Annotated in this window: 45 protein-coding genes and 7 pseudogenes (1 of these 52 running past the window's edge); 25 read left to right on the top strand and 27 right to left on the bottom strand. The window is 50.3% G+C overall.

Annotation, left to right across the window (positions count from 1 at the left end):
- The 3 genes from BLS62_RS26955 to BLS62_RS26945 all read left to right on the top strand — a co-directional run.
- Positions 1-6681, top strand: partial view of a two-partner secretion domain-containing protein gene (locus BLS62_RS26955; protein ID WP_093189815.1) — the 3' portion only. It extends 3366 nt beyond the left edge of the window; only the last 6681 of its 10047 coding nucleotides appear in the window; its start codon lies off the left edge, out of view; its stop codon occupies positions 6679-6681.
- 1 nt (position 6682) lies between these two features.
- Positions 6683-6907: a hypothetical protein gene (locus tag BLS62_RS26950; RefSeq protein ID WP_093189813.1), complete on the top strand. Its 225-nt coding sequence runs from the start codon at positions 6683-6685 to the stop codon at positions 6905-6907.
- A gap of 188 nt (positions 6908-7095) precedes the next feature.
- Positions 7096-8076 (top strand): IS5 family transposase, encoded by a 981-nt coding sequence (locus BLS62_RS26945; protein ID WP_093189810.1) that lies wholly within the window; start codon positions 7096-7098, stop codon positions 8074-8076.
- Here the strand turns inward: BLS62_RS26945 and BLS62_RS26940 are convergent.
- Both BLS62_RS26940 and BLS62_RS26935 read right to left on the bottom strand, forming a co-directional pair.
- A complete protein-coding gene (locus BLS62_RS26940) occupies positions 8063-8719 on the bottom strand; it encodes a nucleotidyl transferase AbiEii/AbiGii toxin family protein (protein WP_093189807.1) in 657 nt (218 codons plus the stop codon). The two genes, BLS62_RS26945 and BLS62_RS26940, sit on opposite strands and share 14 nt — an antisense overlap.
- Positions 8709-9305, bottom strand: a complete 597-nt coding sequence (locus BLS62_RS26935; protein WP_093189804.1) for a hypothetical protein — start codon at positions 9303-9305, stop codon at positions 8709-8711. Before BLS62_RS26935 ends, BLS62_RS26940 begins: the two co-directional genes overlap by 11 nt.
- Positions 9306-9523: 218 nt before the next feature.
- Between BLS62_RS26935 and BLS62_RS32330 the strand changes: the two genes are divergently transcribed.
- Positions 9524-9916, top strand: coding sequence for a transposase (locus tag BLS62_RS32330; RefSeq protein WP_200798627.1), 393 nt, complete (start codon positions 9524-9526; stop codon positions 9914-9916).
- Here the strand turns inward: BLS62_RS32330 and BLS62_RS26925 are convergent.
- The gene (locus tag BLS62_RS26925) at positions 9829-10821 is read right to left on the bottom strand and encodes an IS5 family transposase (RefSeq protein WP_244283668.1); all 993 of its coding nucleotides are present in this window, start codon (positions 10819-10821) and stop codon (positions 9829-9831) included. The genes BLS62_RS32330 and BLS62_RS26925 overlap by 88 nt on opposite strands.
- A gap of 63 nt (positions 10822-10884) precedes the next feature.
- On the opposite strand from BLS62_RS26925, the gene BLS62_RS26920 reads away from it, so the two are divergent.
- Positions 10885-11481: an IS5 family transposase gene (locus tag BLS62_RS26920; RefSeq protein ID WP_280141889.1), complete on the top strand. Its 597-nt coding sequence runs from the start codon at positions 10885-10887 to the stop codon at positions 11479-11481.
- 80 nt (positions 11482-11561) lie between these two features.
- Here the strand turns inward: BLS62_RS26920 and BLS62_RS32325 are convergent.
- The 3 genes and pseudogenes from BLS62_RS32325 to istA all read right to left on the bottom strand — a co-directional run.
- Positions 11562-11903 (bottom strand): annotated as a pseudogene (locus tag BLS62_RS32325) (IS3 family transposase); the annotation flags it as partial.
- Positions 11904-11988: 85 nt separating this feature from the next.
- Entirely contained in the window at positions 11989-12816 is an 828-nt protein-coding gene (istB, locus tag BLS62_RS26915) for an IS21-like element helper ATPase IstB (RefSeq protein ID WP_093177827.1), read from the bottom strand.
- A gap of 146 nt (positions 12817-12962) precedes the next feature.
- A pseudogene (istA, locus tag BLS62_RS26910) lies at positions 12963-13697 on the bottom strand (IS21 family transposase); the annotation flags it as partial.
- 91 nt (positions 13698-13788) lie between these two features.
- Here istA and BLS62_RS26905 point away from each other — a divergent pair.
- Positions 13789-15048, top strand: a complete 1260-nt coding sequence (locus tag BLS62_RS26905; protein WP_093189794.1) for an IS256 family transposase — start codon at positions 13789-13791, stop codon at positions 15046-15048.
- Here the strand turns inward: BLS62_RS26905 and BLS62_RS26900 are convergent.
- From BLS62_RS26900 to BLS62_RS26895, 3 genes are read right to left on the bottom strand one after another with little or no spacing between them, the layout of a single operon-like run.
- On the bottom strand, positions 15036-15527 hold the full coding sequence (locus BLS62_RS26900; RefSeq protein ID WP_093189791.1) for a hypothetical protein: 492 nt from the start codon (positions 15525-15527) through the stop codon (positions 15036-15038). The two genes, BLS62_RS26905 and BLS62_RS26900, sit on opposite strands and share 13 nt — an antisense overlap.
- 42 nt (positions 15528-15569) lie before the next feature.
- Positions 15570-15722: a hypothetical protein gene (locus BLS62_RS31125; RefSeq protein WP_159436584.1), complete on the bottom strand. Its 153-nt coding sequence runs from the start codon at positions 15720-15722 to the stop codon at positions 15570-15572.
- Positions 15719-16213 carry a transposase gene (locus BLS62_RS26895; protein ID WP_093189789.1) on the bottom strand — a complete coding sequence of 165 codons (495 nt, stop codon included), beginning with the start codon at positions 16211-16213 and terminating at the stop codon, positions 15719-15721. The genes BLS62_RS31125 and BLS62_RS26895 overlap by 4 nt, the downstream gene beginning before the upstream one ends.
- A gap of 77 nt (positions 16214-16290) precedes the next feature.
- Here BLS62_RS26895 and BLS62_RS26890 point away from each other — a divergent pair, with 77 nt between their 5' ends.
- Both BLS62_RS26890 and BLS62_RS26885 read left to right on the top strand, forming a co-directional pair.
- Positions 16291-16503: a hypothetical protein gene (locus BLS62_RS26890; protein ID WP_093189787.1), complete on the top strand. Its 213-nt coding sequence runs from the start codon at positions 16291-16293 to the stop codon at positions 16501-16503.
- Between the two features lie 92 nt (positions 16504-16595).
- Complete coding sequence (locus BLS62_RS26885; RefSeq protein WP_093189785.1) at positions 16596-16760, top strand: AAA family ATPase; 165 nt, start codon at positions 16596-16598, stop codon at positions 16758-16760.
- Between the two features lie 35 nt (positions 16761-16795).
- Here BLS62_RS26885 and BLS62_RS26880 read toward each other — a convergent pair whose 3' ends face one another.
- Together BLS62_RS26880 and BLS62_RS26870 are read right to left on the bottom strand one after the other, a co-directional pair.
- Entirely contained in the window at positions 16796-17488 is a 693-nt protein-coding gene (locus tag BLS62_RS26880; protein ID WP_159436583.1) for an IS5 family transposase, read from the bottom strand.
- Positions 17489-17834: 346 nt separating this feature from the next.
- A pseudogene (locus tag BLS62_RS26870) lies at positions 17835-18083 on the bottom strand (transposase); the annotation flags it as partial.
- 55 nt (positions 18084-18138) lie between these two features.
- Here BLS62_RS26870 and BLS62_RS26865 point away from each other — a divergent pair.
- The 3 genes from BLS62_RS26865 (at position 18139) to BLS62_RS26855 (ending at position 23160) form a co-directional block, all read left to right on the top strand.
- A complete protein-coding gene (locus tag BLS62_RS26865; RefSeq protein ID WP_093189777.1) occupies positions 18139-18843 on the top strand; it encodes an IS6 family transposase in 705 nt (234 codons plus the stop codon).
- Positions 18844-18922: 79 nt separating this feature from the next.
- Positions 18923-22420 (top strand): HAD-IA family hydrolase, encoded by a 3498-nt coding sequence (locus tag BLS62_RS26860; RefSeq protein ID WP_093189775.1) that lies wholly within the window; start codon positions 18923-18925, stop codon positions 22418-22420.
- Positions 22421-22464: 44 nt separating this feature from the next.
- Complete coding sequence (locus BLS62_RS26855) at positions 22465-23160, top strand: FkbM family methyltransferase (RefSeq protein ID WP_159436582.1); 696 nt, start codon at positions 22465-22467, stop codon at positions 23158-23160.
- Between the two features lie 181 nt (positions 23161-23341).
- On the opposite strand, the pseudogene BLS62_RS26850 reads toward BLS62_RS26855, so the two are convergent.
- Positions 23342-23551, bottom strand: a pseudogene (locus BLS62_RS26850) (IS3 family transposase); the annotation flags it as partial.
- Positions 23552-23774: 223 nt separating this feature from the next.
- Entirely contained in the window at positions 23775-24749 is a 975-nt protein-coding gene (locus BLS62_RS26845; RefSeq protein WP_093189769.1) for an IS5 family transposase, read from the bottom strand.
- 331 nt (positions 24750-25080) lie between these two features.
- On the opposite strand from BLS62_RS26845, the gene BLS62_RS26840 reads away from it, so the two are divergent.
- Both BLS62_RS26840 and BLS62_RS26835 read left to right on the top strand, forming a co-directional pair.
- The gene (locus BLS62_RS26840) at positions 25081-32646 is read left to right on the top strand and encodes a type I polyketide synthase (protein ID WP_093189767.1); all 7566 of its coding nucleotides are present in this window, start codon (positions 25081-25083) and stop codon (positions 32644-32646) included.
- On the top strand, positions 32646-34007 hold the full coding sequence (locus BLS62_RS26835; RefSeq protein WP_093189765.1) for an aminotransferase class I/II-fold pyridoxal phosphate-dependent enzyme: 1362 nt from the start codon (positions 32646-32648) through the stop codon (positions 34005-34007). Before BLS62_RS26840 ends, BLS62_RS26835 begins: the two co-directional genes overlap by 1 nt.
- A 21-nt stretch (positions 34008-34028) precedes the next feature.
- Here BLS62_RS26835 and BLS62_RS26830 read toward each other — a convergent pair whose 3' ends face one another.
- On the bottom strand, positions 34029-34802 hold the full coding sequence (locus BLS62_RS26830; RefSeq protein WP_093189762.1) for an SDR family NAD(P)-dependent oxidoreductase: 774 nt from the start codon (positions 34800-34802) through the stop codon (positions 34029-34031).
- Between the two features lie 241 nt (positions 34803-35043).
- Here BLS62_RS26830 and BLS62_RS26825 point away from each other — a divergent pair, with 241 nt between their 5' ends.
- The 9 genes from BLS62_RS26825 to BLS62_RS26790 all read left to right on the top strand — a co-directional run bounded on the left by BLS62_RS26825 (position 35044) and on the right by BLS62_RS26790 (position 43256).
- Complete coding sequence (locus BLS62_RS26825) at positions 35044-36225, top strand: polysaccharide biosynthesis/export family protein (protein ID WP_093189760.1); 1182 nt, start codon at positions 35044-35046, stop codon at positions 36223-36225.
- A gap of 140 nt (positions 36226-36365) precedes the next feature.
- The gene (locus BLS62_RS26820; RefSeq protein WP_208991265.1) at positions 36366-37754 is read left to right on the top strand and encodes a KpsE/RkpR family capsule polysaccharide export protein; all 1389 of its coding nucleotides are present in this window, start codon (positions 36366-36368) and stop codon (positions 37752-37754) included.
- Between the two features lie 10 nt (positions 37755-37764).
- Positions 37765-38532 (top strand): ABC transporter permease, encoded by a 768-nt coding sequence (locus BLS62_RS26815; RefSeq protein WP_093189758.1) that lies wholly within the window; start codon positions 37765-37767, stop codon positions 38530-38532.
- Entirely contained in the window at positions 38532-39188 is a 657-nt protein-coding gene (locus BLS62_RS26810) for an ABC transporter ATP-binding protein (RefSeq protein WP_093189755.1), read from the top strand. The genes BLS62_RS26815 and BLS62_RS26810 overlap by 1 nt, the downstream gene beginning before the upstream one ends.
- Positions 39189-39206: 18 nt before the next feature.
- Positions 39207-40511 carry a capsule biosynthesis protein gene (locus BLS62_RS26805; RefSeq protein WP_093189752.1) on the top strand — a complete coding sequence of 435 codons (1305 nt, stop codon included), beginning with the start codon at positions 39207-39209 and terminating at the stop codon, positions 40509-40511.
- The gene (locus BLS62_RS26800; protein WP_093189749.1) at positions 40508-41806 is read left to right on the top strand and encodes a capsular biosynthesis protein; all 1299 of its coding nucleotides are present in this window, start codon (positions 40508-40510) and stop codon (positions 41804-41806) included. Before BLS62_RS26805 ends, BLS62_RS26800 begins: the two co-directional genes overlap by 4 nt.
- A 14-nt stretch (positions 41807-41820) precedes the next feature.
- A complete protein-coding gene (locus BLS62_RS26795) occupies positions 41821-42567 on the top strand; it encodes a formyltransferase family protein (RefSeq protein WP_093189746.1) in 747 nt (248 codons plus the stop codon).
- Positions 42568-42743: 176 nt separating this feature from the next.
- Positions 42744-42950 (top strand): transposase, encoded by a 207-nt coding sequence (locus BLS62_RS30850; RefSeq protein ID WP_143521612.1) that lies wholly within the window; start codon positions 42744-42746, stop codon positions 42948-42950.
- 9 nt (positions 42951-42959) lie between these two features.
- Complete coding sequence (locus BLS62_RS26790; RefSeq protein ID WP_093189743.1) at positions 42960-43256, top strand: transposase; 297 nt, start codon at positions 42960-42962, stop codon at positions 43254-43256.
- A gap of 186 nt (positions 43257-43442) precedes the next feature.
- Here BLS62_RS26790 and BLS62_RS26785 read toward each other — a convergent pair whose 3' ends face one another.
- From BLS62_RS26785 to BLS62_RS26740, 10 genes and pseudogenes are all read right to left on the bottom strand, one after another.
- Positions 43443-45083: an IS66 family transposase gene (locus BLS62_RS26785; RefSeq protein ID WP_093189740.1), complete on the bottom strand. Its 1641-nt coding sequence runs from the start codon at positions 45081-45083 to the stop codon at positions 43443-43445.
- 63 nt (positions 45084-45146) lie between these two features.
- The gene (tnpB, locus tag BLS62_RS26780) at positions 45147-45494 is read right to left on the bottom strand and encodes an IS66 family insertion sequence element accessory protein TnpB (protein ID WP_093189737.1); all 348 of its coding nucleotides are present in this window, start codon (positions 45492-45494) and stop codon (positions 45147-45149) included.
- On the bottom strand, positions 45491-45829 hold the full coding sequence (locus BLS62_RS26775; RefSeq protein ID WP_093176425.1) for a transposase: 339 nt from the start codon (positions 45827-45829) through the stop codon (positions 45491-45493). The genes tnpB (BLS62_RS26780) and BLS62_RS26775 overlap by 4 nt, the downstream gene beginning before the upstream one ends.
- Positions 45830-45871: 42 nt before the next feature.
- The gene (locus tag BLS62_RS26770; RefSeq protein ID WP_093189733.1) at positions 45872-47095 is read right to left on the bottom strand and encodes an IS66 family transposase; all 1224 of its coding nucleotides are present in this window, start codon (positions 47093-47095) and stop codon (positions 45872-45874) included.
- 63 nt (positions 47096-47158) lie between these two features.
- Entirely contained in the window at positions 47159-47506 is a 348-nt protein-coding gene (gene tnpB / locus BLS62_RS26765; protein ID WP_093189727.1) for an IS66 family insertion sequence element accessory protein TnpB, read from the bottom strand.
- On the bottom strand, positions 47503-47841 hold the full coding sequence (locus BLS62_RS26760; protein WP_093189725.1) for a transposase: 339 nt from the start codon (positions 47839-47841) through the stop codon (positions 47503-47505). The genes tnpB (BLS62_RS26765) and BLS62_RS26760 overlap by 4 nt, the downstream gene beginning before the upstream one ends.
- Before the next feature lie 38 nt (positions 47842-47879).
- A complete protein-coding gene (locus BLS62_RS26755; RefSeq protein WP_093189730.1) occupies positions 47880-49448 on the bottom strand; it encodes an IS66 family transposase in 1569 nt (522 codons plus the stop codon).
- 63 nt (positions 49449-49511) lie between these two features.
- Positions 49512-49859, bottom strand: coding sequence for an IS66 family insertion sequence element accessory protein TnpB (gene tnpB, locus BLS62_RS26750; protein ID WP_093189727.1), 348 nt, complete (start codon positions 49857-49859; stop codon positions 49512-49514).
- Positions 49856-50194: a transposase gene (locus BLS62_RS26745; protein ID WP_093189725.1), complete on the bottom strand. Its 339-nt coding sequence runs from the start codon at positions 50192-50194 to the stop codon at positions 49856-49858. The genes tnpB (BLS62_RS26750) and BLS62_RS26745 overlap by 4 nt, the downstream gene beginning before the upstream one ends.
- Before the next feature lie 83 nt (positions 50195-50277).
- Positions 50278-51507: pseudogene (locus tag BLS62_RS26740) on the bottom strand (IS66 family transposase); the annotation flags it as partial.
- Positions 51508-52519: 1012 nt separating this feature from the next.
- Between BLS62_RS26740 and BLS62_RS26730 the strand changes: the two are divergent.
- From BLS62_RS26730 to BLS62_RS26720, 3 genes and pseudogenes are all read left to right on the top strand, one after another.
- Complete coding sequence (locus tag BLS62_RS26730; protein WP_093189717.1) at positions 52520-55414, top strand: Tn3 family transposase; 2895 nt, start codon at positions 52520-52522, stop codon at positions 55412-55414.
- 136 nt (positions 55415-55550) lie between these two features.
- Positions 55551-56092, top strand: a pseudogene (locus BLS62_RS26725) (recombinase family protein).
- The gene (locus BLS62_RS26720) at positions 56089-56520 is read left to right on the top strand and encodes a hypothetical protein (protein WP_093177126.1); all 432 of its coding nucleotides are present in this window, start codon (positions 56089-56091) and stop codon (positions 56518-56520) included. Before BLS62_RS26725 ends, BLS62_RS26720 begins: the two are co-directional and overlap by 4 nt.
- A gap of 45 nt (positions 56521-56565) precedes the next feature.
- Here BLS62_RS26720 and tnpB (BLS62_RS26715) read toward each other — a convergent pair whose 3' ends face one another.
- The 3 genes and pseudogenes from tnpB (BLS62_RS26715) to BLS62_RS32320 all read right to left on the bottom strand — a co-directional run.
- Positions 56566-56769: an IS66 family insertion sequence element accessory protein TnpB gene (tnpB, locus tag BLS62_RS26715; protein WP_093189716.1), complete on the bottom strand. Its 204-nt coding sequence runs from the start codon at positions 56767-56769 to the stop codon at positions 56566-56568.
- Positions 56766-57074 carry a hypothetical protein gene (locus tag BLS62_RS26710; protein ID WP_093189713.1) on the bottom strand — a complete coding sequence of 103 codons (309 nt, stop codon included), beginning with the start codon at positions 57072-57074 and terminating at the stop codon, positions 56766-56768. The genes tnpB (BLS62_RS26715) and BLS62_RS26710 overlap by 4 nt, the downstream gene beginning before the upstream one ends.
- A 486-nt stretch (positions 57075-57560) precedes the next feature.
- Positions 57561-57671: pseudogene (locus BLS62_RS32320) on the bottom strand (IS5/IS1182 family transposase); the annotation flags it as partial.

Here is a 57671-nt window from a genome sequence, read left to right as displayed (position 1 = left end):
ACTGAGGCCACTCTTGAGCTGGTCACGCACTCTGGTGATCTGATCACACGCAGTGCAGTTACCGCAGACAAAACAACACTGACTTCAGCAGCTGATCTGATCACAGATGGCACGGTGACGGGATATAGCACTGCGACCTTGAACGCAGGGGCCAGCCTCGTCATGAATACAGGCTCTGAACTTCATGGCGATGATCTGACCCTAAGCGGCCAGAGCGTAACACTTAACGGTATTGCGACAGCCGGTACCCTCTTAAAGGCAGACACCACAGCAGGCGATCTCCTCATTGGCGGTCATCTGTCCGGTAAGGACATAGAACTCACATCTGTGGCAGATATTGTTCACTCAGGTGTGGTTGATGCGGATGGATCAGCAATCCTGACCGCTTCTGCTCTTTTGCAGACCACAGCAGGCTCAGCGCTTTACGGCAATATCATCACCGCTAAAGCTGCGTCCCTTGAGACCGGCGGAGATATTCGCGGCGATGAGACCGCAACCCTCACCGCAACCGCAGGTGCCTTTACCAATAGCGGGCTTATCGGCGGGATGGATACAGCGCTTGAAGCTGCGACGAGTTTTACAAACTCAGGAACCCTGGCCGGGACGGCAACACTTTCAGTAACCGCTCAACAAGCTTTAACCACGACAGCACCGTCGAAGGTTTTTGGCGCAGATGTATCTGTCAAAGCGGCGTCCATCTCCATCGATGGTCTAATGATTGCCGAAGATTTTCTGACAGTTGAAGCCATCAGCGCAGGTATTGTTAATCAGGGCGTATTGATCGGGGAAACAACCAGCCTCGTTTCAGCGGCTGGCTTGGAAAGTACCGGCAGTATCACTGGGCGGTCACGTGCCAGTCTGTTCATGGCTGATACCTTTATCATGGGAACCGACTTTGCTGTTTACGGCAATGCAATTGATGTGACTGCCAGTGCGATTGCCGCCAATGGTGTTATCGCGGCAAATCAGGACTTAACGCTGAATGCAGGCCTTGGTGGGATAAGTAATACTGGGACTCTAAGCGCTCAAAATATCTTTTTGAATTCGCAATCCTTCATCACCAACAGCGGAACCATATCAGCTGGAGATCAGCTTACTCTCGAAGCATTGGGAACGGTGACCAACGCGGCTGCGATGATCTCTGGCAATGATCTGACAGTTTATGCTCAAAGCATCATCAACAATGGCGGCGTCATCTGGGCCAATGACAGTGTTACACTGGCTGGCGATGCTGCTCTCAATCGTGCCGCACTGGTTCAAAATACCAATGGTCGCATTGAAGCGTTTCAGGGTGATTTGACCATCCGCGCTGATGAAGTCCATAACATAGGCACCGCTCCAACCCTTAATACCAGCCAAATCATCAGATGGTTGGAGAAAGGTAAGAGTGGCCCGGTCAACTCAGCAGATGAATTCTTAAAGTTGATCGATCCAGCTTATTTGGACAGCGCAGGCAATATTCTGCCTGCTTATTCCCAAAACTATCTGGCACTTTGGAGCGATTTGCTGAGTGGCTCGCCGTTCCTGTCGGATGCGGCAAAGGTTATCTTAAAATCCTCTGTCGTTAAGCCGAGCGGAACACAACTCTCTGATGGTCTGCAGCGGCTCTGGTCAAATATGTACTCCAAAGCCAATGCGGCAGGCACTCCAGATCCAGTTCTGGCCATGCGTGAGCTGTTGGATCCTGCTGTCCTGGGTCCGGATGGCAGCCTGCTTCCTGAGTTTGAAGAGGCCTATCTGGACCTTTGGGAAACGCTGGCCTCAGGGCGCGCAATTGTTTCCAATCAAGTGCGTGCGATCCTTGGACCTGAGGCGCTTGTCTATGTCGAGAGCACAGATCCGGTTACCGGCGTCATTATCCGCACCTATACCAACGAACTTGCCCCAGACATCAGCACCTTATGGACTGCAATGTCAGCGGGGGCCGCAGAAAGCTACGATATCGTCAAAATCCTTTATCAGGATCGGTTTAATGATGACGGGCAATTAGCGGAACTGGTTGCAGGCAGTAATGTTGATATTGAAGCTGATGTCATAAAGAACATTTTTGGCAATATTTCTGCGGGCGGGGATCTGGTTCTCACAGTCAATCAAGTGGAAAACAAGGCTGTCGGGGCCACGCAGGTTCTGCTTGAAGTTCACAAGAAGCCAGACTGCTTCACCTGTCATGAGGGAGACGTTGATTATTACGACACTTTTGGAGGGCGCATTGAGGCCGTTGGAAATGTCTCCATCTCCGGATCTGTTGTAAATCTGACCGTAAACACCTCCGAAATGTCCATGCAGGACATGATCGACACCATGAATGCCTTCATCGCGCAGCGTAAAGCAGAAGGTGATCCGGAAATGCGCGGTGTTCCGGAAGTGCGGACAAAAACGTTGAAATTTGGGGATTCACGCACTCCAGATTACATAGCACCTGTAGAAGGTGGTGGCACAGATATTCGAAAAGTCAGTGCGGTTGATACTGGGTCGGACACTGAAGTGGAGACAGGACCGGGCACACCGGACGTAGACGTTCCTGATGTTGAAACCGTAGAAAAGACAACTGCTGAAACTGGTGAGGGTACACCTGATGTGACGACCACTGATGTGGCGACCTTCACCAGAACCGAAGTTGAAACCGGAACCGGAACGCCTCCTGTCACAGTAACAGATGTAACCAGCGTTCCAACGCAGACAGTAAAGACTGGAACCGGAACCCCGATTATTATTCCGGTTGAGACGGATGAGTTCCATACCACCATTGAAACATCGGTACCGGTCGCACCGGTCATCACACCAACAGCTTCAGTTGACGAGCTGCTTGCTGAGGGCCTGACAACTCTTGCCGAAACCAATCCTGATTTCACTGACTATGCGAACTTCATCACCTCCAATTACATGATGGATGTGGGGCGTCTTCAGTACCGCGATGATCTCATCAACAATACGGATGAACCAAGCGCAAACAACTTTGGATCTTCTGACTACATTGCTGATGCAGGTCCGCTCGATTACCTCAACAAACCAGTATCAGTTCCAAATCCTGACGGCTCAGGAATGCACACAGTGTATCCATCCGTGGCATCGTTTGAGCTGGATGGTCGAGGGGCACTGATTGTTGGTGAAGATGTAGCGGTCTCTGGTACGTCAATCGGCAACAACGGCACCATCTCCGCCAGGAACGATCTGTCTCTTATTGGGGGTCTGATTACAGGGTCTGACGGCGCAATAATTGCTGAGGGCGATGTTTCTATCAGTTCTTTGACAAGTGTCTTGCTCGAAGACACAAAAATCGCAGGGAACGAGGTCAAGATTTTCGCTGGTCAGCAAGTTGTGGGGAGCGGAATTACCCTTTCTGCAGACTCTGATGTCTCCATCTCAGGCAACAGCGGCGTGACCATCACAGGTCTGGAAAAGAACTTCACAATTGAGCGAAAGCGCCCGGTTTTATCTGGGCTTACGGGGGAAGGCGAGCAACCGACAATGGTTGTCACCTCAACCCGAGACGTCAAAGATCAGCAGACCTCCTCGCTTAATGTCGGCGGAACCCTCTCGATCATCACCAATGGCGATCTGGTTGTTGCCGGCGCTGATGTGGATGTTGCGGGCGATGTGAAGCTCACAGCAGGTAAAGACCTCGTCCTTACCTCTGTCGAGGTGGGCAGCAAAACCAAATCCAGGAATTCCAAGGTTGAAGTAAGCACGAGCATCGTCACTGATATCAATGCTGGTGGCAACCTCACGGCTACAGCGGGCGGCGACGCAGTTCTTATGGGAACGCAGATTGATGTGGGCGGTGATGCAGATATTTCCGCAGCAGACAATCTGGTTCTGGCTGCTGTTCAGGACCTTTACTCCTCTTATTCCAAAAAGAAAAAGAGCGGCTTCCTTAGCTCAAAGACCTCGATTAAGAGCGAGACCAAAGTCACCAACAAAGGCGTCTCAATCGCGTCGGGTGGTGATCTGGACCTGCTTGCAGAAACTGGCGACCTGACCACCGCTGGCACCTCACTAGCTTCTGGTGAAGGGGATGTGAACCTCACAGCCGCAGAAGGCAATATATATGCCGGTGCTTACACCGATGTTCATAGCCAATACAGCAAGACCTCAAAGAGCATTTTGGGCGGCCTGTTTGGCTCCACCAAAATTATCAATAGCGTAGATAAGATCAGCCGCGGCACTGAAGCGCTTGCAGCACTCGATCTTTCCCTGCTCTCAGGAGAAGACACCACACTGGTTGGGGCTTTCCTTTCTGCGGGCAACAATGTGAACATCAACACCGGCGGCGACTTTGACGTCAAAGCCGCCATCAACAGCCACCGGAAAGAGTTCTTTGAGCACGAGATGGGTCTGGTCCTGATGACCACCATCACAGAGAACAGTTATGTCGAAACCGCCGTTCTCACTCAGTTCCTGGCAGGTCAGGCCCTCAACTTCAATGTGGGCGGCGATGCAAGCCTTGCGCTCTATGAAACTGCAGGTGTTGACGCCAAAACAGCTGAAGAGCTGTACCCTGAAGAACTTCTGGCAATTGCCGGCCTGCAAATCCTGCAAGAACAGCTGGCAAACGAATATTTCTACGACAAACAAGTTGCCCTCTCACCGGCCTTCAAAGTGCTGGTGTCCATTGCAGTGGGTGCGTTCGTTGCCCCCGCAATTGTCGGAGCAGTCTTCCCAGGTATTGCATCAGCCGCCTCTGGAACCTTCCTGAGCGCTGTCAGCACGGGTCTGGAAGCCTTCACCACCTCCGTCATAGTGGAAAGCCTCGATGGGGCGGTATCAGGTGACTTCGACATTGGCGACATTCTGGCAGATGCAGCCTTCTCTGGTGCAACTGCTGGTCTGACTTCTGGCATCAATATCGACATATTGGGAATTACGTCGGAGACTAATCCTGAGCTGTTTAACAGCCTGCTTGGTGATCTTGGTAACGGCAATCTCAGCATAGCGAACATTCTCGATGGAGCATTGGACAGCCTCATCTCCAACGGTTTGTCTTCTGCTGTTTACGGGACAGATTTCACCTCACAATTCGGCGCGTCCATGCTGCGCACCGTCGTCAACCTTGCCATGGCAGACGTTCAGTTTGAAATTGGAGAGCTTGGTCTTGAGGAAGGGTCCCTTCCCCATATGTTGCTGCATGGCATGACAGGCTGTGCCGCTGCTGAAGCTACAGGAGCAAGCTGTGCTGCAGGAGCAGCAGCAGCAGTCGCACAAAGCATATATGCTGGGGGGCAAGATGATACCCTGACGCAGGAAGAGCAGAAGAGAGCACTTGCTCGTGCGAAGTTTATCGGAGCTCTGGCAGGTTATGCGTTCTCGGGTGGGGACCCAGTAAATGTTTCCATCGGGGCAGTCATAGCTCAAAGCGGATTTAAAAATAACTATCTCAGTCATAATAATCTCGATGAAATGAGTGCAGCACTTGCAGCGTTAAAAGAAGAGTGCGGTGAAGACGGGAATACCTGCTCCGATTATGAGGCACGCCTTGATACAATCCTGACATCTTACATGGTGATTTCGGACGGCAACAATAAGCGGCTTGCCAGTTGCACTACTCGTGAATGTATCAATGAGCATCTTGCAAATGCGGCCAGTCTTGTTGAAATCGAAGATAAGTTGCGCGGTGTTTCATCAAGCTTCGTCAGACATGCCCTGGACTTTCACAGGCTCTCACTTGCGGAGGTCCGCTATGAAGATGTCGCTCAAGCAAGTGCGCGTGTACGTCTCTTTGAGGAAGCCGAGTTCTTCAAAGACGAGCATTGTGGTGGCGCGTGGGATAGTGCCTGCCAGAGCCAGTTCCAGCAAGTTGTGGAGGATTTCAATAACGGAGTTGAGATTGGCGGGAAGGCCCAGCTTGTTATCGCAGGACTTCTTGCTGGCGGGTTTGTTGCACGCAGTGCCGTTGTTGGGGCTCTGGAAGCGTGTGCTGGATCCTGGCTCTGTGCAACTGGCGTGCTGGGAACAGAGGTAAGTGCCCAAGCACTCGCAGAATTTGCAACGGGCGGCGCAGCTGCCAGCATAGGCTTCACCATTGCGGTAAAAGGCGGCAGCCGTGTGATGCAAGTCGGTGATGATGTCGTTGCCATTATTGACGACTTTGATCGAGTATTTTACCGTGCTGCAGACGATCTGGCAGATGGTACGCCTGTCTTCCGCAATTCAGACGGAAATTTGCTGCGGCTGAGCAATACCGGTGATCTGGTTGCTGTAAATAGACTACAAGATTTTTCCCCAAGCGAACTGACTAACCAGAGATTGCTTGATGGGGTTGGCGATCTTGATGTTTTTACTGGTAGAAACCAATCGGTGTTTTATTCAGGCCGCGGTGCAAGGGAAGCGGCAGAAGCCCACGCTACAGAAAATGGTCTGAGCACACTGGAGCAAACTACAGGTGGCCGTTATCTGGACGATTTGAGATTGTTTGATGGAACCGTCGCCGACGTCGGCGGCGACCAAGCTGCGGCTATTTGGGGACGGATTTCTTCCAATTATGCGTCTCATGCCTCTGGCAATGTAACAGCTATCGTTAACAATCCGCGCTCTAGTAGCATTTTCTTAACGCAGGAGCTTCCAACACTACTGCAGAACCCCAACGTTATACAGGTAACTGTTCGGTCCGTTTCTGGTTCACAAGTTACGATACCAAGAGGAACCTCCATAAATGACGCGCTTAGCATGATTGAAGGCATCTGACATGAAAACGGCAAGAATAACGATGCCACATCGCCATACGGTTCGATTTGAAAACGATGACGTGACATTAGATTTTGAAGTCGAGCTTCTAAACGATGGCATTGTCCTATACGAAGTTTCGCCTAAAATAATCAAGGGAGCTCTTGCAGGCTCAAATGAGGAAGCCCAAAAAGTGGCCGATTGGTTGAGGTCGAAATTCCGAAACGTTGAAGTCGAAACAAATTGACGACCTTGATCGGTAATTTACCGTACTGCGGAGAGTGCCAAAAAGTGTGGGGCAATTCAGCTAAAACTGGCTGTTTGGTCCTGTCACGGTTTGATGCCGCTCCTTTGATAGCATTTACTGGGCGTTGTTGCGTAATTCCACATTGAGGTTTATCTTCGCTGAAATTTCCTTCCGTGAAGATCCAGTTTATGCCGTTTAAACACAACGCTAATCGCCAACACAAATTTAACAAAACCAAATACAAGGTGACCAACTGGTCGGCATATAATGAGAGTTTGCGCCGCCGTGGTGACATTACCATCTGGGTTGCCGCCAGCGTTGCAACGGCCTGGTTTGCTCCTGCGGGCAAGCGACGCGGTCGACCCTGCATATTTTCAGAACTCGCCATTGAAACCTGTTTGATCGCTCGTTCTGTTTTCGGCCTTGCTCTGCGCCAGACGCAAGGATTTATGCGCTCTATATTCGGTTTAATGAAGCTGGCCTTGCCGGTTCCTGATTGTTCCACTCTGTCACGCAGAGCTGGAGGATTAAAGCTTTCACCTCCTAAATCAAAAGGAGCGCGTGCTCCTGCAACCCTCGTGATCGATAGCACCGGCCTGAAGGTCTTTGGCGCTGGCGAATGGCAGAAAACCAAACACGGAACAAAGCAAAAGCGCCGAAAATGGCGTAAACTTCACCTTGGGATCGACCTTGAGAGCGGTAAAATTCTGTGCAGTGAACTGACCGAAGACAATGTTGGTGATCCAACCGTTGTATCGGATATGCTGGACCAAGTTGGGGGTCCGGTTGCCACGTTCCTTGGTGATGGTGCTTATGATGGCTTCCCAACACGACAGGAAATAGCGGACCGTTATGAAGGCGTTGAAATCATCATACCACCGCCCAAAACTGCAGTCCCCAGCCTTGAGGCTGCGACAGCTCCCACTGCACGTGGCCGGGATATTCTTGCCATCCATGTGCATGGAAGAATGGCCTGGCAGAAGCAAAAAGGATACGGGCGACGCTCACGAGGGGAGACACTCATGGGGCGCTACAAACAAGTCATCGGGACCACACTCAAGTCTCGTAGCTTAGAAAATCAGAAGACGGAAGCAAAAATTAATGTTGCCGTCCTCAACACAATGACCGCACTCAGACGACCCACGTTCGAGCGTATCAGTGCGACCTAAGTTCAACGGGTAAGGGCCTACTGTAGGCTGATTTGCATTTACGCAACACGGCCGGGTGATAGCAGGCGACATCAACAGCGCGATTGTCGATTACCTCCGCTTTGCTGGCTGCGAAGTCATAGGCCCAAGATGAGATTGTTTTAGGCGCGTTAGGTGAGACAACATCAAAGCCAACTTCGAGCAATATCCCATCCTTCAGTCCGGCAAGACTGCCCATGCGGGTTTCATATACCAAACGGATACCGCCACTTCGATAGTAGCGCAGATCGTCGAACTCAGTGTCGCGCTCCGCCCTAACTATCCCGTCTATCGCAATAGTCTTGGCCAACCAATCATAGAATACCTTGCGGCTTTTCACATGCGCTGGTTTTTGTTGGTTTGGATTCGTGGCAACGTCTTGTTCGGCAGGCGGCTCAATGCGGATATCGATATCCTCGGAGAACCGATCGATAATACCTAGCCCCTTGGAAAGGGATGTCCCGCCCTTGAGCTCGAAAGACCAGCCCATCTCCTTCAAACCATAGAGGCAATGCATAATCCAATAGTCCTTTTCGACAAGGACAGGATCAATCGAGTGCTTCTCACCAACGATACGGATCAGGTTGGCAAAATCTTTGTGCTGGTGAAGGAACTCATGAAGCATAAGTCTGTGTACCTTCGGCCAATAGTGGCACAAAGAACTTCCGCGCCTTTGATCCACCGAATTCCTTCACGGCGCGTTTCAGAGCCTTTGGATTCATTCGCAGTGCCCTCTTGCGCGCACCTTCCAACATGGTTGGATTGTGTTCGGCCAAGCGCTCAAGATTGTCCACCAGATCAACAAGCAGAAACTCTTCGGATAGCTTAGACGGGAAGTGAGGTTTTACTAGAAAATCGAACTCACGCCTACCTAGTTTGAAACGCCCATGGCGCTTGTGATTGTAGACAATCGTCTTGTTGTAGAGTTGTGTCGAACCGACCCCAAGCGCGTTGTAGGCGTTGGGTGTAGTCAACAAGAAACGATGGTCTTTCAAAAACGCTTTGACCAGTTTTGCTTCATCAGCTGGTGCATCACCAAAGCTTGTGCGCTTGGGGTAGTGATACAGGCCACCCGCCAGCTTGGTTAAAGTACCCTCTTCTACAAGCTGTTTCAGGTGGCGATCCACTGCATTCGACCACACGCGAAGATGGGCACGGCGATAGACCTGCCCTGGGCGGAGATGCTTTTTGAGTTCGTTCAGTGCGCTCATGTTTCTATCATACAAGAAATTCGCCCGTATACAAGTTCCTTCATTGAAATTTCATGCACCCCTTCACTTAGTGTTGGATGTACTTTGCTCTGCTGAACGCATGAAGAACCACTTGATCAGCGGTGATTTGCGCATAAGGTAGCGCTACAGGGGCCCTGTTGCAGGGGTCGCTCAGTGTCTGTAATTAGAAGGCTTGTTCGTCTTCATAAAGCTATCCGATGCCCCACAAGTTCCACGCCAGCCGTCGTCACAAATTTGACAAGAAGAAATATCGTGTCACGAACTGGCGTGACTATAACGAAAGTCTTCGTAATCGTGGTGATTTGACGATCTGGGTCAGCCGTGAGATCGGGAAGGAGTGGTCAGCGCAGCGCCGGACCACTCGCGGAGGGCAACGCAAGTATTCTGATTTAGCCATTGAGGTATGCCTAACACTGCGTAGCGTATACGCTTTGGCGTTACGACAGGGCCTTGTTGCACAATTCGAAATTAGCTTGCAGCTTGCCCAATCCCATGCATCTGATCATGCAGAAACCTTCTCGAACGTGGCGCGTCCGAGGGCCGTCATTGTGTTGAGAACGGCGACGCCAAGTTTTGCCTCTGTCCTCTGATTGTTCAACTTTCGTGACCTGAGCGTGGTCCCGATCACCTGCTTAAAGCGGCCCATCAAGGTTTCGCCTCGAGACCTTCGGCCATATCCGGTTTGCTTTTGCCAAGACATCCTGCCGTTCTTTTGAATGGCAAGAATATCCCGGTCGCAAGCAGTGGGAGCGGTCGCAGCCTGTGGGCCGGGGATAGCTGTTTTGGGAGGTGGAATGATGACCTCGATACCTTCAAAACGGTCTGCTAATTCTTGTCTCACAGGCGTCCCATCATAAGCGCCATCACCGAGAAATGTAGCAACTGTATCTTCGATCTGATCCAACAGATCCGACACAGCGGTTGGATCGGCAACCGTATCCTCAGTCAGTTCAGAACATACGATTTGGCCGGCATTCAGATCAAGGCCAAGGTGAAGTTTGCGCCAAGTTCTGCGCTTTATCCTGGTTCCATGCTTGGTTTCCTGCCATTCTCCGGCACCAAAGATCTTAACGCCTGTACTATCGATTACCAGCTCTACTGGCTCTGAGTTCGTTCGCGGTTTGGGATTTGAAAGTTTCAAGCCATCTGCGCGGCGCGACAGGGTTGAAAAGTCAGGAACCGGTAAAACCAACTCCATCAAATGGAACACAGACCTCACAAACCCTTGAGTCTGCCTCAAAGCAAGACCGAATACGACCCGGATCTGCAAACAGGTTTCAATGGCAAACTCTGAAAACTTGGCGGGCCGTCCACGTCGTTGGTTCTCGGGTGCAAACCAAGCCTTGGCAACGCTCTCTTCAATCCAAACCGTGACATCGCCGCGACGACGCAAGCTTTCATTATACTTCGACCAGTTCGTCACTTTGTATTTGGCTTTGGCAAACTTATGTTGGCGATCAACATTGGCTTTAAACGGCATAAAGTGAATCTTCATTGAAGGAAATATCAGCCGGAATATACGCCTGAAGAGTATTTATGCAACAGCGCCGGCCCGGCTATCCTTGTAATAGTTAGCACGGGCGTGAAGATGTTCGGGGCTGGTGAATGGCAGGAAACCAAGCATGGAACCAAGAAAAAGCGCAGGAAATGGCGAAAACTTCACCTTGGCCTGGATTTGGAAAGCGGGATCATCGTCTGCTGTGATCTAACGGAAGATACGGTTGGCGATCCAACTGTTGTGCCGGATCTGCTGGACCAGATCGAGGGTTCTGTTGCCACGTTTCTTGGCGATGGAGCCTATGACGGAGCTGCCACAAGACAGGAAATTGCAGTTCGCTATGACTGTGTCGAGGTCATCGTACCGCCGCCCAAAACAGCCGTCCCCAGCCCTGAGGCTGAGACCGCTCCCACTGCTCGTGATAGAGATATATTGGCCATTGAGAAACATGGCAGAATGGGGTGGCAGAAGCAAACCGGCTACGGACGGCGCTCAAGAGGCGAGACCTTGATGGGGCGATATAAACAGATCTTCGGGACTGCGTTGAAGTCCCGTGAGTTTGAAAACCAGAAGACGGAAGCCAGGATCAATGTCTCCGTCCTCAACACAATGGCCGCCCTCGGACGTGCGACGTTTGAGCGGATCATCGCGACCTGAGTTAAGCGGGTAAGGGCGAGCTGTAAGCAAAAGTTGAGTTCTGCAACAACGCCGAAGAACATGCCCGCAATCGGTCCGGGCATCCAGGTTATGTCCCATGTCCACACTTGGCAGGGCCCTCTGGCCTGATAACTGGTGGGTGGTTTGCGCCGTACAGGAGGCTTGGCACGGCCACGGTGATGCTGCTGACCATCTGTGCGCAGGATGCGGTAAAAGCTGGATTCAGACGCCAGATATCGGCCTTGATCGGCCAGTTTTGGTACAATCTGGCTGGGTGGTAAGCTGGCGAATTCCTCTGAATTACAGACCTCCAGCACTGCGGCACGCTCATACTCGCTGAGCTTATTAGCTGGCTCCAGGCGCGGCACAATAGGCCGCTGATCGGGCTGAATTTGGCCGTCTTTCGTCCATCTCCTGAATGTTGTCAATGCTGAGTCAAATTTCCCCACATGTGCTGGACGGAAAGTCCTCAGTTTGAGTATTTGGTGACCAGCCTTGTCTGTGGGTCTAACTCTCCTTTTTGGGTGGCCTGCCGCGTCGTTTTGGTGGTGGAGGTGGAGCTATTGAAGCGTTAGCCCGTACGTGCTCTGGCATGAGGTCCGCATGGCTGCGCAACCGATAACTAGCACCTTCGATCTGGATGACGACGGCATGATGCAAAAGCCGATCGAGAAGGGCTGTGGCAATAACGCGATCACCAAAGATCTCACCCCATTCCGCAAAGCCACGGTTTGAGGTGAGGATCATGGATCCCTTTTCATATTTGGCATTGACGAGCTGGAAGAACAAGTTTGCTCCCCCATTGGTAATTGGCAGATAACCGATTTCATCGACGATTAGCAGTGAAGTTCGTGCAAAGAAGCGTAGTTTCTCAGTCAACCGCCCTTCTTTTTCAGCTTTTGCCAAGGCTTCGATGAGGTCAGCTAAAGCAATGCGATACACCCGTTTACCCGCTTTAACGGCTGCAACCCCAAGAGCAGTTGCCAGATGGCTCTTTCCTGTACCAGGTGGACCGAGAAAGTGTACCACTTCATTGCGAGTGATGAACTCCAGTTCGGCTAGAGCCATGATGCGATCCCTGTCCAGCGAGGGCTGGAAGGTAAAGTCGAAGCTTTCCAGTGTTTTTATCGGAGTAAGCCGCGCTGTCGTCAGGGCGACGCCGATACGGCGGCCCTCGCGTGTTGAATATTCTTCATTGAGCAGAGAATCCAGGGCCTCCAGTGCCGTGAGTTCCCCTTGTTCCAATTGGCTCAGCGTGTGGTCGAGCACCTCTAAAGCCCGCGGCATTTTTAAGCCTACCAGTGAAGACTGAATGCGTTTACTGAGCGAACTCATGGCTTACCTCCAGTACTGGCAAGTCGTTGGCCTACCGCTTCATAGAACTCCAGTGGGCGTTGGTTTACACCGCTGTGTTTGGTTGGCTCCGCAGCCAGACGACGGCGCTGTGTTGCCCGTGGAGGAGCCTTGCGATGGCATGGATCAACCCGGCGCTGGTTCTTTCCCTCCATGACCGGATGGGTGGCGATGAGCTGACCGTTTTCATAGATGCGCACCTCTTGCGGGTGATGCTGGACTTCGACCATCCGTTTCTTAACGGTGTCCGGCACTGAATAAAGATTACCTCCAACGGAGACCATGCCATCACGCGTGACCCGCCGCTCCACCAGTAAAACAGCATCATAAGGGTGCGCTGGCAAAGGGATCAGAGCGGGCTGTTCCTCTCCAAAGACCTCGCCCACCACACGGTTGGTGGTGGCATGAACACGGGCATTGGCAATTTCCTTGCACCAGCGTGTGAACTGGGCATTAAGATCGTCCAGATCGCGGAACGTACGACCAAGGAAGAAATCCTGCCGGATGTAACGAAATGGCCGCTCCACCTTGCCCTTGGTTTTGGCCCGGTAGGGCTGGCAGGCATCCGGCTGAGCGCCATAATGGTCCAGAAGAGCGACAAGAGCAGGATTAAAAAGAACAGTGCCATCTGGCTCCTCTCCCAGAACGGCTGTCTTCATGCGATCATACAGGACTTCCAGTGTCGCTCCGCCGAAGACCTCAAAGGCCGCGATATGACAACGCAGGACTGTCTCTAGTTTTTGATTGGCACAATAGCGCCCCCACAAAAACCGTGAATTACCCAGCACCATTGAAAACAAAAAGACTTTTCGCACCACATCTGGTTCACTGGTGAACTCCACCTGAAACTCAGCAAAATCGAGCTAACGGTGAATCTTGGTGACGGAGTGAATTGCGGCGTATCATAGCAAGTGTTCGAAGCTTGCTTTTGACTCCAGAGGAGCTGATACGCCTATGACAGATGATAGTGTTATCCCGCTTGTGCAGCCAGGGGAATTTCAAGATGCACTTACGGAAGTTTTGCGTTCGGGTGCACAACAACTTTTGCGAGCGGCCATTGAGAGTGAAGTAGTGAGCGTGCTTTCGCTTTACTCGGACTTAAAATTACCAGATGGCCGTCAGCGGGTGGTCCGGCATGGGCATTTGCCAGAGCGACAGGTCCAAACTGGGGTTGGGCCTGTCACGGTCAGCAAACCTCGGATCCGGGATCGAGATGAGAATGCAGAAGAGAAAATTCATTACCATTCCAATCTGTTACCTAATTATTTGCGCCGTTCAACCAGTCTTGATGAATTGATCCCAGCGCTCTATTTGCGTGGGGTTTCCACCAATGATGTTCAGCAAGCTTTAAGTGCTTTGTTGGGTGTTGATGCTCCCAACCTTTCGCCGGATGTCATCCGCGGCCTTGTCAAAAGCTGGCGATCTTTATGGGAAGAGTGGAAAACTCGAGACCTGTCAGCGCGCAACTACGTTTATATGTGGGCAGACGGCATCTATCTGAAAGCTCGGGGAGAGCGGGAAAGTCGCTGTATTCTGGTGTTGATCGGGGCAACACCGGAAGGCAAGAAAGAGCTGATTGGCTTTGATGATGGCTACCGGGAAGATACTCAGAGCTGGCGGGAACTATTGCTTGCTCTCAAAGCTCGTGGCCTGCAGATCGAACCGAAATTAGCAGTGGGAGATGGTGCTCTGGGGTTCTGGGCGGCATTGCGGGAAGTCTTTGGCACAACAAAAGCTCAGCGCTGCTGGGTCCACAAGACAATGAATGTCTTAAGCAAAATGCCTAAATCCTTGCAGGCCAAAGCGAAAAAAGATCTACAGGATATCTGGATGGCAGAAAACCGCGTAGATGCAGAGGCGGCTTTTGATCTTTTCATAGAGAAATTTGAGGCCAAATACCCCAAAGCCACGCAATGCCTTGCCAAGGATAGGATTGAGCTGTTGGCTTTTTATGACTTTCCTGCTGAGCATTGGGGGCATATCAGAACCACCAATCCAATTGAATCAACCTTTGCAACTGTGCGCCATAGAACAAGGCAAACCAAGAATTGCCTCTCCCGGGATACTGCAATGCCAATGGTCTTCATGCTGATCAAGGCAGCGGAGAAGCGCTGGCAGAAATTGAGAGGCAAAAATCAATTGCCTAAGATAATACAGGGTGTCATCTTCACGAATGGCATCGAGAGTGATGCAAACCAAAATCACGCCGCGTGAAACCCATCACCAACTTTTGCGGTTAGCTCAGCAAAATCTACCTGTGCCTGCTGGCCTGGTGCTGTCTCAAAGCGCCGTTCAAATGCATGCGGAGGAGCTGGACGGATCAGGCGAAGATATTCCGTTACAGTGGAGTAACCGCCCTTAAACCCCAGTGTCTTCAGCTCACGAAGCAAGCGCCGGGCAGATAGACCGGGAAACCGCTCCAGTCGCTCAAGTAAATAGCCTTTGTATTCCTCCAGTACACGCCCGTCACGCTGGCGGGGGCCGTAGACAGGAGCTTCAAGGCCTTGGTGTAAGTATTTGCTGACCGTCTTTCTATCCAGCCCGGCTTTGCGCGCTATGGCACTTACAGACAGTCCCTGCTGCTTCAAATTATGGATCATTACGATCTTCCCTAGATTGACCACTCCTCCACACCCCTTCTTTCCAACAGGAACGTAGAGGAGAGTTTGGCCAACTTTTGTTTGAAGGGGCATGCCCCTTCAAACAAAAGTCAAAGCTGAAAAAGTGGGGAATTTTCAACCAGCGCTTTTGGGGAGAATACATCCAGCACTGACAAATGTCCGCTCACTGATCTCCAGCTCTCCGCAGGCCATGAGGCGTCGTGCGCCAGCGGTGACAGCCTCGTTGATCAGAGCGACTGCGGTTGTGCGATCTGGGGTGCTGATCATGCGTCCTCTGCGCCCCCCCAGATCGCTGAGACCTTTTTTCTGAGAATAAGCAACGCAGCAGCCTCAGCCAGAGCTTTCTCCTTTCGGGCCAGTTCCCGTTCCAGATCCTTAACCTTCTTTTTCTCTTCTTTCGTCGCTTGACCAAGACGCGCAGTGCTGGCGCGGTCCCAGTCATTTGCCTGCTCACAAGCGACCCGCCATGCAGCGATCTGCGCCGGATAGAGCCCGCGCTTGCGGCAGTATTCGCCCAAATCAGCCTCATTCAACGCCGCCGTTTCCAACACAGCGGCAAACTTATCACGCGAGGACCATCCCTCAGGGCTCGTGTCAGCGCAGGGCAAAAGCTGGCCTTTGCCGCGCGCCTCAGCCCGCCATTTATGGAGCGTCGCCTCGCAAATCCCTTCCTCGCGCGACAACTGCCGAATGGCTATGTTGCCCGGTGGCAGCATCCGCTTAAGCACTGCCGCTTTTCGTTCCGGTGAATATCCCACGTCATCTTCCTATCCCGCCCACCTTAAAATAGAGAAAAATAGAACAGCGGACAACATCCCTGACACAGGGGGCAACGATGCATTCGCTATTTACAATTTATGAACTGGAACGCTTTAGCACAGAGCAACTATATAAGCTTCACTCGATCTTACTGCGATTTTTACCGCTTACTGAACTTGGCTCAGATGAACGCCGCGATATACTGGCTACGCTGGAGAATGTTGAGCGCCTAATCAACATGCGCCTGAAAAAACGAAATGATCTATCGCGCGCAGGAAAACATCCCTAGGGATCAAATCCACATGATCACTTTAAAACTAGCACAAATTACCCTACAATTTTTGATTGATAGCCCATTATGGATAAAATTTAAAATATACTATGACCCAAATTATTTCGCTAAAAATCAGAAACTTTCGAGGTATTAAAAATCTCGATATTACAGATCTCTATCAAAAAAAAATTGTTTGCTTCATAGGTCGGGGCGACAGTGGGAAGACGACCATTTTAGATGCAATAGCATCGGCCTTGTTGCAGGGGTCGTGAATAGCTTAAAGCACGCCCAAACCCGTAAATTCAGGTCATGGGGTTGCTTCGAACGCGGGCCTGCCGAGTTTGGTTATTGTGTTGAGAATGCTAACGCCAATCTTTGTTTCGGTCCTCTGATTGTTAAAGGTGCGTGCCTTCAGTTTGTTGCCGATGACTTGCTTCCAGCGTCCCATCTGCGTTTCAATTCGCGAGCGCTGATTGTAGCCTGTTTGTTTTTGCCAACCGAGGCGCCCTTTGTCTTTGATCGCAAGAATATGTTTATCTCGCGATGACGGATTCCGGTCAGCCTCAGGACTTAAAACAGCTGTTTTGGGTGGGGGAATGATAATCTCAACGTCATCTCCATACCGTGTCTCAAGGACCCTTCGTGTTGGCTCACCGTCATAGGCTCCATCGCCTAAAAACTTATTTACAGGACCGTCAACCTGATCCAGAAGGTCAGGCAGGACGGTCGGGTCACCTACATTTTCATAGGTGAGATCGGAGCATACAATCTCGCCAGTGTTCAAGTCCATACCAAGATGGAGCTTGCGCCAGGATCGCCGCATTGCCTTGGTTTTGTGTTTGTTTTGAAGCCATTCGCCTTCGCCATAGATCTTGACACCAGTACTGTCGACCACAAGATGCACCGGCTCTGTTCTGGCCTTTGCTGGCTTGGTAATCTGCAAGCCACCGGCTCGCCGGGACAACGTTGAAAAATCTGGAACTGACAAATCAACTTGCATCAATCGAACCAGTGATAGCGGAGCGCAGGGCATCGCCCTTCAGCCCGCTTCCCTCAAGATGAGATATCATCTTTGCTGATCTTTGGGTCAGAACCATTCCTTCAACATTCGAAAACTTCGTTGCTTTCCCCTTGCCAAGAGGTTTCGTGACAAAGCGACTGGTCGAGGCTGAACGTTTGATAGCTTCACTTTATCGTAAGGACATCAACAAGTGTATAAACTACTTTGCAATGTTTATGTCCGCAACAGCTGTGGATGAGTAACGCTTTCAACTGGTCGGGCTTTGACTTTTAATCAGTCGAAACGAAGGGTAATCCCCCATTAATGGAGGCGTTTTGGCGTAGAGTTATGCTGCCAGTTTTAGTTTGGTAGCGGGTGTAATGCCGCCGATGGCCATGTTGGGTCGCTCATTGTTGTAAGTCCAGAGCCAATTGGTTGCTTCAGCTTGGACTTGATTGATCGTTTCAAAACAATTCTGATCCAGCCATTCCTGCCGTACTGTCCGATTGTAGCGCTCAATATATGCATTCTGCGCTGGTTTGCCCGGCTGAATATGCAAAATCCTGATGCCCTGATTTTTTGCCCAGGACAGCAAGGAGAGGCGCTATCAACTTAAGGCTGGCACCAGTTCTGATGGTTAAGTAAGGAACATGAATTCAGCGCCAATCAGTTACAAACGCCACCGTTTTCCGCCACAGATTATCGCCCATGTGGTTTGGCTCTACCACCGCTTTTCCCTCAGCCTGCGCGAGGTCGAAGAGATGCTGCTGGAGCGCGGCATAATTCTATCATATGAAACCATCCGCAAGTGGGGGATCAAATTTGGCCCGGCTTACGTTCGTCAGCTACGCCGCAAAAGAGCCGAAAGCTCAGATATCTGGTACCTTGATGAGGTTGTCGTCAGCATCCAGGGCCAGCGATACTATCTGTGGCGGGCCGTGGATCAGGATGGCTATATTCTCGATGAAATCCTTCAGAAACGGCGCAATACCAAGGCTGCCAAACGTTTACTGACCCGTCTTTTGAAGAAACAGGGAGTTATTCCTAAGCGGATCATCACCGACAAGCTAGGCTCTTATGGATCCGCAAAACGTGAGGTGATGCCAGCTGTTGAGCACCGCAGCCACAAGGGCTTGAATAATCGAGCTGAAAATTCGCATTTGCCTTTGCGAAAACGCGAGCGCGCCATGCCAAAATTCAAGTCGCCGGGCCAGCTTCAAAGATTTCTGGCAGCCTTCTCCGGCCTGCGCAATCTCTTCGTTCCTCCTCACTTCCAACGCTCCGCAATCGACATTCACCTTCATCGCATCAACGCTTTTGCTCAATGGAAACAAGCCGCAATGCTTGACGCCTAAAATACGCCTAGAGAAAAAGATTGTGGCAAACTTCAGGTTAAGTTGATAGCACCCGCAGGTCGCTTATTTGAGAACGAATATGAAAAATAGCAAACTTTCCCGCATATTACTCCTTTCCAACCTTGGTACAGACCTTAGCGATCCAGATTTCCGAGTTGGCAGCTATGTCAATTATCTGATTCCGATTGCAAAAAACCTTCTGGAAGCCAAACAGATCAGTGTCAAGCTCCTTGTTAATGAGCGGGTTGGTAGTCGAGTTGTAAATGAGGTTGTATCTTCTGGGATTTCCCCAGACATCATGGCTGAAATTGACTGCAAGCGCCTGACCGCAGAGCGTCTCGACAATTTCATGATTAAGTCCTACCGGGAAAGTTTCAGTCTCGAACAGGAAAGCCTTCTGTCTGAAGTCATTCAAGACGCACTGGGTGACTGGCAACCGGACATCATAATTTGTTGGGAAGCCCCCACTTATTATTTCCGTTCAATGTATCCCGACGCTCTGGTGCTTGACCTAATGCCCGGTATGTTTATGCGGCCTCCATACCCAAAAATGATTTCGATTGACCCTGTTGGCCTCTATAAAGATTGTTGGTATGCAGATCAGAATATAGATGAGTTTACCGCGCCCGACGAGGTCCTCCTAGAACTCAATAGGTTGCGCCAATATTATGTCGATCACTTTGATAAGATCGGAACTTATGAGGCCTTCTCCTTTATGACGAAGGACAAGCATATAGAACGGGCAGCATTGGTTCCATTGCAGATCTCAAGCTATTTTGGCTGGAGAGACAATTGCGACTTTAAAGATCAGTTCGAATATCTCAAAACCGTTCTTTCAAATGTTGATCAAGATATAAGTTGCTACGTCACACAGTACATAAGTAAACTTACTGCAGAAACTGTCATTACGGAGAGTAATGAAAAATACCTCAGGGATAAGTATAAAAATTTCATCCATGATAAAAAATTCAATCATATTGATAGTATTTCTCAGTACATCATCCCAAACGTAGATTCAGTATATGCCGTTTCGAGTAATTTGGGCATTCAGGCTAAGTTCTTTGGCAAGAAACTCTACTCTATGTCCAACTCACATTTGGCCTACCTGTCAGATAAAGAACCGAAAGTAGGTGAAGACGCTGAGAATAGAAACATCAATCCGTTCATTGCCAACTATCTGTATAGAACCAACTTCCTCTGGGATAAAATTAAGAATGATTCCGGATACGTTCTGGATATATTAAATGATTTCTACCTAAGGCGTAAACGGAATGGAATCGAAAAATTCCCTGAATTTGAAGCTGTTAACAATGATTTTGCAAGTATCATCAAAAGCGGGAATACCTCTGCGAGCGAAAGAAACTTTAAAAAACTTCATACTGCGGAAATCAGCCCTGCGCACAAACGAATTAAAGGCCACAAGAGTGTAATTGCCTCTGGTAAATATGATACTATTTCATTTGATGTGTTTGATACACTAGTTTGCCGCACCGTACTTCGGCCAGCGGAAATTTTTGACCTTATTGAAAAGCAATTGGAAGAGAAGTTTGACGAAAAGCTTAGCAAGGACTTTATTACCTCTTTTGCTCGTAATCGCGCGGGGCAAGAAAGAAAATTACGATTCCAGCTTGATAATGAAGACAATGCTGAAACGGATGAACTTCAGGTTCAAGATGTATATCAAGAAATACTCAGTCTCTATGGGCTTCCGGTTGGGCTGGCTCCCGATCTAGTCGCGTTAGAGCAAGAGGTCGAGATTTCCTGCTTGCGTCCACGTCCAATTGGGGTGGAGTTGTATAATCAGGCCATAGAATCTGGAAAAAAAGTCCTGATTATTTCCGATTTCATTCACCCAACCCGCTTTGTTGAAAAAGTCTTATTGCATAGCGGTATTTCGAGTTGGGATCATATTTATGTTTCTAGTGACGTTGGAAAAAAGAAACATTCCGGCGAGCTGTTTGATCATGTTTGCAGCAAGTTGAGCTTGGACCGATCAAAGATTCTTCATTTTGGTGACAATGCCCACGGCGATATCAAGATGGCGAACTCGAAGGGGATCGATGCGCGTCATCTGAAATCAGGACCTGCTTTACTCAATGAAGTTCTCATGGAGCGGCGTTTCAATCTTGCTGCAATAAGAGAGTCTGTTGTCACAAGCGCGATCCTTTGTGGTCATGCCAATCAGTATTTTGCAGCGGGTGAAAGGCGGAATGCGGCAAGCAAGTCAATGGAGCTGATTGCGAACGAAGAAGAGTTCGGTTTTCTGCTCATTGGTCCGATCATGCATTTCTTTGCTAAATGGATTCTTGAACAAGCCGAAGACATGAATGTTGACCAGGTACTGTTCTTTGCTCGGGACACCAAATTGCCCTTTGAAATGCTCCAAAATTTAGTCGATCGCCGGGATGCGTACAGACCGAAAGCGTTCTATTTGCCAGTATCTAGGGCCGCGCTCAGTGGTGTGGATATTTTCCAGCCAGAAGATCTCCGCAAGATTAGAATTGATGATTTTCCAAAAGACAAGACCTTGAGAGATCTACTTGAACAGCGTTTTATGCTGTTGACGAGGGAAATTTCACAATCCGAAATGACAAAATGGTCAGAAAGTGGTCCTGCCAATATAAAGGTCAAGAGCGTGCCTGAAATGGCAATCTATGAGATCGCTGTACAATCTGCACTGGAAAACTGGGGGGATATACAAGAAAGGTTTAATCAGAAACGCGAGCGCTTTATAAAGTTGCTCGACCAACATGGTGTTGATACCACATTGACCACCATCGCGGTAGATTTTGGCTATAAGGGAACTATACACAGGAAGATCAACCCCTTGTTTAGTAAAGAGCTGATTCCGCGGTTCTTCATGAGCTACTCAAACAATTGGGGCGAAGATCCGATCGAAAATCTTGAGGTTTTCTATAAACGAAACTTAGTTCCACAAGATAGGGAAGCTGATCCGTTCCTGAAGTTTAATCTAATCCTTGAAACATTGCTCAACGAAGGCAAGGGTAGTGCTCTAGACTATCAATTTGATAAAAATGGCAGGGTTGGCGTCATTCGTGATCAGTCAGTTGATGAGAGGCACGAGCTAATAATTCAAAAGATTCATGTAGGGGCCCTCGAATTCTCACAATACTGGATCACCAACTGTAACTTGATTGAAGATAACGCAAGCTGGTGTACTCAGCTGCAAAGCTATCTCTATTCCAAGATCATGCACTCTCCAAGCATTCTTGAGGCGTCAATGCTCGCTGATTTGAAATTTGATAATAATTACTCAGGGCATCAGGCAAGATCAATCATCGAGCGGAACGCCAAGGGCGTTTCGACCGGAGTTGCCATTTGGAAAGAGGGAATGCGCGTCCTCAAACCGAAGGCCTCAGTTGCAGCCAGAAAGAAGCAGCCAGAGGAGGGAGCCTACAAGTCCTGGCGTTTGGTTTATGCACCGATTGTCCGATATTTTGTCGGCAAACTTGGGAACAAGAAGGATCTTGTAGACTTTGATCGAAATCCTCAATACTTCTTCGAGCAGTTGCGAGAACCGAAATATAATCGAATAGGGAAACTTCTATTCCCATGAATTGGCGAAATCCGAATGAGAAGCACGAGCTAGTACGGCTCGAAATGGGAGACATCGAAAATCCAATCAATGTCCCCCACTTCTATGGACAACATGCCGAAGATCTTGTTGTCTTCGGCTTGCTCAAAGCTAGGTTTCAGCAACAGCGATTTCGCGACTGGTCATACTTAGATATTGGAGCAAATCACCCAGTCCACTGCAGTAATACATACCTATTTTATAGATGTGGTGCCTCAGGCGTGGCAGTTGAGCCCAATCGGGAGATGGCTCAACTATTCAAAAAGCATCGCCCTAGAGATCGGGTTATCATTGCTGGCGCCAAGTTTGATGAACGCGATACCGCGAAATTTAGAATTACCGAGAATAATCTCCTATCGACCTTTTCCTTAGAATTCATTGACTCTTGGAAACGCGTGAATGGAAGCGGTGCTAAGATAATTTCTTCTGAAGACATTGCCCTAGTAGACATTAACGATTTAGTTCAGGAGAACTTTCTGGAAAAGAACAGGAAGCTTCATCTACTAAATATCGATGTAGAGGGTTACGATCTGCAAGTCCTTAAACGGATAGATTTCAGAATTGCTCAACCTGAAGTAATAGTAGTCGAATATATCGTTCCCGGACAACCAGAATTGTCAAAGGAATTTTGTGAGATTCTTGAAAGTAATAATTACATCTTGATCTATAGAGGACGTCTAAATCTTATATTTCTTCGTAATAGGGGCGAGGACAAGATCTGACAAAAACCGTACGCTTAGAGCGAACAAAATAGGAACCACGGAGAAATACCCCCGAAGCTCCTATTAATCAATCACCGTTATCAGACGACGCTATCAACTTAACCTGAATTTGGCAGCAATAGTTTTCTCCGGACACATTTTTGAACTTCGTCCCTGAAACCGGACAGTTTCATTATTGACCCTATGCGGCCATTTTCCAAGTCATATTATTGAAGGCCTGTTGCGGCGTCTGATATCCGACGCCGGAATGGCGGCGCTGGCGGTTATAGAAGACCTCGATGTATTCAAAGATTGCAGCCTTGGCTTGAACTCGCGTTTTAAACCGCTGACGGTGCACCAGTTCCTTTTTCAGTGAGGCAAAGAAACTCTCCATAGGCGCATTGTCATGGCACTCCTTGTTGCAGGGGTCGCTCAGTGTCTGTAATTAGAAGGCTTGTTCGTCTTCATAAAGCTATCCGATGCCCCACAAGTTCCACGCCAGCCGTCGTCACAAATTTGACAAGAAGAAATATCGTGTCACGAACTGGCGTGACTATAACGAAAGTCTTCGTAATCGTGGCCTTGTTGCAGGGGTCGTGAATAGCTTAAAGCACGCCCAAACCCGTAAATTCAGGTCATGGGATTGCTTCGAACGCGGGCCTGCCGAGTTTGGTTATTGTGTTGAGAATGCTAACGCCAATCTTTGTTTCGGTCCTCTGATTGTTAAAGGTGCGTGCCTTCAGTTTGTTGCCGATGACTTGCTTCCAGCGTCCCATCTGCGTTTCAATTCGCGAGCGCTGATTGTAGCCTGTTTGTTTTTGCCAACCGAGGCGCCCTTTGTCTTTGATCGCAAGAATATGTTTATCTCGCGATGACGGATTCCGGTCAGCCTCAGGACTTAAAACAGCTGTTTTGGGTGGGGGAATGATAATCTCAACGTCATCTCCATACCGTGTCTCAAGGACCCTTCGTGTTGGCTCACCGTCATAGGCTCCATCGCCTAAAAACTTATTTACAGGACCGTCAACCTGATCCAGAAGGTCAGGCAGGACGGTCGGGTCACCTACATTTTCATAGGTGAGATCGGAGCATACAATCTCGCCAGTGTTCAAGTCCATACCAAGATGGAGCTTGCGCCAGGATCGCCGCATTGCCTTGGTTTTGTGTTTGTTTTGAAGCCATTCGCCTTCGCCATAGATCTTGACACCAGTACTGTCGACCACAAGATGCACCGGCTCTGTTCTGGCCTTTGCTGGCTTGGTAATCTGCAAGCCACCGGCTCGCCGGGACAACGTTGAAAAATCTGGAACTGACAAATCAACTTGCATCAATCGAACCACAGAGCGCATAAATCCTTGCGACTGTCGTAACGCCAAAGCGTATACGCTACGCAGTGTTAGGCATACCTCAATGGCTAAATCAGAATACTTGCGTTGCCCTCCGCGAGTGGTCCGGCGCTGCGCTGACCACTCCTTCCCAATCTCACGGCTGACCCAGATCGTCAAATCACCACGATTACGAAGACTTTCGTTATAGTCACGCCAGTTCGTGACACGATATTTCTTCTTGTCAAATTTGTGACGACGGCTAGCGTTGAACTTGTGGGGCATCGGATAGCTTTATGAAGACGAACAAGCCTTCTAATTACAAACACTGAGCGACCCCTGCAACAAGGCCGCTTGACGTTGTGATTTTGCGTACGGCTTCCAATTCCAGGGGGATTACCAGATCAGTTCACGACGATAGTAATTAAATTTAAATAAAATTAGCTTCTAAGTAAGTAATTATTAAATACAGTAAAGCTGTACGCATACGAAATATCTGTTGATGTGCCTTTTTTTTAAAACGTTATTTGGATCCTAAGCTATATATGAACATAAAGGATTTAGTTGTAGCCATTTAATACAATGCCGTTTTGCTGCAGTGGGTGAGTAATTTTACGTGTTCGAAATTGTAGGTCTATCTGTCCGTGTACCAGGGGCTTCAAACAAGGATGCGTTGTGGAGCCTATTAAGGTCCGAGCGCAACAGTATTACTGAAATTCCTAAGGATCGCTGGTCTCATTTCAGATATGAACATCCCAGAGTTTCAGAGCAGGGCAAGGCCTACACCTTCAAAGCAGGTGTGCTTGACGACCTATGGGATTTTGACCCATCTGTCTTCGGCATTTCTCCGCGTGAAGCAGAGCAAATGGATCCTCAACAGCGCATATTGCTGCAACTTACATGGGAAGCCATTGAGGATGCAGGGATCTCTCCTGATGAAATTGTTGGTGAGAACGTGGGTGTTTACGTAGGCACTTCGGCGCTCGACTATGCCAGCGAAAGCCTGTTTGATCCTAATGTGGCGAACGGCCACTTTATGACCGGTAATACGCTCTCAATTGTTTCTAACCGGCTCTCTTATATTTATGATTTAAAAGGGCCCAGCCTCACTGTAGATACCGCTTGTTCATCATCGCTGGTGGCATTACACGAGGCCTATCTCGCCTTAAGTTCCGGCCTAATTGATACTGCGATTGTTGCTGGCGTAAATGTTCTGGCTAGCCCGTTCCCGTTTATTGGGTTTGCACAGGCCACTATGCTCTCACCGGACGGGCAGTGTAAGGCCTTTGATGCGAACGGAAACGGCTATGTTCGGTCCGAAGGCGGTGCAGTGCTCGTCATTCGCAGAAAAGATGCTCCACGTTGGAAGGGGCAGCGCTCACATGCCGACATTGTGGCGGTTGATGTAAATTCCGATGGGCGGACAATAGGTATGTCTCTACCCTCTGATGTTGAGCAAGCCAAGCTGCTTGAGCGCATCTATCAAAAACATGATATTGACCCCAACCAGCTCGCCTTTATTGAAGCGCATGGCACCGGAACACGGGTCGGAGATCCTGCGGAGGCAGGCTCTATCGGGCGAACACTCGCGCAAAAACGCAGTGCCCCATTGCCGATTGGATCTATTAAAACCAATGTGGGTCATCTGGAACCCGCCTCTGGTCTTGTGGGTTTGATCAAATCTGTTCTGGCGCTTCAAAACGATTATTTTCCGGCCAGTTTGCATTTCAAGGACCCTAATCCGGATATAGACTTTGAAACGCTGAATATTCAAGTTGCAGCCGAAGGTGTTTCACTAACACGGGAAGAAACACCTCGGTATGCAGGCATCAACTCCTTTGGCTTTGGCGGCACCAACGCACATGTTATACTTACCGACCCTGTTCAATCTGCATACGAGCAAGAAGAACAGGTCGAAGACGGAGCTGCTACCCATAGTCTACTGCTTTCCGCACCGAGCAAGGAAGCGCTGGTCGAGCTTGCAAAAGCCTACTCTAATAGTGCTTTACTGGATGATCTCAGCATCCGTGATGTGTGCGCGACGAGCTATCATCGCAAACGCTTGTTTCTGGAAAAAGCTATTTTCCAGGCGCAGGATGCTACATCTATGCAAGCAGCTCTTTCTGACTTCGCAGAAGGGCAAACGAACTCTCGCGTAGACTACACCAATAAATCTATTGGGTCGGGAAAATGCGCCTTTGCATTTTCTGGAAATGGGGCTCAATGGGCAGGAATGGGACGAGATGCTTACGCATTTAACGACACCTTCCGCGCCACAATTGAAAAAGTTGACGCTCTTTTTGAGAACCTCTCCGGCTGGTCTCTCAAAACTGAGCTCTTTAGCGAGACGCTGGAAGAAGACCTTCAGAAAACCAGCAGGGCCCAACCACTACTTTTCGCCATCCAGGTAGCGCTGTGTCAGGCAATGCAGGATTATGCTGTTACGCCGGATATCGTACTCGGCCATAGCATAGGCGAAGTTGCCGCTGCTTATGTTGCCGGCGCAATTACGCTGGAAGGTGCCGTTAAACTCGTCTATCATCGCTCTGTAGAGCAAGAAGCTGTCGCCGGTCAAGGAACTATGGCTGCGCTTGTCTTGCCTGCGGAAGAGGCACGGCGCCTAATTGCAGAAAGCGGCTTCACTACGATTGAGGTGGCAGCAGAAAACAGTCCTAAATCTGTAAGCCTGTCTGGTAGCTGCGAAGAATTGGATAGTTTTGCAAAATATGCCCGCGAGAATCATGTTGCCTTCAAAAGAGTTGCCCTCAACTATCCATTCCATAGCGAACTGGTAGAAACAGTTGAGCACCCATTCCGAAATAAAATCGGGACGGTCGTATCAACCTCAAACTGCATACCGTACATTTCTACCGTGACAGGCTCCTTGAGTGAGGGGCAGGATCTTAATGCTGATTACTGGTGGCAGAATTTGCGTAGACCAGTTCTGTTTTCCAAGGCTGTTGCAACAGCAATCGATCTTGGCGCAGATATCATCATCGAGATTGGTCCAAAGCCAATTCTACAAAGTTACTTGCGTCAGGTTTTCGCCGGAAAAGGCGTGAACGGATCAGTGCTTCAAAGCCTTCCAGGCGAGAAAATCATCGACATTGATCCGGTTCTCAATCTGATCGCACGCGCGTTTCTGGCTGGCATCAAAGTCGACACTGACAAGTTGTTTGGATCCAATCCGGATAAGCCTGTCGCGCTAGTCGGCTTGCCGTGGCAAAATAAAAGCTACCGGTTTGAGAACAGTTGTGAATCCAACATGGAGCTCTTCAGAGGCGGTGAACACCCTTTGTTAGGCTGGCGTCCGAATGCGAATTACAATCTCTGGACCACGCATCTCGACAGGTTCACTGTTCCGTTTTTGCAAGATCACGTCATAAACGGGCAGATGATTTTCCCCGGTGCTGGTTATGTGGAAATGGCACTTGCAGCTGGAAAAACCCTATTTGAAACTAGTGCCGTTGAGCTACGCTCCTTGGACATCGTGCAGGCGATGGTTTTAAGTGACGAATTCCTGACAGAAGTCCAAACTGAGATTTTTGCGGAAACCGGTACAGTCAAAATCTCTAGCCGGATGCGTCTGAGCGGTGATGACTGGACCCTTCACGCGGTTGGCCGCGTAGGCCGGGTAGCAAAGCCCGCGGCTGCTATTAAAGTCGACTATGGATCTGCGCTGCTCGTTAGTTCCGGACATGATATCTACGATGACGCTCTAAAATATGGACTGGAATTTGGTCCAAGTTTTCAACGTGCGCAGACTATATCGCAGATTGATGAGAGTACGTTTCTTGTTCATCTTGCTGCGTTGGATGAAGATAAAATTTCTTCTCCGTTTGGAATTCATCCTGCCGAGCTTGACGGCTGTTTTCATGGCTTGCTTGCCTTGTTTCGAGAGGCAGATTCTCGAAACAATCGACCAAAAGCTTACGTCCCAATCTATTTTGAAAATATTCGCCAGTACCTGACTGGAGTTTCACCAGCATATGTCCAGATTAAGATAAAACGTGCCTCTGCGCTTTCCATTTTAGCTGATTTTCAGATTTTTGATGAAACTGACCGGGTTATTATTGAGATTTCCGGTGGTCGCTTTAGAGCAACAGAGCTTGGCCGGAAAGACAGCCCATCAGACTTGATTTACCGGATCGAGCCAGCTCTGGTTAGAGATCGAGCTGCGCAGAATAACACACTAGCCCAATCGTTTTCTCCTACTGAAGAATATGTGACAGAAAATTTCCAGATAGCCTCCGATGACGCAGAACGAGAAACTTACTTGCTTCTGAATGCAGCAGCTCAACGCGCCGCTTTTGATATCCTATCCAAATTTGTTGATAACGAACAGAACGTTGAAGTTGACAGTTTCCCAATCCACCATCGTAGATATTTTGTAAATCTGCTGACAATCTTGGAAAATGCAGGCGCTGTAACTGAGTGTGGTAATGGCCGTTATGAACTTACTACTGATTTTGAGATTCCAGAATTTGACTTGCTGATTGCGAGTATACTGGAAGAAAGCCCTCAGGACATAGCGGCTGCCACCCTGCTTTCCATCAGCCGTAAACGTGTTTTGGATGGGGTGGGTCACGGCGCATTGGAAGAGGATAGTCTTGAGCATTCCAGTGCGATGCTGGAACAGTACTGGTTTTCTTCCTGTGAAGCAAAAATACGCAAAGATTGTCTTGCACAGCGGCTAAAATCCGTTCTTTCCGACTGGGATATAAATACGCCGTTGCGTGTTCTGGATCTGGGAGGCTCCGGTCTGGGCCTCGCCCGAGACATTCTGCAGATTGTTCCACACAACCTAGTTCAGATCTGCATTCTAGACAACAATCATAAAAGCGCAGCCCGTTTGGCAGCTGGGGTTGTTGACGAGCCTAATATCACAGTTTTCGATGGGAGCGATCCGGACAAGAGCCACTTATGGGATGCCATCATGGCTGAGGGCCCCTACGACATTGCGGCCTCCTCTGGCCTGTTGCATGCAGCTTTGCAGAACGAACCAGAGCTTTTTGAAAAGCTTTCTGAACTACTATTGGATGGAGGGCAATTTATCGCAATTGAACCACCAACCGATATTTTTCACGATGTAACGTTCGGCCTGACGCCAAATTGGTTTGCAGCTTCCATTTCAGATCATTTCCCTGTTGGTCCACTTAAGACTTGCAAAGAATGGATAGATCAAATTGATGATAAAGCTTTCGGAAAGCCTGTCGCTATTGAGGCTATGAAAGAAGGCGCTTGTGTTGTTGTGCTGCAGGCGACAGCAATACCGGCTTTGGTGATCGCAACTGAGGACCAGGCAGCCAAGCTGCCGCAATCCCATTCAATCGTTGTTGTTGCTGGCAATGCGAAACTAGAGCTCGATATTGCAAAGGCCCTGCAAAACGACAATCGTTTATCGACATGCGACATCACAGTCATTGATGCTGATAACAGCCGTTTCAACTTAAACGAAGCAAGTGGCTGGGAGGCCGCACTTTTGGGTGTGCCACTTCTGGAAGCTGAGTTGAAAACCATTGTGCACCTTTATGGCCTCGCAGAGACTGGGGACAGTCCCGTCGATCAGGTCATGAAGCGCTGCGCAACATGCATTGGTTTCGTCAAAGCATACCCTGATCTGGCGGGGCAACTTGCCCTCATCGCCCCTGGTGGAAGTGGTTATAATCCGCAAACGGAAGCTCCAGCGCAAAGTGCTGCTTGGGCCTTTGCTCGTGTGTTTGGTAATGAAGCGCCGGAGTTGAACCCTGTCTCGATTGATGTCCGTTTAAATCAGGACGCCTCAGGTATTGCCTCCGATATTATTGAGGCGCTGCTGTATCAAGGTCATGAAACAGAATTTCACAGTACCCAGCAAAGCCACGCGGTATCGCGCGTTAAATCAGGGTTTGGTGCGGCCTCATTGCAAGCGGCAGAAAACGTAGAACTGTGCCTTACCGAGACTGGCTCAATCAATCATTTAAGCTGGCGCAACCAGCTCCGAGTTGAACCCTCCGAGGGTGATGTTGAAGTTCTTGTGGCTGCTACAGGCCTCAATTTCCGAGATGTCATGTGGACCTTAGGGCTGCTGCCAGAGGAAGCTCTCGAAGATGGTTATGGCGGGCCGAATCTCGGATTGGAAATTTCGGGAACAGTGACGCGTGTTGGCTCTGATGTTTCTGGGTTAACTGTTGGCGATAAGGTTGTTGCCTTCACATCTGGTGGCTACTCCTCTTATGTGACGTGCCCTCAATTTGCAGTAGCTAAACTTAACCAGAGCCAAGAGCTTATTTCTGCTGCGACCTACCCGGTTGCTTTTTTGACCGCTTATTATTCCCTCATCCACCTGGGAGACCTTAAAGCAGATCAATGGGTTCTTATCCATGGCGGAGCAGGTGGTGTGGGACTTGCTGCTCTTCAGATTGCAAAGCATGTGGGCGCGAAGATCATTGCGACAGCAGGAACGGAAGAAAAACGGGAAATCTTACGTCTGCTAGGCGCAGATTATACTATGGATTCCCGTAATCTTGAGTTTCCTGATGAGGTGATGGAACTCACCGACGGAAAAGGCGTACATGCCGTACTCAATTCGCTTGCCGGGGAAGCCATGGAAGCCAGTATCAACGTTGTTCGGCCGTTTGGACGCTTCCTTGAGCTGGGTAAGCGCGATTATTACGCCAATACAAAAATTGGTTTGCGCCCCTTCCGCCGCAATGTGTCGTATTTTGGTATCGACCTGGATCAGATCTTGCTGCACGATAGTGAATTGGCGCGCAAGTTGATTGAAGATGTCTTTGCCCTCATCAAGGACGGTACATTTACGCCTTTGCCTTACCTGAGTTTTGAAGGTCGCGACGTTCAGGATGCTTTTCGTCTGATGCAACGATCCGGCCATATCGGTAAAATCCTGATTACACCGCCAAAGCCAAATGAAATCAAGGTTCCTCAGGTCCATAGCAAGCTTAGATTTTCATCAGAAGGGCATCACATCGTTATAGGTGGTCTTGGTGGATTTGGGTTGGAGATTTGCCGCTGGCTGGCGGACAACGGCGCTCAGCGCATCACACTGACAAGTCGGTCTGCAACCATATCCGATTTGCACCAAAATCTAATTGAGACACTGGCTGGAAAAGGCATTTCAGTTTCCGCCGTGAGTTGTGATGTGACAGATAGAACTGCCGTTCACAACATGTTGTCAGCACACCGTGACACTGCGCCAATCAAAAACATCATTCATGCTGCAATGGTTCTGGATGACGGGATCATGCAGCAGTTAGATGAGGCCCGCTTCCGCAAAGTGCTCGAGCCAAAGGTTCAAGGTGCCAGCTTACTGAATGAACTGACGGCACAAGACGAGCTTGACCAGTTCATCCTATTCTCCTCTGCAACCACTTTGGTCGGCAATCCGGGCCAGTCCCACTACGTTGCAGCTAATGGGTATCTGGAAGGCCTTGCAAGAGCGCGCCGTCAGGCTGGTAAACCCGCAATAGCTGTAGGTTGGGGTGCTATTGGAGACGTTGGCTTCCTCGCCAGAAATAAAGATGTCTCTGGCAAACTCTCCAGACATCTGGGCGAGGCTACCATCAACGCACGTGAAGGTCTGGACATTTTACAGCTCTCGATGGAGCAAGATGATGGGCGGACGGCCAATGCTGTAATCTATATTGGCCGATTTGCTTGGGCTTCCGCACATCAATCACTGCCGCTGCTAAGCAAGCCTCTCTTTAAGGAGATTGTCGCTCGCAGTGAAGCTGGCAATGACGGTGAAGGCAAAACAGACATCATGTCCCTCATCGACGGTAAGACAGACGCGGACGCCAAGAAAATTGTGGCGCACCTGCTGGCTGGAGAGATTTCTCATATCCTCCGCCTGCCGGTAGAGGACATTTCCTTCCAACGCCCACTCGCAGAGTTAGGCATGGATTCTTTGATGGGGCTGGAACTACGCATGGGAGTTAAAAAACGCTTCGACTTGGAAATTCCGCTAACTTCCATCTCCGGAGGCACATGCCTGGATGATTTTGCAACGCAGATTTTACAAAAACTCCGCAAACGTGAAATCGGAGAGCACTCCAAAGAAGATGGCTCCCATTCGGTGTTGGCAAGCCAGCACCTCTCCAATGATCTGGATGAAGGACAGCAGTCTGTTGTTCGCGATATCCTAGATACCCAACACAATAAAACTGCACGAATTTTGAATTGATGACCAAACAAAAACAAATGAAATTGAGCAAGGACGATCGGCTGAACGCGTTAAGTGCAGTGCGCCGATCAAAAAACGCGGTTGCCAAGCCTAAAGCCGAGGAAACAGCGAGTGCTCTTGCCGTTGCGCCTAAGTTTGCGGATCTTCCAGGGTTTAAAGAAATTCGTCTACAGAAAGCCGTTGGTGATCTTTTGCAGATCAACAACCCTTTTTTTAGAGCCCATGATGCACGGGCAGGCGCGACAACGCAGATTGACGGCGAGACATACGTTAATTTCGCCTCCTACGATTATCTGGGCCTCAACGGGCATCCAAAAGTTCAGCAGGCAGCTAAAGCAGCGGTAGACCGCTATGGTATTTCAGCCAGTGCAAGCCGTGTCGTCGCAGGGGAACGGCTCATTCATGCAGAGCTGGAGCAACTTATTGCAAACATGCATGGCGTCGACAATTCTGTTGCCTTTGTGAGTGGCCACGCAACAAACGTCACCTGTATCGGGCAAATAATGCAGGCTGACGATCTGATTATCCATGACGCGTATATTCACAACAGTATTGTGACCGGAGCCAAGCTTTCCGGCGCTATGCGGCAGTCATTTCTGCATAATAATCTGGAAGCGCTGGAGGACATTCTTAAGCTCAGAGCACATAAACACCAACGCACTTTGATTGTTGTTGAAGGTGTTTACTCCATGGACGGAGATTTTCCGGATCTGCCACGCCTGATTTCTATTAAGAAGAAATATGGTGCATGGCTGATGGTCGATGAGGCACATTCCATCGGCATTATGGGTGAAACAGGGCGCGGTATTGGTGAGCATTTTCAGATTGATCCCAAAGATGTCGACATCTGGATGGGAACGTTTTCCAAAACACTCGCCGGATGCGGTGGTTACATCGCCGGATGTAACGATTTAGTGGACTACCTAAAACTGACAGCGTCAGGTTTCGTTTACAGCGTTGGCATTGCGCCGCCGATTGCAGCCGCTGTTTGTGAGGCTATTCGTCTAATGAAAGAGGAACCAAGCCGAGTTCAGGCCGCTCAATCTAACGGGCAATATTTTTTGGAAAAGGCGAAAGAAGCAGGCCTCAATACTGGAGAATCTAAGGGGTACGCAGTCGTTCCAATCATGGTTGGGGACTCCCTAAAAGCAGTTGTTCTGTCCGCTCGGTTACTTGACCGAGGTCTAAATGTTCTGCCGATCATCTACCCAGCGGTGCCAGAGAAATCAGCTCGACTTCGCTTCTTCATCACATCAGAGCATACGCAACAGCAGCTTGATCTTGCTATTGAACTTCTGATCGCTGAAGTTCAGCTATATGAGGGAAATCCGGTCTCAATTCAACAGCTCATGTCTTCCTAATTGCCCGCATCAACATCAGGTCTACCGTTCATAATTAAACCGCTGATTTGCTAAACGACGCAACTTCCATGGCAGAAACTTACCAATTCGAATGCCCAATACCAACGGCCATGGGAACGGAAAGAATGCTTTCTTTCTGGCTACGGATTTGCGAATTGCGTTTGCTGCCTGCTCTGCGGAATATTCAAACGGCCTCCAGCTTTTGAACTGATCAGCCATGGGAGTGCGGATGTATCCGGGGCAAATAACTGAGACAAACACATCCCATTCATGCAGATGATCCCGCATCGCTTCACCATAGGCAATGATGCCCGCTTTCGAAGCGCCGTACGCGGGTCCGTCGGAGATCGGCTGCATGCCAGCAAGTGAGCTGATAAGGGCGATCCGCCCGCTTCTTCGCTTTTGCATATAAGGGGCGATGGCCGTAACTAAATTAATAGTGCCACCTAAATTAGTCGAGACCTGTGCGTGCGCAGTGTTAGCCGTTTCAATTTCATCACCAATGCTATGAGAGCCCGTAATTCCTGCATTGGAGATAACCAGATCCAGCGGAGTTTGCTCTTCGATCTCGTCAATCCAGTCTCGCACCTGCTCTTGATCAGAAATATCTAGTATTTTCCAAAAAACAGTCGCACCTTGTTGCTCAGCAGCTCGTACAGTTTTCAAGAGTCGAGCCTCATTGCGGCCGGTTAGCCAGAGCACCACGCCAACACGCCCATATTCAAGCGCCAAGGCCTTCCCCAAGCCGGAACTCGCACCAGTAATGAGAATCGCCGTGGGTGAGTAAGTATACATTTTGCATCCAAATGTTGGGGGTTCACTCTTCTTTTGATATATGGGTGACAAAATTGCTACTCACTCTACTATTATTCTTAGTAACTGGCCACGTTCTCCATAAAAACCAACGTTTCACATGATTTGCGGCCCGGAGAATAATTGTATTTCCGCGCAATATCAGATAATAATAACCTGTATTTTATTAGGTACATACTGCATTATATGTGAATAGTATTCGCAATTTATTGGATAGAAGTTTATGAGTTCTTTTTCGGTATCAGCTGTAACAAAAAGGCTCTCAGCGATTTCTGGCCTAGTTAAGTCATTCTCAGTTGTTATCCCAGTACTTGCCTTGCTATCGGGCTGTTCTATCTTACCCTCTGCTGGCCCCATGTCCTCTGAGATACAGACAACCTCATCTGACAGGCGTGAAAATCCCTTTGATTATCATCTGATTGATCTTGATGATAAGGTCGTCTCGGTTCTGTCCTCGTATCGTTCAGAAGGACTGACGAAAGTATTTGCAGGCGGAAAATGGGCACCCAAGCATATTGTCGGGGTTGGTGATTTTGTTTCTGTTGTCGTCTGGGAGCAAGGCAATGACCGCCTGTTTGCGTCGGCCGGACAAGCCGGAGGTGTCGAACTTGGCCCCTTTATGGTAAATCAGAGCGGTTCAATAACGGTTCCCTACGTTGGTAAAGTTCATGCACGCGGCAAATCTGTTGAGCTTCTTCAAACGGCGCTCCAGATTGCACTGGAGCGTAAAGCCACCGCTCCGCAAGTGATTGTCACACTAAAACAAAATGCCAGCAGTCTGGTTACAGTAAACGGGTCTGTTCGCAAGCCAGGTCAATATCCGCTTGGAATTAATGGCGAGCGGTTGCTAGATGTTGTTGCAACTGCGGGTGGTAATGCTTCACCAGAAACCGAAAGTTACATTTCTATCGAGCGGAATGGACGTCAGGCACGCCAGCTACTCAGTGTTGTTTTTCAGGATAACGAAGAAAACGTCTTTATTCAGCCGGGCGACCAGATTTATGTAACCCATGATCCTCAAACCTTTACTGCATTTGGGGCGATTCCAAAAGTTGGAGAGTATCCAATTCAGGCTTCTAACGTCTCTCTTATCGAGGCATTGGGTCGGATTGGTGGGCTCAAGGATGGTTCAGCAAACTCCAAGGGTCTCTTTGTTTTCCGTTATGAAGACCCACAGGTTATGGCTCAGTTACGGACTGAATATTCCGGTACAAACTCTGGTAAAATTCCAGTTATATATAAACTCAATATGCGGGATGCTCGCTCCTACTTTAAGGCTCAGCTTTTCAGTCTGCGTGACAAAGACATAGTGTATGTTTCCAATTCGTATGGTGCTGAATTGAATAAGTTTATCAGAATTCTAAGCGGAACTCTGGCGATAGGCAAAGTTGCAACTCAGTTTTAAATATGAGCTCAGTTTGGCAAGAACTGATTTGGCTGTCTGCTCGGTACTCTGTGATGTGATTGGAAACGATTTCACCGTTTCGCGGCAGAGTATTTGAACAAAATACGCAATAAATCTCAATGTGATGTCTGAAAAGGTCGATGTTAATTATGGAAAAAGGGACAGAAGCAAAGGTTGCCGATATTAGACCTACGGCAAACCCTATTTCCGAAGCAATTCCAACTACTCAACCTAAAGACAAAGCAACTACTCAACCACAAACAGCTAATGCCCAAGCTAAGCCGTCAAAAAAAATTGCCTCAATTTTCACACTGCCAATTGATAATGCTCGGCAAGTAATCAAACCTATTTCTAAAGGCTTCTTCAGCTTTAGGGGACTACGTCCTCAGCAGTTAAGGCGGCGCTTACTTGCTTTGTCCTTCGCATTAATGGTCTTCCTACCTAGCCTATTAGGGACAGCCTACTTCCTTGTCATCGCATCTGATCGGTATTCATCAACCATTGGATTTTCAGTCAGAGGTATGGACGGGACATCGGCGGGAGGTGATTTTCTGGGTGCTCTTACAGGTTTAGCAAGCGTCGGCACTACCACAACGGATTCTTATATTCTAATGAGTTATCTGGAAGGTAGAGAAGTCGTGGAGCGGCTTTCAGAGGATGAAGGTATTCGTAAACACTTCAGCAAAGATAGTATCGACTTTATCTATCGTCTCGATCCTGCAGCTCCCATTGAAGATTTCGTCAGTTATTGGGGCAGTCTTATAACAACAAGCTTCGACAATACATCCAGCATCATAGAAGTTGAGGTGCAAGCTTTTACTCCTGAGATGACGGAGCGGATCGCATCCCGGGTCCTTTCTTATAGCGCTGGTCTTGTAAACTCTCTTTCCAAAGACGCAAGAAAAGATGCTGTTAAATTCGCAGAGGAAGAGGTTCTACGTGCTGAGTTGAGTTTGAAAATGACTCGAATGAGGATGAAAAATTTCCGTAATAATGAGAGCTCGATTGACCCGACGAGAAATGCAGAAGTTCAGATCGAACTCATTGCCGGCCTGGAAAAGAAACTTCTGGAAACAAGGTCCCGTCTTGCGACATTGATTGGTACAATTGACGAAAGCTCTCCTACAATTCGTCAATTGCGTAAGCAAGAAGAAGTCTTGGCCACTCAAATCATTGGAAAGCGAGATGAGATCAGTGGCAAAGCGCCTGCTCTTGACACATCTCCGGGTATTAGCGTCAATGATCGGCTCTCATCCCTCTCCAGTCTTTTGGCAGACTATGAAGAGCTGGTGTTGGAGCAAGAATTTGCGCAACAAGCTTACACGATTTCACTTGCTGGATTGGAACGATCAAGGGCCGAAGCAGATCGCCAACAGCGATATCTGGCGGTTTTCAATCCACCCTCAAAACCTCAGCAAGCAATTTATCCACGCCGCCTTATAAATTCTCTCATTCTATTTCTTGGATTAGTTGCAGTATGGGCCCTCGCTATTGTAATGACCTATTCCATTCGCGATCACCTGAAGTAGGCGGCTTGCTATGGACGGGGTACTAATCACTCAGGCACGTGTTCTTGGCGCTTTGGTATTAAGAGAAACCAGAACAGCATTTGGCAACACGCAACTTGGTTATCTTTGGGCAATTGCCAATCCAGCTCTGAGTACGCTTGTCCTTGTTCTAATATTTTCAACTATTGGTAGAGCTCCAGCATTCGGAACTAGTTTCGCGCTCTTTTTTGCGACAGGTATTTTGCCGTTTCAAACTTACTCTAAGCTATCCAAATCCCTTATGACCGCTGTAAGCTCCAGCAGAGGATTGCTAGGCTATCCGTTGGTAACCGAAACGGATATACTTATATCAAAATACATATTGATATCCTTAACCTATTTCATGATCATGATCTTCTTTTTTAGCCTGCTCATAGTTGCAGGAAATGCAACACATCCTGTGAGAATAGAACAAAGTGCGGTTGCTTTCCTTACATTGACGTTACTTGGGCTTGGAGCAGGTACTACTAATGCTGTCTTTTTTCGGTTGTGGCCGACATGGAAAAATTTGGAATCTATCATTAGCAGACCTCTCTTTTTTCTCTCGGGCATATTTTATGTACCAAGTGATTTCCCATCTGAAATTGTGAAGATACTTAGCTGGAATCCAGTTCTTCATGGGGTTGAATGGTTTAGGGAAGGGTATTACGGGAATTATGATAGTATTGTCTTGAGTAAATCCTACCTATTTGCATGTGTCCTATTTCTCTTGCTCATCGGGTTCTTTGGTGAACGCCTTTATAGGAAGAAATCTATTTGATGATCGAGTTTAAAGGTGTGCGAAAAACCTATAGGCTTAAGGGTGTTACAAAAGTCATTCTGAATGACCTAACTGCGACCTTCCCAAGAGGCAAGAATATTGGAATTCTGGGACATAATGGTGCCGGTAAATCTACACTTATGCGTCTTATTGCGGGGGCGGAATTGCCAGATAGCGGACGCATTAAGCGTAACGTGAAGGTCTCGTGGCCACTTGGATTCGGCGGTGGGTTTGCGGGCACAATGACAGGCATTGAGAACGTTCGATTTGTTGCTCGTATGTATGGCGAGGACACGGAACGAATGATCGATTTCGTCGAAGATTTCTCAGAGCTTGGTCCCTCTATGGCACTCCCAATACAGTCGTATTCGAGCGGCATGAAAGCCCGTTTGGCGTTTGGCGTCAGTATGGCGATCAATTTCAAATGCTATTTGATTGATGAAATCACCGCAGTTGGCGATGTGCGTTTTAAACGAAAGTGCGACGAAGTTTTTGAGACAAAGCTTAAGCATGCGAACATCATTATGATTTCGCACTCAGAAGCCACAATCAAAAAACACTGCGATACGGCATATCTTCTTAACGAAGGCGATCTCATCAAGTTTGACTCTGTTGATGCGGCACTTGCTCAGCATCGAACTAATCAACTTACATAACTTTCAGATTTGGGCGAAATGACGAGCCAATCAATTCTTATTTTGCAATCGCATCCTTCTGGTTTTTGCAAGACACTATTAAAAGCATTTGAGGACAGGAGAATTGACTGCACGGTGGTCAATTTATCGCTCAGTGATTGGTATTTTCGTGTCGGGTCCGGAGCCCAAAATTATTGGGGTTCTTTGAAGAAGTGGCGGAAAGAACTAGAGACCATCATTGATTCAAATGGCATCACCGATATCATCTACTACGCGGACCGGCGTCCTTATCATCGCATCGCTCATAGTGTCGCGATGGAACGTAACCTCAATGCCTATGTTTACGAGTTTGGCTACATGCGGCCAGGTTGGATCACGCTGGAACATGGCGGCATGGGTGCTTTTTCGCATTTTCCAAATGATCCGCAGAGCATACGAACTGCTGCCGCTGCCTTGCCCAACTTAGTCTCTTCCCAGCCCTTTCCTCATGCGTTTTTGCAAGAAGCAACAAACGAGATTATCTGCAATCTAATCCCCATATTCTTTCCCTATCTCTTCCCGCTTTATCAACGGGATAGATATTACCATCCACTACGAGATTACTTTAGCTACATCCCGCGATTAATGCGCCAAAAGCGCTTGGGGAAAGAAGCGCAGCAAACTATCGAGACGCTGCTGAAAGAGCAAACTGGCTATTTTGTTATCCCTTTGCAGATGCAGGGAGACTACCAGATCAGGCACCACTCTCACTACAAGCACCTATCCACTTTTGTTCGGGACGTCGTAGGTTCGTTTGTTTCCAATGCGCCAGCACAGGACCAGCTGGTTTTTAAAATACATCCGTTTGACAACAATGCAGAGAATTGGCCAAAGGTCATTCAAACCGTGGCTACAGAATTCCAGTGTTCGCATAGAATTAAAATTATTGATGGTGGAGATCTCACCACATTGCTGCGCCACTCTCGAGGGTGTGTGCTGGTCAACAGCACCGTAGGCATGGAAGCACTGAAAAATGGCATCCCGGTCAAACCCATGGGGATTGCTCTCTACGATATTGCCGGATTAACTGAGCAACGCTCATTGGATGAATTTTGGCAAGAGCCGACTCAGCCGAGCGCCGATCTCTATCATGACCTTGAAAAACTTGTGGGGCACACCATTCAAGTCCGTGGAAGTTTTTTCAATCCTGAGGGCAAAAAGCTGGCCGCACAGGAATTCGTCAAGCGCATAACTGAGCGCACCGTCAACGGGCGTGGAGCCTTTGTCGAAACACCGCCGCGCCTGGCGCAGGCGAAAGCAATAGGCGTTCCTATTCCTTTAGATTGTTACTGGAGTGATAAATGACTTCAGCAATTGATCGATGCATCCTCCTCTTGCAGGGGCCTCTTTCCAAATATTATGCACGTACAGCCCACCATCTCAACGCGATGGGCACCAGGACACTGAAGGTGCATTTTTGCGGAAGTGATGTTCATGACTGGGCGCAAGGCGAGGCAATACGTTTTACAGATAAGCCAGAAAACTGGGCGCTGTTTCTGGAGGCACTGATCGTTTCCCATGGGGTGACAGATATTCTGCTGCACGGAGACCGCAGATATTACCACAAAATTGCCATTGGCGTTGCCAAAGCGTTTGACGTGAATGTCATCGCCACAGAGCTCGGCTATCTTCGCCCCGACTGGATGACTGTTGAATATGGCGGGTGTTCTGCGCTCTCGCATTTTCCGCAGAGTAAGCAGGAGCTGCTGCTGCTCGATTGTCCCGTCAGCAAGGACGAACCTGCTGTGCTTTATCCTAGCAATTATGCGCAGATTGTCTTGCAAGAGCTTGGGTTCACTGCTTTCAACAGTGTCCATGCGCGCAAGTTCCCCCATTATAAAAACCATCGCACTGAGCCCCGCACACAGGTCTACGCTGGGTGGCTGAGGGCTCGCATGTTAGCCAAACGCCGGAACCGTGATGCCGTAGCAGTCAGGGAACAGCTCAGGCACAGTGGGGTCTCGTATTATCTATTTGCGCTTCAGCTCAACGGCGACTTCCAAATCCGCGATCATTCACCGTTTGCGAGCATCTATGAAGCTATAGAGACTGTCATTGCTTCCTTCGCCCAGAAGGCACCAGAAGGGACCTTGCTGCTACTCAAAAGCCATCCGTTAGAGTACCGGTTTAAGGATCTAATGAGAGCTCTAAAACACGCAAGTCGTAAACATGGAGTTGAGGACCGGACCCAACTGATCCACGGACAATCCATCAAAGAGCTAGCAAAACCCTCCCTTGGTCTGCTGACAATCAACAGTTCAGCCGGCATTGAGGCGTTGGAACACGGTGTGCCAACTTGTTGTATTTTGCCAACCATTTACGATGTTGAAGGTTTGACTCATCAAGGCAACTGGGAAGATTTTTGGACAACGGCGTCAGTGCCTGATCCAATTATTTTCCGCAAGTTCGTTGATGCGCTCAAGGCAACCATTCAGGTGCGCGGTACTCTTTATAACGCTAAAGGGCTGGAAGCTGCAGCCAAAGGCACGGCAGAGAAAATCTTATCCAGTGAGTATGAGGCACAACGCCGTAAGAAATCAGAGCCTCCACGCTTGGAAAAGGCTCGGAATATGGGCGTCACCTACAACGAATTTTTGTGATTTAGGGAAAGCACGTGCGGATCTGCCTCATCTCCAATGCAAGCGTCTATGCGGATGCAGTACTACATTCACTCCTTGCTTATCCGGAGTTAGAGATCTCCGGTCTGGTCGAATGTACAGCGGTTACGGGAACCGCCAATGACTGGCATGCGTATAAGCGTTTGTTTGCGCGTTCTGGGATTATCTATGCCGGATATTTGGGTGCAGTGACAAAACCCCAGTTTCGACTTCCTCACCTACCTAAATGGAAGAGTATGAAGGCATGGTCTCACAGTCTCAGCTGCCCAATTTTGGCAACCACCAACATTAGCACGCCAGAAACACTAGATTTTATAGAGCAGTGTACGCCTGACATTATCCTTACCGCTCATTTGGGGCAGATCCTACAGCCAGCCTTCTATGAGCTATTTGCCGGACAGACCTTCAACATACATCCGGGAAAGCTACCGGTGTTTAAAGGGCCCGATCCTGTCTTTCATGCCCTGTTGGAAAAAGAAAAATTGTTCACAATCAGCCTGCATGAAAGCATTCGCCAAATCGATGCGGGAAAGGTGCTTGCTGAAAAAACCATCCAACCTGAAAGACAGACCCTGTTTCGAACCAACCTTGAGCTCTTCAAATTCGCCGGAGAGCTGATAGCCTCACATTTCCTTAGTAAAGACGATTGCCTGCCAGTGCCGGAGAACCGTCCAGCCAACTACCGAAGTTGGCCCACGAATAGCGAGATTCTCAAATTCCTCGCCGCAGGCAATAGACTTTGACCGTAACCGTTCGTTCAAGGCGAGAGCACCCAAAAGGGTTGTGTCGCAAAGTTTTTCTCTCGACTGATATTCTATCATATACTGGTTAGGAACGTAACCGTCCGCTCAGGACCGCCTTACTTGATTGCGTTTGATTGAGTATTTTCTTCTTCAGTTTTAGTTGAGGAGGCAAGTCATTGTTGGATGAATCGAGGCCACGGCGGTCGTGGACACGGGTAGAAAAGGCGGCAATCACTGCGCAAGTTGGGGTTGATGGAGCAACGCTGTTTGATGTTGCGCAGAGCCATGGTGTCGGCCGGTACTTGCTGACGCGATGGATGCCCCCTGTGTCAGGGATGTTGTCCGCTGTTCTATTTTTCTCTATTTTAAGGTGGGCGGGATAGGAAGATGACGTGGGATATTCACCGGAACGAAAAGCGGCAGTGCTTAAGCGGATGCTGCCACCGGGCAACATAGCCATTCGGCAGTTGTCGCGCGAGGAAGGGATTTGCGAGGCGACGCTCCATAAATGGCGGGCTGAGGCGCGCGGCAAAGGCCAGCTTTTGCCCTGCGCTGACACGAGCCCTGAGGGATGGTCCTCGCGTGATAAGTTTGCCGCTGTGTTGGAAACGGCGGCGTTGAATGAGGCTGATTTGGGCGAATACTGCCGCAAGCGCGGGCTCTATCCCGGAACGTGTCAACGACTTTGAGACAGTAGCTTTTGGATTTTAAACTTGATTTTCTTTCGTTGTCTTTGGTGGATTGATCGTAACCGCCCGCTCAAGGCGCCATGATTTGGGCTTGACGCTGTGATTTTGCGTCCGGCTTCCAGTTCCATGGCAGGAGCTCGTGGAGGCGGTTGATCATGTGATCGTTGATGCGGGGTAACCGTCCGCTCAAGGCGCCAAGGTTTGGGCTTGCCGCTGTGATTTTGCGTCCAGCTTCCAGTTCCATGGCAGGAGCTCGTGGAGGCGGTTGATCATGTGATCGTTGATGCGCTCGAGGATGTCGGTCAGATAGATTTGTGGGTTAAGGCCATTCATCTTTGCAGTTTCAATCAGCGTCATGGCGTCGGCTAGAGTTTCTCCGCCCGCCATTGATCCAGCAAATAAGAAGTTCTTACGGCCCAGAGCAATAGGTCTGACTGCGCGCTCAGCAGCGTTGTTATCGATCGCGACACGGCCCTCGTCGAGGAACAGGGTGAAGGCGTGCCAGCGGGAAAGGCCATAGCGGATAGCTCTGGCAAGGTTGGATTTGCCTGAGACGCGAGTAAGTTGAGCTTCACACCAGGCCTTGAAGGCCTGAGCGATGGGTTTACTGTGCTTCTGCCGTACCTCATGCCGCTGGTCTGGTGGTTTTCCGCTGATCTGGCGCTCGATGTCATAAAGCTTACCAATCTGTTCTAACGCGTATCTGGCCAGTTCTGATTTGGTGGCGGTGAAGATATCATGGAAGTCGCGACGCCAATGTGCCCAGCAGGCGGCTTCCTTTATCTTGCCCACCTCGTAAAGCTGCCTGTAGCCGGCATAGGCATCGGCCTGCAGGATTCCGGAGAACTCTTTAAGGTGATCCACCGGGTTTACGGCCTTGCGATCGGCTGAGAACCAATAGGCCGCGATAGGCGGGGCTTCTCCTGCGAAGGGACGATCATCGCGTACATAGGTCCAGATCCGGCCCTGCCTTGAAGCTTTGCCGGGACCGCTCGCCGCCTTGAACTGACGCCCCAGTACATCAATGGGTGTGTCATCGGTGTGTAGGCGATCTGAGAGCATCACCTCAGCTTTAAGCAGTTCGGTTAGCGGGGCCAGCGTTTTCATGGCAAGCCCGCACCAGTCCGACAAAGTAGAGCGGGGAATATCAATGCCGTGCCGGGCAAGGATCTCGTTTTGACGGTATAGCGGCAAATGATCATCGAACTTGGAGACCAGAATATGCGCCAGTAAGCTGGCTCCGGCACTGGATTTTTCAATAGGCCGGGTTGGCGCTGGAGCTTGCACGATTTTCTCGCACACCCGACAGGATTTCTTGGGCCTTGCTGTTTCAATCACCTTCAGTTTTGCGGTGATGAACTCCACCAGCTCAGATACATCCTCCCCGATGAGCCGCAGCTTGCCACCACACTCGGGGCACGCTTCTGGTGATTGCAGAGTAACGCGCTCGCGGTCCACATCGCTGCTCACCCGAGGTTTGCCGCGGGTTGGTTTGGGTGGTTTTTCAAGTGCGGAGGTGGCCAGTTCGGGCACGGGTAACCGCTCACCTTCCGGCTCCTGGCATGGGTGGGCAACCTCCAGGTTTTCCAACGCCAGTTCAAGCTGCGCAATCTCGCGGTCGATCTTTTCTGAAGATGCGCCAAAGCGTTGCCTGCGCAACTTAGCCAAAGCTTGTTTGAGTGATGCAATCAGAACCAGATGGGCTTGCTCATTAGCTTGTAAACTCTCAACCTTACCGCTTAAAGCTTCAATCTCACTTTGGGCGGACAACAGCAATGCCTTGAGCAAAGCAGGGTCATTAGGAAGGGGGTTAAGAGATTGGTTCATATGGGTATTTTACCTCATATATCTCCGATATCAAAGCAATGCCTTATTCAAAACCAAAGATATTCACCCCATTCGAGCGGGCGGAGCTCCCCAGCTTGGGCGTCTCCAGTCCATCCCTTCCCACAGCATGGCCAGCTGTGCTGAGGTCAATCTGGCTGAGCCATCGACTGGTGAAGGCCACGGGAACCGGCCCTTTTCCAGTACCTTGTAGTAAAGGCAAAAACCCTGACCATCCCAATAGAGCAGTTTGATCCGGTCGCCGCGCCGCCCGCGAAACGCAAACACGGCGCCATTTGCAGGGCGCTGGCGTAATTCCGTCTCCGCCAAAGCGGTCAGACCCGCAATGCCCTTGCGCATATCCGTCACACCGCACGCAAGATAAACCCGCACACCTGTTCCCGGGCCGATCATGTCGCTTCCACCAGCGCAATAAACCGGCGAACCTGCGCATCACTTAAGTCACTGGAAACCCTCAGGCTGCGACCGTTCCCGAGCCCAACCTCAATAACAACTGGTCCTGATGGTTCAGGATCAGTAACAACAACAGGCACAAGAAGGGGACCCTGCGGGTCTTCGCTTGTGTTGCTGTCGCCGTACTTAGCCATCCATCGCTTCAGCAAGCACCGGCTGACACCATGGCTCTGCGCAACACCGAACAGCGTTGCTCCATCAACCCCAACTTGCGCGGTGATTGCCGCCTTTTCTACCCGTGTCCACGACCGCCGTGGCTTCGATCCTTCCAACAATGACTTACCTCCTCAGCTAGAACTGAAGAAGAAAATACTCAATCAAATGCAATCAAGTAAGACGGTCATGAGCGGACGGTTACCTTCATGCCGCAGGTCTGGTGGTTTTCCGCTGATCTGACGTTCAATGTCATAAAGCTTACCGATCTGCTCCAGTGCGTATCTGGCCAGTTCTGATTTGGTGGCGGTGAAGATATCATGGAAGTCGCGGCGCCAATGCGCCCAACAGGCGGCTTCTTTAATGTCCCCGCTGTCATAAAGCTGCTTGTAGCCGGCATAGGCATCGGCCTGCAGAATGCCGGAAAACTCTTTGAGGTGGCATCGCGGGTTGTCAGCCTTGCGATTTGCGGAGAACCAATAGGCAGCAATAGGCGGGGCCTCTCCTGCGAAGGGGCGATCATCGCGCACATAGGTCCAGATCCGGCCCTGCCTCGAAGCTTTGCCGGAACCGCTCGCCGCCTTGAACTGGCGACCCAGGACATCAATGGGTGTGTCATCGGTATGCAAGCGATCTGAGAGCATCACCTCAGCTTTAAGCAGTTCGCTCAGCGGAGCCAGCGTTTTCATGGCAAGCCCGCACCAGTCCGACAGAGTAGAGCGGGGAATATCAATGCCATGCCGGGCAAGGATTTCGTTCTGACGGTATAGCGGCAAATGATCATCGAACTTGGAGATCAGAATATGCGCCAGTAAGCTGGCTCCGGCACTGGATTTTTCAATGGGCCGGGTTGGTGCTGGAGCTTGCACGATTTTCTCGCACACCCGGCAGGACGTCTTGGGCCGCGCCGTTTCAATCACCTTTAGCTTTGCGGTGATGAACTCCACCAGCTCAGACACATCCTCCCCGATGAGCCGCAGCTCGCCGCCACACTCGGGGCACGCTTTGGGTGACTGCAGAGTGACCCGCTCGCGTTCCACATCGCTACGCACCCGAGGTTTGCCGCGGGTCGGTTTGGGGGGCTCTTCAAGTGTGGAGGTGGCCAGTTCCGGCACGGGCAACTGCTCATCTTCCGGCTCCTGGCATGGGTGGGCAGTCTCCAGGTTTTCCAGCGCCAGTTCAAGCTGGGCAATCTCGCGGTCGATCTTTTCTGAAGATGCGCCAAAGCGTTGCCTGCGCAACTTGGCCAAAGCTTGTTTGAACCATGTGATCAGAACCAGATGGGCCTGCTCATTGGCTTGTAAACTCTCAACCTTTCCCTGCAACGCCAGCACCATGGCCTTGAGTAAAACTGGATCATCAGGAAGGGAGTTAAGAGACTGGTTCATATGGGTATTTTACCTCATATATCTCCAATATCAAAGTAATACCCCATTCAAAACCCAAGATATTCACCCCATTCGAGCGGGCGGAGCTCCCCAACTGGGGCGTCTCCAGTCCATCCCTTCCCACAGCATGGCCAGCTGTGCTGAGGTAAGTCGGGCTGAGCCATCGACTGGTGAAGGCCACGGGAACCGGCCCTTTTCCAGCACCTTGTAGTAAAGGCAAAATCCCTGACCATCCCAGTAAAGCAACTTGATCCGGTCGCCGCGCCGACCGCGAAACGCAAACACGGCGCCATTTGCAGGGCGCTGGCGTAATTCCGTCTCCGCCAAAGCGGCCAGACCCGCAATGCCCTTGCGCATATCCGTCACACCGCACGCAAGATAAACCCGCACACCTGTTCCCGGCCCGATCATGTCGCTTCCACCAGCCCAATAAACCGGCGAACCTGCGCATCACTTAAGTCACTGGAAACCCTCAGGCTGCGACCGTTCCCGAGCCCAACCTCAATAACGGCGGGTCCTGAAGGCTCAGGATCAGTAACAACAACAGGCACAAAAATGGGAGCCTTCGTGTTTTCACTTGTGTTGCTCTCGCAGTACTGAGCCATCCATCGTTTCAGCAAGTACCGGCCGACACCATGGCTCTGCGCAACATCAAACAGCGTTGCTCCATCAACCCCAACTTGCGCAGTGATTGCCGCCTTTTCTACCCGTGTCCACGACCGCCGTGGCCTCGATTCATCCAACAATGACTTGCCTCCTCAGCTAAAACTGAAGAAGAAAATACTCAATCAAATGCAACCAAGTAAGGCGGTACTGAGCGGACGGTTACGATGCGGGCAAGGACATCTGTGAGATATTCCTGCGGGTTGAGACCATTGAGTTTGGCGGTTTCAATCAACGTCATGGCGTCTGCCAGAGTTTCTCCGCCGGCCATTGATCCGGCAAATAAGAAGTTTTTACGGCCCAATGCAATAGGTCTGACTGCGCGCTCAGCCGCATTGTTGTCGATCGCGACGCGACCCTCGTCGAGGAACAAGGTGAAGGCGTGCCAACGGGAGAGGCCATAACGGATGGCTTTGGCCAGCGGTGATTTGCCTGAGATGCGGGTAAGCTGAGCCTCGCACCAGGCCTTGAAGGCCTGAGCGATGGGTTTACTGTGCTTCTGCCTCACCTCATGCCGCAGGTCTGGTGGTTTTCCGCTGATCTGACGTTCAATGTCATAAAGCTTACCGATCTGCTCCAGTGCGTATCTGGCCAGTTCTGATTTGGTGGCGGTGAAGATATCATGGAAGTCGCGGCGCCAATGCGCCCAACAGGCGGCTTCTTTAATGTCCCCGCTGTCATAAAGCTGCTTGTAGCCGGCATAGGCATCGGCCTGCAGAATGCCGGAAAACTCTTTGAGGTGGCATCGCGGGTTGTCAGCCTTGCGATTTGCGGAGAACCAATAGGCAGCAATAGGCGGGGCCTCTCCTGCGAAGGGGCGATCATCGCGCACATAGGTCCAGATCCGGCCCTGCCTCGAAGCTTTGCCGGAACCGCTCGCCGCCTTGAACTGGCGACCCAGGACATCAATGGGTGTGTCATCGGTATGCAAGCGATCTGAGAGCATCACCTCAGCTTTAAGCAGTTCGCTCAGCGGAGCCAGCGTTTTCATGGCAAGCCCGCACCAGTCCGACAGAGTAGAGCGGGGAATATCAATGCCATGCCGGGCAAGGATTTCGTTCTGACGGTATAGCGGCAAATGATCATCGAACTTGGAGACCAGAATATGCGCCAGTAAGCTGGCTCCGGCACTGGATTTTTCAATGGGCCGGGTTGGTGCTGGAGCTTGCACGATTTTCTCGCACACCCGGCAGGACGTCTTGGGCCGCGCCGTTTCAATCACCTTTAGCTTTGCGGTGATGAACTCCACCAGCTCAGACACATCCTCCCCGATGAGCCGCAGCTCGCCGCCACACTCGGGGCACGCTTTGGGTGACTGCAGAGTGACCCGCTCGCGTTCCACATCGCTACGCACCCGAGGTTTGCCGCGGGTCGGTTTGGGGGGCTCTTCAAGTGTGGAGGTGGCCAGTTCCGGCACGGGCAACTGCTCATCTTCCGGCTCCTGGCATGGGTGGGCAGTCTCCAGGTTTTCCAGCGCCAGTTCAAGCTGGGCAATCTCGCGGTCGATCTTTTCTGAAGATGCGCCAAAGCGTTGCCTGCGCAACTTGGCCAAAGCTTGTTTGAACCATGTGATCAGAACCAGATGGGCCTGCTCATTGGCTTGTAAACTCTCAACCTTTCCCTGCAACGCCAGCACCATGGCCTTGAGTAAAACTGGATCATCAGGAAGGGAGTTAAGAGACTGGTTCATATGGGTATTTTACCTCATATATCTCCAATATCAAAGTAATACCCCATTCAAAACCCAAGATATTCACCCCATTCGAGCGGGCGGAGCTCCCCAACTGGGGCGTCTCCAGTCCATCCCTTCCCACAGCATGGCCAGCTGTGCTGAGGTAAGTCGGGCTGAGCCATCGACTGGTGAAGGCCACGGGAACCGGCCCTTTTCCAGCACCTTGTAGTAAAGGCAAAATCCCTGACCATCCCAGTAAAGCAACTTGATCCGGTCGCCGCGCCGACCGCGAAACGCAAACACGGCGCCATTTGCAGGGCGCTGGCGTAATTCCGTCTCCGCCAAAGCGGCCAGACCCGCAATGCCCTTGCGCATATCCGTCACACCGCACGCAAGATAAACCCGCACACCTGTTCCCGGCCCGATCATGTCGCTTCCACCAGCCCAATAAACCGGCGAACCTGCGCATCACTTAAGTCACTGGAAACCCTCAGGCTGCGACCGTTCCCGAGCCCAACCTCAATAACGGCGGGTCCTGAAGGCTCAGGATCAGTAACAACAACAGGCACAAAAATGGGAGCCTTCGTGTTTTCACTTGTGTTGCTCTCGCAGTACTGAGCCATCCATCGTTTCAGCAAGTACCGGCCGACACCATGGCTCTGCGCAACATCAAACAGCGTTGCTCCATCAACCCCAACTTGCGCAGTGATTGCCGCCTTTTCTACCCGTGTCCACGACCGCCGTGGCCTCGATTCATCCAACAATGACTTGCCTCCTCAGCTAAAACTGAAGAAGAAAATACTCAATCAAATGCAACCAAGTAAGGCGGTACTGAGCGGACGGTTACGATGCGGGCAAGGACATCTGTGAGATATTCCTGCGGGTTGAGACCATTGAGTTTGGCGGTTTCAATCAACGTCATGGCGTCTGCCAGAGTTTCTCCGCCGGCCATTGATCCGGCAAATAAGAAGTTTTTACGGCCCAATGCAATAGGTCTGACTGCGCGCTCAGCCGCATTGTTGTCGATCGCGACGCGACCCTCGTCGAGGAACAAGGTGAAGGCGTGCCAACGGGAGAGGCCATAACGGATGGCTTTGGCCAGCGGTGATTTGCCTGAGATGCGGGTAAGCTGAGCCTCGCACCAGGCCTTGAAGGCCTGAGCGATGGGTTTACTGTGCTTCTGCCTCACCTCATGCCGCAGGTCTGGTGGTTTTCCGCTGATCTGACGTTCAATGTCATAAAGCTTACCGATCTGCTCCAGTGCGTATCTGGCCAGTTCTGATTTGGTGGCGGTGAAGATATCATGGAAGTCGCGGCGCCAATGCGCCCAACAGGCGGCTTCTTTAATGTCCCCGCTGTCATAAAGCTGCTTGTAGCCGGCATAGGCATCGGCCTGCAGAATGCCGGAAAACTCTTTGAGGTGGCATCGCGGGTTGTCAGCCTTGCGATTTGCGGAGAACCAATAGGCAGCAATAGGCGGGGCCTCTCCTGCGAAGGGGCGATCATCGCGCACATAGGTCCAGATCCGGCCCTGCCTCGAAGCTTTGCCGGAACCGCTCGCCGCCTTGAACTGGCGACCCAGGACATCAATGGGTGTGTCATCGGTATGCAAGCGATCTGAGAGCATCACCTCAGCTTTAAGCAGTTCGCTCAGCGGAGCCAGCGTTTTCATGGCAAGCCCGCACCAGTCCGACAGAGTAGAGCGGGGAATATCAATGCCATGCCGGGCAAGGATTTCGTTCTGACGGTATAGCGGCAAATGATCATCGAACTTGGAGATCAGAATATGCGCCAGTAAGCTGGCTCCGGCACTGGATTTTTCAATGGGCCGGGTTGGTGCTGGAGCTTGCACGATTTTCTCGCACACCCGGCAGGACGTCTTGGGCCGCGCCGTTTCAATCACCTTTAGCTTTGCGGTGATGAACTCCACCAGCTCAGACACATCCTCCCCGATGAGCCGCAGCTCGCCGCCACACTCGGGGCACGCTTTGGGTGACTGCAGAGTGACCCGCTCGCGTTCCACATCGCTACGCACCCGAGGTTTGCCGCGGGTCGGTTTGGGGGGCTCTTCAAGTGTGGAGGTGGCCAGTTCCGGCACGGGCAACTGCTCATCTTCCGGCTCCTGGCACGGAGGGCCCGGGGTCTTTGCGCCGCTCGACGCCAAGGCAACCCGGGCAGCCTCAGTCAGCCAAGTCCGATCAGCAATTAAGCGTAAGAGGCGATCAAATCTTCTGGTTCGCTCGTCCTGCGCCCATTTCGCAAGCTTGTGTTGCATGTCGCTGATTATCAAAGGTCTTCACCTCGTTGTGGTCAGTTAATGTGCAGCCCTAAGCAGCTTGAACTGTTCCCCTTCGCCATGTGACAGGCTTTCCCTATCCCGGACTACTACGGGAACTCCGCCAGCGTGGCCGTCATCGGGGTGAACTCCCTTGCGAGTATTAAATATACCAACCTCATTCGGCACACGCCTTCCCTCGTTCCTATGTTGGACTTAAAGCGTATTGGTTAGGCTGCCGGCCGTAGTCTTTTCCCTTGCGTCCCGCAAGTCGGCATCGGCCATCGCCAACAAACTGCATAAGTTGACGACACCCTCGAAAGCGTTTCTGGAGTACGCTGTCGGTTTGCGCGCTTCCGGTCATGAAATCCATGGCGCGACCGATGTTCCGCCTGTTAAGCCATGTAGGCGGAGGCTACAATTCAGCCCCTCAGATACGGTTTAGCCGGTTCGTGTTCCTCAACCTTCCAATACTCAGCCTGAAGATGGGTCTTGACTTAATGGCTTCGTCGCACATCTCTTTATCCCACGGGCTACGTCACCTTGCCAGTTCACGACAAATCACCGCCGCTTCGGCTCTCGCCCTTTCGCAGTAAAGGACGGTCTGTTAAAGGAAACCCCTCCTTTCACTAGAATTCCAAACATAAGCGCCCCGGTCGAAACCAGGTTCGAGGCGCACCCAGCACCTTGTAGTAGGCCCAATGGGCACATAGCTGCATATTTGGCCATCTTGAGGAACAAGTGCTGAACATCACTATTTAAGACATGTTTGCTCGCCAAAGTGACTTTTTCTTCAAGTTAGGAAAGAGTTGCAATGGATCAGACTTTTAGTCTTACGTGGGGACTGTCATTCGACGACCTCACTTTCATCAATGGCTACAATACGCGGACCCGCCTCGGCGTTGCACTCCAACTCAAACACCTTCAGCACTTTGGTTACTTTGCAGATGAAGATATTCAGGTTGGCGAAGAAGTTTTAAACTATCTGAGTGATCAGCTCGGTGGTAATCGGCCTGTCACATTTGACTATGACTTTCAAAGCCGTTCCGCGCGTCGCCACATGATGGAAATTATACAGTTTCTCGATTTTGAGCGGATGTCGGATAGGCATAGAACTCTGCTAGCACACTGGCTACGACGCGAACATTGTGGTCACGCCAATGGTGTTGAAGACCTGATTTCAATTGCCTACCAGTGGTGTCTTGAGAAGAAGGTGTTTGCGCCCTCCCAAAAGATCATTGAACGTGTTGCTCGTTCTGCACGCCGTGAGTTTCAGAAAGAGTTACTGCAAAAAATTGTCAGTCAACTTTCTCAGGAAGCCATTGTAAAGATGGAAACCTCATTGGTGGAGCCGGATGCTTCCACCGGATTTTCGCGCCTGAAAGATGATATCGGTGGGGCTACGCTGGACAACATTCTGGCCGCAATTGAACGCCTTCAGTTTGTTGAGGGCTTACAGCTTCCAGAACATTTTCTTAAGGAGGTTGAGTGCTCCTTCATTGACCGGATCGTGCGACGGGTGAGTGCAGAAACGGCTTCGCAGATGCGTAGACACAGCGTTGAGCGCCGATTAGGCCTGTTCGCACTTTATCTGATAGTCCGCAAGTCCCAGATGATTGATCGGGTGATTGACCTTCTGGTGGAACAGATCCACCGGATCAATGTAAAATCAAAGCGCAAGGTGATTAAGGATATTAGCCGTGAAATCGAGAAGGTTCATGGCAAGGAGCGCTTGCTGGCAGAGATTGCCATGGCCTCCATGGAACACCCGGAGGGGCGGATCTGTGATGTGATCTATCCGGTCGCCGGGCAGCAGAAACTATCAGCGATTGTCAAAGAGTATCGCTCAAAAGGAACTCTGGATCGTCAAATTCAGTTTGTGATGCGTGGGTCATATGCCTCACATTATCGCCGTATGCTACCACTGCTTCTTTCTGTCCTGGAATTCAGATCCAACAACGCAGCTTGGCGTCCTGTGCTGGAGGGGCTGACCTGTATTACGAAACTGCAGAAGGCAGGTAAGCGGTTTGTTTCTGAGGATGATGTTCCGGTGGAGGCCATTCCAACTAAATGGCGTGGCAGCGTGATTGATGACAAAGGCCGCGTGAATGTGATTTCCTTTGAGCTGTGCCTCCTGACCCAGTTGCGTGAGCGAATTCGTGCCAAGGAAATCTGGGTAGTGGGAGCAGATCGTTATCGAAATCCGGATGAAGACCTGCCAAAGGATTTTGCCGAGCGCCGCGACACATATTATGCGGGACTGAAGCTGACACGAGATGCAGAAGCATTTGTGTCTGAGGTCAGAAAGACATTGGAGGATGAGCTACGTCAGCTCAATTCGTCCCTGCCTCGCAATGACAAGATCAGGCTCCGTTGGACCGGCAAGAACCGGATCTCTGTCAGTCCGTTTGAACCTGCGCCGGAACCCAAAGGACTGGTCTCTTTAAAAGCGGAAATCACTCGTCAATGGCCGATGACGGGACTATTGGATACGCTTAAGGAAGCTGCCCTTGGAACGGGATACTTGGACCGCTTTGAAACCTCTGCAAGTCGTGAGGTGCTAGCTTCAGATGTGCGTGACCGACGACTGTTACTTTGCCTTTACGGTCTTGGCACAAACGCAGGCCTCAAACGTATTGCCGGTGGTCTTGCCGATGTCAGCTACGAAGAGTTGCTGCATGTGCGCCGCAATTATATTTATCCTGCCGCTTTAAGGGCTGCCTGCGCGCGCGTAACTGATGCAACCTTGGCAATCCGCAACCCCGCTATTTGGGGGGAAGCCGGGACAGCTTGTGCAGCAGACAGCACAAAGTTTGGAGCCTGGGATAGGAACCTCATGAGCGAATGGCATGCTCGTTACGGCGGCAGAGGTGTAATGATCTACTGGCATGTGGAACGGCAGGCAACCTGTATCTATTCTCAGCTAAAACGCTGTTCATCCTCTGAAGTTGCTGCCATGATTGAGGGTGTTTTGCGTCATTGCACCGACATGGAGATCCAGCGTCAGTATGTGGACAGCCATGGCCAAAGCGTTGTCGGCTTTGCGTTTTGTCACTTGCTTGGGTTTGAGCTTGCCCCACGCCTTAAGGCGATCAGTCGGCAAAAACTGGCATTGCCTTCAAACACTATGCGCAGTGAGCTTAGCAACCTGCTGCCGATCCTGTCCAGTGCCATCAATTGGGAGGAGATTGCCCGCCAATATGACGAAATGGTCAAGTACGCCGCAGCCATGCAGCACAGAACCGCAGATCCGGAAGCAATTTTACGCCGCTTTGCCCGCTCCGAAGTCATGCACCCAACCTATAAAGCGCTGACTGAACTGGGCCGAGCCATCAAGACGATCTTCTTGTGTCGGTATTTGCGCTCGGAGAATTATCGCCGTGAAATCAACGAAGGGCTCAATGTCGTAGAGAACTGGAACAGCGCCAACGGCTTTGTGTTCTTCGGCAAGGGCGGGGAGATTGCTAGTAACCGCATTGAAGATCAGGAGATCTCGGCCTTGTCTCTGCACTTGTTGCAGGCCTCACTGGTTTACGTCAACACCCGCATGGTGCAATCGGTGCTTTCAGATCCTGTTTGGGCTAGCCGACTTGCCGCAGAAGATTACCGAGGTCTGACACCACTGATATACAGTCACATCAATCCTTATGGCCGTTTTGAGCTTGATTTGGAACAGCGCATTGACTTTGAAAGTCGATTAGTTGCGTAAATGAACGCACTATGGGTATACCCGTGGCTCACACTCTGAAATGAACACAGAGTGAGCCCGGTATCTTGTTCATTTTGGGTTAAATTTGTGTTAGTGAACAGAAATGGCTCATGGCATACCCAAAATGAACAAATTTATGTCTCGCATCGGTTACGCTCGCACCTCTACCACCGATCAGAATCTGGAAGCGCAAGTTCTTGCATTGGAAGCAGCTGGGTGTCATCTGATCCGCTCGGAACAGAAGAGCGGGCTTCTCTCAAAGAGCGTATTGAGTTGCAGACAATCCTGGACTTTATCCATCCGAGCGAAACTCTGGTGGTCACCCGCATTGATCGGCTTGCCCGGTCTATGCATGACCTGCAAGTTATTGCACGGCGCTTGCAAGACAAGGGTGCTCATTTGTTTGCGACTGAGCAGCCTATCGACACCTCAACGGCTGCCGGCAAAGCTTTCTTCGATATGCTCGGTGTCTTTGCAGAGTTCGAAACCAATCTGCGCCGCGAGCGACAAGCAGAAGGCATTGCGGCGGCAAAGACAAGAGGTGCTTACAAAGGCCGCCCGCCACAGATTGATACAAAGAAGATTGAAGTGCGGCTTGCTGCTGGCCAGAGCCCAACGGAGATTGCCCGAGAGCTCGGCGTCTCTCGAGGAACAGTTTACAAGGTAAAGAACCGATGACCAGCCAACGTGAAAAACATGTGCGCATCACACCCCGCCTGAGCGAAACCCTTGAGAAGGAAATGCTGAAAGCCTGTCGTAAAATTGCGGAAACTCATGGGCTGGAAGTTGAGCAAGGTGGGAAGCGTCTCAAATCCAGAGGCGATGCTTTTGAAATGGTGCTGCGGGTAAAGGTTCCGGTGGCAGAGGGCCAGGATGAGGATTTAGACAAAGAACTCTTTGAACTTCTGTGTTCGCGATATGGCTTAAAGAAGGAAAACTACGGCGAGATATTTAGTGATGGGGAAGAGCGTTTCCGCATTGCTGGCCTGGATACTAGGCGTCCCAAATACCCGATCTCAGCGAAACGGATCTCTGATGGGCGACTATTTAAGTTCTCGCCCGAACAGGTTCGCGTGCTGCTTCAATCAATAGCTAAAGTTCGCTGATTGTTCCTCAAGATGGCCAAATATGCAGCTATGTGCCCATAGGGCCTAGTAAAGGCAAAATCCCTGACCATCCCAGTAAAGCAACTTGATCCGGTCGCCGCGCCGACCGCGAAACGCAAACACGGCGCCATTTGCAGGGCGCTGGCGTAATTCCGTCTCCGCCAAAGCGGCCAGACCCGCAATGCCCTTGCGCATATCCGTCACACCGCACGCAAGATAAACCCGCACACCTGTTCCCGGCCCGATCATGTCGCTTCCACCAGCCCAATAAACCGGCGAACCTGCGCATCACTTAAGTCACTGGAAACCCTCAGGCTGCGACCGTTCCCGAGCCCAACCTCAATAACGGCGGGTCCTGAAGGCTCAGGATCAGTAACAACAACAGGCACAAAAATGGGAGCCTTCGTGTTTTCACTTGTGTTGCTCTCGCAGTACTGAGCCATCCATCGCTTCAGCAAGTACCGGCCGACACCATGGCTCTGCGCAACATCAAACAGCGTTGCTCCATCAACCCAACTTGCGCAGTGATTGCCGCCTTTTCTACCCGTGTCCACGACCGCCGTGGCCTCGATTCATCCAACAATGACTTGCCTCCTCAACTAAAACTGAAGAAGAAAATACTCAATCAAACGCAATCAAGTAAGGCGGTCCTGAGCGGACGGTTACAGTTGAAACAATTTCTTCCATCAATCATGTCCATGCGGAGGACCTTCCAAAGTCACTGCCGACATTCGTTATTTTCTCACCAGCGCCGAGGCCTCGCCCGTTGTTCTTGCCGCTGCGATCCGCAATCATTGGGCCATCGAAAGTCTGCACTGGGTGTTGATGTTGGATTTCGCGAGGACGACAGCCGCATTCGCGACCGTAACGCGGCCGCAAATTTAAGTGTTCTGAGGAAAATTTCTATCAATCTCGTCAAAGCCGACACAACCCGCACAGGCAGCATAAAAAGACATCGAAAAACAGCAGGCTGGAATAATGATTATATGCAAAAAATCATAAGCTTATAGTTTCATGCGTTAGCCGTGCTCCTTCCCAATCTCACGGCTGACCCAGATCGTCAAATCACCACGATTACGAAGACTTTCGTTATAGTCACGCCAGTTCGTGACACGATATTTCTTCTTGTCAAATTTGTGACGACGGCTGGC

The sequence above is a fragment of the Pseudovibrio sp. Tun.PSC04-5.I4 genome (genome assembly GCF_900104145.1).
Taxonomy (GTDB): domain Bacteria; phylum Pseudomonadota; class Alphaproteobacteria; order Rhizobiales; family Stappiaceae; genus Pseudovibrio.
This window is presented reverse-complemented; position numbering and strand designations above follow the sequence as displayed.

Coding starts and splice junctions, on each gene's coding strand:
- BLS62_RS26950 (WP_093189813.1), top strand. CDS start 6,683: ATGAAAACGGCAAGAATAACGATGCCACATCGCCATACGGTTCGATTT.
- BLS62_RS26945 (WP_093189810.1), top strand. CDS start 7,096: ATGCCGTTTAAACACAACGCTAATCGCCAACACAAATTTAACAAAACC.
- BLS62_RS26940 (WP_093189807.1), bottom strand. CDS start 8,719: ATGCTTCATGAGTTCCTTCACCAGCACAAAGATTTTGCCAACCTGATC.
- BLS62_RS26935 (WP_093189804.1), bottom strand. CDS start 9,305: ATGAGCGCACTGAACGAACTCAAAAAGCATCTCCGCCCAGGGCAGGTC.
- BLS62_RS32330 (WP_200798627.1), top strand. CDS start 9,524: ATGCCCCACAAGTTCCACGCCAGCCGTCGTCACAAATTTGACAAGAAG.
- BLS62_RS26925 (WP_244283668.1), bottom strand. CDS start 10,821: ATGAAGATTCACTTTATGCCGTTTAAAGCCAATGTTGATCGCCAACAT.
- istB (WP_093177827.1), bottom strand. CDS start 12,816: ATGAGTTCGCTCAGTAAACGCATTCAGTCTTCACTGGTAGGCTTAAAA.
- BLS62_RS26905 (WP_093189794.1), top strand. CDS start 13,789: ATGACAGATGATAGTGTTATCCCGCTTGTGCAGCCAGGGGAATTTCAA.
- BLS62_RS26900 (WP_093189791.1), bottom strand. CDS start 15,527: ATGCCCCTTCAAACAAAAGTTGGCCAAACTCTCCTCTACGTTCCTGTT.
- BLS62_RS31125 (WP_159436584.1), bottom strand. CDS start 15,722: ATGATCAGCACCCCAGATCGCACAACCGCAGTCGCTCTGATCAACGAG.
- BLS62_RS26890 (WP_093189787.1), top strand. CDS start 16,291: ATGCATTCGCTATTTACAATTTATGAACTGGAACGCTTTAGCACAGAG.
- BLS62_RS26885 (WP_093189785.1), top strand. CDS start 16,596: ATGACCCAAATTATTTCGCTAAAAATCAGAAACTTTCGAGGTATTAAA.
- BLS62_RS26880 (WP_159436583.1), bottom strand. CDS start 17,488: ATGCAAGTTGATTTGTCAGTTCCAGATTTTTCAACGTTGTCCCGGCGA.
- BLS62_RS26865 (WP_093189777.1), top strand. CDS start 18,139: ATGAATTCAGCGCCAATCAGTTACAAACGCCACCGTTTTCCGCCACAG.
- BLS62_RS26860 (WP_093189775.1), top strand. CDS start 18,923: ATGAAAAATAGCAAACTTTCCCGCATATTACTCCTTTCCAACCTTGGT.
- BLS62_RS26855 (WP_159436582.1), top strand. CDS start 22,465: ATGGGAGACATCGAAAATCCAATCAATGTCCCCCACTTCTATGGACAA.
- BLS62_RS26845 (WP_093189769.1), bottom strand. CDS start 24,749: ATGCCCCACAAGTTCAACGCTAGCCGTCGTCACAAATTTGACAAGAAG.
- BLS62_RS26835 (WP_093189765.1), top strand. CDS start 32,646: ATGACCAAACAAAAACAAATGAAATTGAGCAAGGACGATCGGCTGAAC.
- BLS62_RS26830 (WP_093189762.1), bottom strand. CDS start 34,802: ATGTATACTTACTCACCCACGGCGATTCTCATTACTGGTGCGAGTTCC.
- BLS62_RS26825 (WP_093189760.1), top strand. CDS start 35,044: ATGAGTTCTTTTTCGGTATCAGCTGTAACAAAAAGGCTCTCAGCGATT.
- BLS62_RS26820 (WP_208991265.1), top strand. CDS start 36,366: ATGTTAATTATGGAAAAAGGGACAGAAGCAAAGGTTGCCGATATTAGA.
- BLS62_RS26815 (WP_093189758.1), top strand. CDS start 37,765: ATGGACGGGGTACTAATCACTCAGGCACGTGTTCTTGGCGCTTTGGTA.
- BLS62_RS26810 (WP_093189755.1), top strand. CDS start 38,532: ATGATCGAGTTTAAAGGTGTGCGAAAAACCTATAGGCTTAAGGGTGTT.
- BLS62_RS26805 (WP_093189752.1), top strand. CDS start 39,207: ATGACGAGCCAATCAATTCTTATTTTGCAATCGCATCCTTCTGGTTTT.
- BLS62_RS26800 (WP_093189749.1), top strand. CDS start 40,508: ATGACTTCAGCAATTGATCGATGCATCCTCCTCTTGCAGGGGCCTCTT.
- BLS62_RS26785 (WP_093189740.1), bottom strand. CDS start 45,083: ATGAACCAATCTCTTAACCCCCTTCCTAATGACCCTGCTTTGCTCAAG.
- tnpB (WP_093189737.1), bottom strand. CDS start 45,494: ATGATCGGCCCGGGAACAGGTGTGCGGGTTTATCTTGCGTGCGGTGTG.
- BLS62_RS26770 (WP_093189733.1), bottom strand. CDS start 47,095: ATGAACCAGTCTCTTAACTCCCTTCCTGATGATCCAGTTTTACTCAAG.
- tnpB (WP_093189727.1), bottom strand. CDS start 47,506: ATGATCGGGCCGGGAACAGGTGTGCGGGTTTATCTTGCGTGCGGTGTG.
- BLS62_RS26755 (WP_093189730.1), bottom strand. CDS start 49,448: ATGAACCAGTCTCTTAACTCCCTTCCTGATGATCCAGTTTTACTCAAG.
- tnpB (WP_093189727.1), bottom strand. CDS start 49,859: ATGATCGGGCCGGGAACAGGTGTGCGGGTTTATCTTGCGTGCGGTGTG.
- BLS62_RS26730 (WP_093189717.1), top strand. CDS start 52,520: ATGGATCAGACTTTTAGTCTTACGTGGGGACTGTCATTCGACGACCTC.
- BLS62_RS26720 (WP_093177126.1), top strand. CDS start 56,089: ATGACCAGCCAACGTGAAAAACATGTGCGCATCACACCCCGCCTGAGC.
- tnpB (WP_093189716.1), bottom strand. CDS start 56,769: ATGATCGGGCCGGGAACAGGTGTGCGGGTTTATCTTGCGTGCGGTGTG.